The organism is Cohnella suwonensis, assembly GCF_042655365.1.
In the GTDB taxonomy this organism is placed as follows: domain Bacteria; phylum Bacillota; class Bacilli; order Paenibacillales; family Paenibacillaceae; genus Cohnella; species Cohnella suwonensis.
In genome coordinates this window covers 274-57,944 of the sequence record NZ_JBHSMH010000077.1, presented here as the reverse complement: position 1 = coordinate 57,944, position 57,671 = coordinate 274, and the positions used below count along the sequence as shown (strand labels likewise).

At 56.9% G+C, this 57,671-nt stretch carries 50 protein-coding genes and 1 pseudogene (1 of these 51 running past the window's edge); 17 read left to right on the top strand and 34 right to left on the bottom strand.

Annotation, left to right across the window (positions count from 1 at the left end):
• The 3 genes in view from ACFPPD_RS19155 to ACFPPD_RS19145 are tightly spaced (at most 7 nt apart) and all read right to left on the bottom strand, a layout consistent with a single transcriptional unit that may run on beyond the window.
• Positions 1-437, bottom strand: the 5' portion of a protein-coding gene (locus tag ACFPPD_RS19155; RefSeq protein ID WP_209748056.1) for an ABC transporter permease. Its footprint begins 361 nt before the window's first position; only the first 437 of its 798 coding nucleotides appear in the window; the start codon lies at positions 435-437; its stop codon lies off the left edge, out of view.
• Between the two features lie 7 nt (positions 438-444).
• On the bottom strand, positions 445-1,239 hold the full coding sequence (locus ACFPPD_RS19150; protein ID WP_209747891.1) for an ABC transporter permease: 795 nt from the start codon (positions 1,237-1,239) through the stop codon (positions 445-447).
• Positions 1,236-2,387 carry an ABC transporter ATP-binding protein gene (locus tag ACFPPD_RS19145; RefSeq protein ID WP_209747889.1) on the bottom strand — a complete coding sequence of 384 codons (1,152 nt, stop codon included), beginning with the start codon at positions 2,385-2,387 and terminating at the stop codon, positions 1,236-1,238. The genes ACFPPD_RS19150 and ACFPPD_RS19145 overlap by 4 nt, the downstream gene beginning before the upstream one ends.
• Positions 2,388-2,514: 127 nt before the next feature.
• Here ACFPPD_RS19145 and ACFPPD_RS19140 point away from each other — a divergent pair, with 127 nt between their 5' ends.
• From ACFPPD_RS19140 to ACFPPD_RS19130, 3 genes are all read left to right on the top strand, one after another.
• A complete protein-coding gene (locus tag ACFPPD_RS19140; RefSeq protein ID WP_209747887.1) occupies positions 2,515-3,534 on the top strand; it encodes an LCP family protein in 1,020 nt (339 codons plus the stop codon).
• A gap of 2 nt (positions 3,535-3,536) precedes the next feature.
• On the top strand, positions 3,537-4,871 hold the full coding sequence (locus ACFPPD_RS19135; protein WP_209747885.1) for a glutamate-1-semialdehyde 2,1-aminomutase: 1,335 nt from the start codon (positions 3,537-3,539) through the stop codon (positions 4,869-4,871).
• A gap of 64 nt (positions 4,872-4,935) precedes the next feature.
• Complete coding sequence (locus tag ACFPPD_RS19130) at positions 4,936-6,627, top strand: hypothetical protein (RefSeq protein ID WP_209747883.1); 1,692 nt, start codon at positions 4,936-4,938, stop codon at positions 6,625-6,627.
• Between the two features lie 78 nt (positions 6,628-6,705).
• On the opposite strand, the gene ACFPPD_RS19125 is transcribed toward ACFPPD_RS19130, so the two are convergent.
• Both ACFPPD_RS19125 and ACFPPD_RS19120 read right to left on the bottom strand, forming a co-directional pair.
• Positions 6,706-8,127, bottom strand: a complete 1,422-nt coding sequence (locus tag ACFPPD_RS19125) for a WG repeat-containing protein (protein ID WP_209747881.1) — start codon at positions 8,125-8,127, stop codon at positions 6,706-6,708.
• 63 nt (positions 8,128-8,190) lie between these two features.
• Positions 8,191-9,213: a sulfate ABC transporter substrate-binding protein gene (locus ACFPPD_RS19120; RefSeq protein ID WP_209747878.1), complete on the bottom strand. Its 1,023-nt coding sequence runs from the start codon at positions 9,211-9,213 to the stop codon at positions 8,191-8,193.
• Positions 9,214-9,519: 306 nt separating this feature from the next.
• On the opposite strand from ACFPPD_RS19120, the gene ACFPPD_RS19115 reads away from it, so the two are divergent.
• The 3 genes and pseudogenes from ACFPPD_RS19115 (at position 9,520) to ACFPPD_RS19105 (ending at position 14,380) form a co-directional block, all read left to right on the top strand.
• A complete protein-coding gene (locus ACFPPD_RS19115) occupies positions 9,520-10,599 on the top strand; it encodes a sulfate ABC transporter substrate-binding protein (RefSeq protein ID WP_209747875.1) in 1,080 nt (359 codons plus the stop codon).
• A gap of 352 nt (positions 10,600-10,951) precedes the next feature.
• Positions 10,952-13,477 (top strand): annotated as a pseudogene (locus tag ACFPPD_RS19110) (LamG-like jellyroll fold domain-containing protein); the annotation flags it as partial.
• Positions 13,478-13,486: 9 nt separating this feature from the next.
• Positions 13,487-14,380: a LamG-like jellyroll fold domain-containing protein gene (locus tag ACFPPD_RS19105; protein WP_378082962.1), complete on the top strand. Its 894-nt coding sequence runs from the start codon at positions 13,487-13,489 to the stop codon at positions 14,378-14,380.
• Between the two features lie 224 nt (positions 14,381-14,604).
• On the opposite strand, the gene ACFPPD_RS19100 is transcribed toward ACFPPD_RS19105, so the two are convergent.
• The 5 genes from ACFPPD_RS19100 to ACFPPD_RS19080 form a co-directional block, all read right to left on the bottom strand.
• A complete protein-coding gene (locus tag ACFPPD_RS19100; protein ID WP_209747873.1) occupies positions 14,605-14,841 on the bottom strand; it encodes a hypothetical protein in 237 nt (78 codons plus the stop codon).
• A 49-nt stretch (positions 14,842-14,890) separates the two neighbouring features.
• Positions 14,891-15,742 carry an inositol monophosphatase family protein gene (locus ACFPPD_RS19095; protein ID WP_209747871.1) on the bottom strand — a complete coding sequence of 284 codons (852 nt, stop codon included), beginning with the start codon at positions 15,740-15,742 and terminating at the stop codon, positions 14,891-14,893.
• Positions 15,743-15,935: 193 nt separating this feature from the next.
• A complete protein-coding gene (fabI, locus tag ACFPPD_RS19090; RefSeq protein ID WP_209747869.1) occupies positions 15,936-16,706 on the bottom strand; it encodes an enoyl-ACP reductase FabI in 771 nt (256 codons plus the stop codon).
• 157 nt (positions 16,707-16,863) lie between these two features.
• Positions 16,864-17,880 carry a UV DNA damage repair endonuclease UvsE gene (gene uvsE, locus ACFPPD_RS19085; RefSeq protein WP_209747867.1) on the bottom strand — a complete coding sequence of 339 codons (1,017 nt, stop codon included), beginning with the start codon at positions 17,878-17,880 and terminating at the stop codon, positions 16,864-16,866.
• Positions 17,881-17,936: 56 nt separating this feature from the next.
• Positions 17,937-18,254, bottom strand: coding sequence for a hypothetical protein (locus ACFPPD_RS19080; RefSeq protein ID WP_209747864.1), 318 nt, complete (start codon positions 18,252-18,254; stop codon positions 17,937-17,939).
• Positions 18,255-18,886: 632 nt separating this feature from the next.
• Here ACFPPD_RS19080 and ACFPPD_RS19075 point away from each other — a divergent pair.
• Positions 18,887-19,555, top strand: coding sequence for a DNA-binding response regulator (locus ACFPPD_RS19075; protein ID WP_209747862.1), 669 nt, complete (start codon positions 18,887-18,889; stop codon positions 19,553-19,555).
• A gap of 753 nt (positions 19,556-20,308) precedes the next feature.
• Here ACFPPD_RS19075 and ACFPPD_RS19070 read toward each other — a convergent pair.
• The gene (locus tag ACFPPD_RS19070; protein ID WP_209747860.1) at positions 20,309-21,457 is read right to left on the bottom strand and encodes a D-alanine--D-alanine ligase; all 1,149 of its coding nucleotides are present in this window, start codon (positions 21,455-21,457) and stop codon (positions 20,309-20,311) included.
• Positions 21,458-21,483: 26 nt separating this feature from the next.
• Positions 21,484-22,674 (bottom strand): amidase domain-containing protein, encoded by a 1,191-nt coding sequence (locus tag ACFPPD_RS19065; RefSeq protein WP_378082909.1) that lies wholly within the window; start codon positions 22,672-22,674, stop codon positions 21,484-21,486.
• 309 nt (positions 22,675-22,983) lie between these two features.
• Here ACFPPD_RS19065 and acnA point away from each other — a divergent pair, with 309 nt between their 5' ends.
• Together acnA and ACFPPD_RS19055 are read left to right on the top strand one after the other, a co-directional pair.
• On the top strand, positions 22,984-25,692 hold the full coding sequence (gene acnA / locus ACFPPD_RS19060) for an aconitate hydratase AcnA (RefSeq protein ID WP_378082906.1): 2,709 nt from the start codon (positions 22,984-22,986) through the stop codon (positions 25,690-25,692).
• Between the two features lie 258 nt (positions 25,693-25,950).
• Complete coding sequence (locus tag ACFPPD_RS19055) at positions 25,951-27,003, top strand: YlbL family protein (RefSeq protein WP_209747857.1); 1,053 nt, start codon at positions 25,951-25,953, stop codon at positions 27,001-27,003.
• Between the two features lie 483 nt (positions 27,004-27,486).
• Here the strand turns inward: ACFPPD_RS19055 and ACFPPD_RS19050 are convergent, their stop codons facing one another.
• On the bottom strand, positions 27,487-28,230 hold the full coding sequence (locus tag ACFPPD_RS19050; protein ID WP_209747855.1) for an IclR family transcriptional regulator: 744 nt from the start codon (positions 28,228-28,230) through the stop codon (positions 27,487-27,489).
• 214 nt (positions 28,231-28,444) lie between these two features.
• On the opposite strand from ACFPPD_RS19050, the gene ACFPPD_RS19045 reads away from it, so the two are divergent.
• Together ACFPPD_RS19045 and ACFPPD_RS19040 are read left to right on the top strand one after the other, a co-directional pair.
• Complete coding sequence (locus tag ACFPPD_RS19045; protein WP_209747852.1) at positions 28,445-29,482, top strand: alpha/beta hydrolase; 1,038 nt, start codon at positions 28,445-28,447, stop codon at positions 29,480-29,482.
• A 129-nt stretch (positions 29,483-29,611) separates the two neighbouring features.
• On the top strand, positions 29,612-30,850 hold the full coding sequence (locus ACFPPD_RS19040; protein ID WP_209747850.1) for a Fe-Mn family superoxide dismutase: 1,239 nt from the start codon (positions 29,612-29,614) through the stop codon (positions 30,848-30,850).
• 12 nt (positions 30,851-30,862) lie between these two features.
• Here the strand turns inward: ACFPPD_RS19040 and ACFPPD_RS19035 are convergent, their stop codons facing one another.
• The 9 genes from ACFPPD_RS19035 to ACFPPD_RS18995 all read right to left on the bottom strand — a co-directional run bounded on the left by ACFPPD_RS19035 (position 30,863) and on the right by ACFPPD_RS18995 (position 37,861).
• Positions 30,863-31,237: a hypothetical protein gene (locus ACFPPD_RS19035; RefSeq protein ID WP_209747848.1), complete on the bottom strand. Its 375-nt coding sequence runs from the start codon at positions 31,235-31,237 to the stop codon at positions 30,863-30,865.
• Between the two features lie 173 nt (positions 31,238-31,410).
• Positions 31,411-32,487 carry a Gfo/Idh/MocA family protein gene (locus tag ACFPPD_RS19030; RefSeq protein WP_209747845.1) on the bottom strand — a complete coding sequence of 359 codons (1,077 nt, stop codon included), beginning with the start codon at positions 32,485-32,487 and terminating at the stop codon, positions 31,411-31,413.
• Positions 32,488-32,795: 308 nt separating this feature from the next.
• Positions 32,796-33,389, bottom strand: coding sequence for a GTP cyclohydrolase I FolE (folE, locus tag ACFPPD_RS19025; protein WP_209747843.1), 594 nt, complete (start codon positions 33,387-33,389; stop codon positions 32,796-32,798).
• Positions 33,390-33,404: 15 nt separating this feature from the next.
• Positions 33,405-33,671 carry a YneF family protein gene (locus ACFPPD_RS19020; protein ID WP_209747841.1) on the bottom strand — a complete coding sequence of 89 codons (267 nt, stop codon included), beginning with the start codon at positions 33,669-33,671 and terminating at the stop codon, positions 33,405-33,407.
• A 126-nt stretch (positions 33,672-33,797) separates the two neighbouring features.
• Positions 33,798-34,820, bottom strand: a complete 1,023-nt coding sequence (locus ACFPPD_RS19015; protein WP_209747839.1) for an HD-GYP domain-containing protein — start codon at positions 34,818-34,820, stop codon at positions 33,798-33,800.
• A gap of 122 nt (positions 34,821-34,942) precedes the next feature.
• The gene (queG, locus tag ACFPPD_RS19010) at positions 34,943-36,043 is read right to left on the bottom strand and encodes a tRNA epoxyqueuosine(34) reductase QueG (RefSeq protein ID WP_209748047.1); all 1,101 of its coding nucleotides are present in this window, start codon (positions 36,041-36,043) and stop codon (positions 34,943-34,945) included.
• A gap of 53 nt (positions 36,044-36,096) precedes the next feature.
• Positions 36,097-36,693, bottom strand: coding sequence for a signal peptidase I (gene lepB / locus ACFPPD_RS19005; RefSeq protein WP_209747837.1), 597 nt, complete (start codon positions 36,691-36,693; stop codon positions 36,097-36,099).
• Positions 36,690-37,283 (bottom strand): DUF402 domain-containing protein, encoded by a 594-nt coding sequence (locus tag ACFPPD_RS19000; RefSeq protein WP_209747835.1) that lies wholly within the window; start codon positions 37,281-37,283, stop codon positions 36,690-36,692. The genes lepB and ACFPPD_RS19000 overlap by 4 nt, the downstream gene beginning before the upstream one ends.
• Before the next feature lie 155 nt (positions 37,284-37,438).
• Positions 37,439-37,861, bottom strand: a complete 423-nt coding sequence (locus tag ACFPPD_RS18995; RefSeq protein ID WP_209747833.1) for a GNAT family N-acetyltransferase — start codon at positions 37,859-37,861, stop codon at positions 37,439-37,441.
• Positions 37,862-38,249: 388 nt separating this feature from the next.
• On the opposite strand from ACFPPD_RS18995, the gene ACFPPD_RS18990 reads away from it, so the two are divergent.
• The gene (locus ACFPPD_RS18990; protein WP_209747830.1) at positions 38,250-38,861 is read left to right on the top strand and encodes a superoxide dismutase; all 612 of its coding nucleotides are present in this window, start codon (positions 38,250-38,252) and stop codon (positions 38,859-38,861) included.
• Between the two features lie 415 nt (positions 38,862-39,276).
• Here the strand turns inward: ACFPPD_RS18990 and ACFPPD_RS18985 are convergent, their stop codons facing one another.
• The 9 genes from ACFPPD_RS18985 to ACFPPD_RS18945 form a co-directional block, all read right to left on the bottom strand.
• Positions 39,277-39,687, bottom strand: coding sequence for a hypothetical protein (locus ACFPPD_RS18985; RefSeq protein ID WP_209747828.1), 411 nt, complete (start codon positions 39,685-39,687; stop codon positions 39,277-39,279).
• 234 nt (positions 39,688-39,921) lie between these two features.
• Positions 39,922-41,040: an A/G-specific adenine glycosylase gene (mutY, locus tag ACFPPD_RS18980; RefSeq protein ID WP_209747825.1), complete on the bottom strand. Its 1,119-nt coding sequence runs from the start codon at positions 41,038-41,040 to the stop codon at positions 39,922-39,924.
• Positions 41,041-41,045: 5 nt separating this feature from the next.
• The gene (locus ACFPPD_RS18975) at positions 41,046-41,936 is read right to left on the bottom strand and encodes an AraC family transcriptional regulator (RefSeq protein ID WP_209747822.1); all 891 of its coding nucleotides are present in this window, start codon (positions 41,934-41,936) and stop codon (positions 41,046-41,048) included.
• A 163-nt stretch (positions 41,937-42,099) separates the two neighbouring features.
• A complete protein-coding gene (acpS, locus tag ACFPPD_RS18970; RefSeq protein ID WP_209747820.1) occupies positions 42,100-42,492 on the bottom strand; it encodes a holo-ACP synthase in 393 nt (130 codons plus the stop codon).
• A gap of 10 nt (positions 42,493-42,502) precedes the next feature.
• The gene (gene nadE, locus ACFPPD_RS18965) at positions 42,503-43,312 is read right to left on the bottom strand and encodes an ammonia-dependent NAD(+) synthetase (protein ID WP_209747818.1); all 810 of its coding nucleotides are present in this window, start codon (positions 43,310-43,312) and stop codon (positions 42,503-42,505) included.
• 78 nt (positions 43,313-43,390) lie between these two features.
• The gene (locus tag ACFPPD_RS18960; protein ID WP_209747816.1) at positions 43,391-43,825 is read right to left on the bottom strand and encodes a BrxA/BrxB family bacilliredoxin; all 435 of its coding nucleotides are present in this window, start codon (positions 43,823-43,825) and stop codon (positions 43,391-43,393) included.
• A gap of 123 nt (positions 43,826-43,948) precedes the next feature.
• A complete protein-coding gene (locus tag ACFPPD_RS18955) occupies positions 43,949-44,293 on the bottom strand; it encodes a DUF3905 domain-containing protein (RefSeq protein WP_378082897.1) in 345 nt (114 codons plus the stop codon).
• 74 nt (positions 44,294-44,367) lie between these two features.
• On the bottom strand, positions 44,368-44,493 hold the full coding sequence (locus ACFPPD_RS18950) for a spore protein (protein ID WP_209747813.1): 126 nt from the start codon (positions 44,491-44,493) through the stop codon (positions 44,368-44,370).
• 76 nt (positions 44,494-44,569) lie between these two features.
• Positions 44,570-46,228 carry a two-component system sensor histidine kinase NtrB gene (locus ACFPPD_RS18945; protein WP_209747811.1) on the bottom strand — a complete coding sequence of 553 codons (1,659 nt, stop codon included), beginning with the start codon at positions 46,226-46,228 and terminating at the stop codon, positions 44,570-44,572.
• 202 nt (positions 46,229-46,430) lie between these two features.
• On the opposite strand from ACFPPD_RS18945, the gene ACFPPD_RS18940 reads away from it, so the two are divergent.
• Positions 46,431-47,699, top strand: coding sequence for a BaiN/RdsA family NAD(P)/FAD-dependent oxidoreductase (locus tag ACFPPD_RS18940; protein WP_209747809.1), 1,269 nt, complete (start codon positions 46,431-46,433; stop codon positions 47,697-47,699).
• A 47-nt stretch (positions 47,700-47,746) separates the two neighbouring features.
• Here ACFPPD_RS18940 and ACFPPD_RS18935 read toward each other — a convergent pair whose 3' ends face one another.
• The 3 genes from ACFPPD_RS18935 to xylA form a co-directional block, all read right to left on the bottom strand.
• Positions 47,747-48,124: a hypothetical protein gene (locus ACFPPD_RS18935; RefSeq protein ID WP_209747807.1), complete on the bottom strand. Its 378-nt coding sequence runs from the start codon at positions 48,122-48,124 to the stop codon at positions 47,747-47,749.
• Positions 48,125-48,609: 485 nt separating this feature from the next.
• On the bottom strand, positions 48,610-50,106 hold the full coding sequence (xylB, locus tag ACFPPD_RS18930; RefSeq protein ID WP_209747805.1) for a xylulokinase: 1,497 nt from the start codon (positions 50,104-50,106) through the stop codon (positions 48,610-48,612).
• A gap of 27 nt (positions 50,107-50,133) precedes the next feature.
• Entirely contained in the window at positions 50,134-51,450 is a 1,317-nt protein-coding gene (gene xylA / locus ACFPPD_RS18925; protein ID WP_209747803.1) for a xylose isomerase, read from the bottom strand.
• A gap of 131 nt (positions 51,451-51,581) precedes the next feature.
• On the opposite strand from xylA, the gene ACFPPD_RS18920 reads away from it, so the two are divergent.
• The 4 genes from ACFPPD_RS18920 to ACFPPD_RS18905 all read left to right on the top strand — a co-directional run.
• Positions 51,582-51,809, top strand: a complete 228-nt coding sequence (locus tag ACFPPD_RS18920) for a hypothetical protein (protein ID WP_378082891.1) — start codon at positions 51,582-51,584, stop codon at positions 51,807-51,809.
• A 441-nt stretch (positions 51,810-52,250) separates the two neighbouring features.
• Positions 52,251-53,423, top strand: coding sequence for an ROK family protein (locus tag ACFPPD_RS18915; protein ID WP_209747799.1), 1,173 nt, complete (start codon positions 52,251-52,253; stop codon positions 53,421-53,423).
• 469 nt (positions 53,424-53,892) lie between these two features.
• The gene (locus ACFPPD_RS18910; RefSeq protein ID WP_209747797.1) at positions 53,893-54,213 is read left to right on the top strand and encodes an ArsR/SmtB family transcription factor; all 321 of its coding nucleotides are present in this window, start codon (positions 53,893-53,895) and stop codon (positions 54,211-54,213) included.
• A 153-nt stretch (positions 54,214-54,366) separates the two neighbouring features.
• Positions 54,367-57,671: DEAD/DEAH box helicase (locus ACFPPD_RS18905; protein WP_378082888.1), on the top strand; the 3,305-nt coding region annotated here is incomplete at its 3' end.

Genomic DNA, 57,671 nt, shown 5'->3' with positions numbered 1-57,671 from the left:
TACCAATGGAACGGCAAGCCAAGCGTCGTCCACGATACGATCATGATGACGAAGCCGACGAGCGCGCCCACGATCGAAGGCGGATCCATGTTCTCGAGCATGACTTGGGACAGCGAATGCGCCGGCCGGGTCAGGACGCGGTCCATCTCCCCTTTCACGATATAGCGCTCGCTGAAGTTCCACGCGCTGAAGAACGTCGAGAATAAGCCGAACGCGATCATAAAGTAACCGTACACGAATACGACCTCCGACTCGCTCCACGTGCCGAGCGTAGGCGTATGCATGAACACGATGAAGATGAACACGAGGTTAAGCCCGTTGAACATCAGGTCGGACAGCACCTCGATCCAGAAATCGGCGCGGTACGACAGCTTTGTTTTCATATAATTGGCGAAATAATCCTTATACAACCCGAGCATGAACGAGAATCGGTTCATCATCCGCTTAACCTCCCTGCACGAACAGCCGGCGACGCGCCGACCGCCAGACGAGCATGATCGGCACGAGCAGAACGGCCGTCCAGACGACTTGCACGAGAAGCGCGTTCCAGATGTCGTCTCCCGCGATCCGCCCCGTGAACACGGAGCCCGGCAAATACGTAATCGCTTGGAACGGCAGCCAATCCATGACCGAGATCGCCCAGCCCGGGAAGAACGCGATCGGCACGACGACGCCGGACAACAGGTCGACGAGCACCCTTTTCATCGACATGATGCCTTGGTTGTTCTCGAAGAAAAACGCGCCGAGCCCCGTCAGAATGTTGATCTGCGAGTTGATCAGGAAGCTGAACCAGATCATGACGAAGAACACGATCCACAGCTTCGGGTCGGTCGGCAGCTCGAGCGGGAAAATGAACGATACGATGATCATCCCCGGCACCATGAACAGCCCCAGGCGGAACAGGCCTTCCCCGAAGCCCTGCATCATCTTGACGAGCAAATACGAATACGGACGGATGATCTGAATCGATACGCTGCCGTCTACGATTTCGTTCGAGATTTCGCGATCCAAGTTATTGAAGTAAAAAGCGCGAGCCATCCAGGACACGGCGACGTAGGTGGACATTTGGATGACCGTGAAGCCCTGCAGAGATTCGGCGTCTCCGTAGATCGCCTTCCATAGGAAGTAATACGCCCCGATGTTAATGGCGTAAATAATGATGCCGCTGTAATAATTGACCCGATAGGCCAACATCATGAGAAACCGAATGCGGACGAAGTCCAAGTATGCGCCTATCATGCTTCTCCGGCCCCCGATTTGACCGGTTCCTTGCCGGACCCGGATCCTGCTCCCGCTGCAGCCTCGGACTCGGACTCGCTCCCCGCCTCCGCCGCCGGTTCGATCGCCGCGGGAACCGCGTCGGTCAACGCGGACAGATCCTTCGGCGCGTCCGCGCTGCCGGACTGATAAATCTCCCGCACGATCTCGTCGGTGTTCGTCTCGAAAATCTTAATGTCGCTAATTTCCCGATGCCCGACGACCCGGGTCAACACGTCGGACACGTTCATCTCGCGCGGAAACCAGACTTTGGCCGTCAATTCGTTCTCTAGCGTCCAACGGACGTCGAGCCCCGAGGTCAAAGCGGACACGTCCGGCAACGCGACCGGATCGTTGAATTGGAACTGGATCTCGCGTCCCTTGCCCCAGCGCGCCTTCAGCTCTTCGAGCCCGCCATCGTAGATGATGCGGCCGTCGTCCAGCATGATGACGCGCGAACAGAGCGCTTCGATGTCCTGCAGATCATGCGTCGTCAGCAGGATCGTCGTTCCTTGCTCGCGGTTGAGCCGCTTCAGGAACTCGCGGATTTCGGTCTTCACGACGATATCGAGTCCGATCGTCGGCTCGTCCAGAAACAGAATCGACGGATTGTGCAGCAGCGCCGCCACGAGCTCGCATCTCATCCGTTGGCCGAGGCTGAGCTTGCGCACCGGACGGTTGAGCAGCTCTTGAAGCTGAAGGGTTTCCACAAGTTCGTCCAGCCTATTCTTGAAATCCGTTTCCCCGACCCGGTACACCTTGCGAAGAAGCCGGAACGATTCGATGACGCCGATGTCCCACCAGAGCTGGCTGCGCTGGCCGAACACGACCCCGATGCCCTGCACGAATTTCTCCCGATCTTTATAGGGAACGAATCCGTTCACGAGAAGCTTGCCGGACGTCGGCACGAGAATGCCCGTGAGCATCTTGATCGTCGTCGATTTGCCTGCCCCGTTCTCCCCGATGTAGCCGCAAATCTCTCCTTGCGGGATTTGAAAGCTGATATCTTTGACCGCGGTCACTTCGGTATGCTCGCGCCGGAACAGATCCTTGAGCGCCCCCTTGAGACCTTCGCGGTTTTTCTGCACGCGGAATTGCTTTCGCAGCTCATTCACGTCGATCGCTAACATGCATTGCCTCCTCATGCGCGCTTAAAGCGCGATGGCGATTAACAGGATTAAATTTCCTTAACTTGCTTATCCCTTTGCCGAAACTTTATAATTTTATCATATCGCAACCGGAGAGGACATCTATTCAATGCGCAGAAAGTGGAAAATCACGCTCTACACCATGCTCGCGGCGATCGTCATCGTGATCGGCTTCGTCGCGTGGAAAGCATATGCGACATACAATCAAATGGACAACATCCAGAAGTCCAAGGAAGATTCCCGCTTCTCCCAGTTCGAAGAGAAACCCGAGTACAAGCCGCCCGAATGGGAAGGCTCGGAGCGCGTTAACGTGCTGCTCATGGGCGGAGACGAGCGTGGACTGCGCAAAGGCGAAGTCGCCCGTTCCGACTCGATGCTGATCGCTTCGTTCGACCCGTCCAGCAAGAAGATCCACTTGTTCTCAATCCTTCGCGACACGTACGCGGACATTCCCGGCTACAAGTCGAACAGGGTCAACGCGGCCATCACGCTCGGTGGGCCCGAGCTCGCGATGAAGACGATCGGCGACATGACCGGCTTGAACATTCAGTATTATGTATACGTCGATTTCCAAGGGTTCATAAAGCTGGTAGACGCGATCGGCGGCGTCGACTTCTACGTCGAGAAGGACATGAAGTATTCCGACGCGGCCGACGGCCACGTGTACGACATTAATTTGAAAAAAGGCCAGCAGCATCTCGACGGAGAACATGCGCTCCAGTACGTGCGGTTCCGCCACGACAAGCTGTCGGATTTCACGCGAACGGAGCGCCAGCGCGAATTCCTGAAGGCGATCGCGAACAAGCTGAAGACCGGCTGGAACTTGATCAAGCTGCCCGACATCTTGAGCGAGGTTACGCCGTACATGGAATCGAACATATCGGCGATGGACATGTTGAAGCTGGCCAGCCTCGGCTACAAGTCTCATCAGGCGGGCTCCGCGCAGCTTCCTCCGATGGAATTGCTCGAGGACCGGAACGTCGGCGGCTCCTCCGTGCTCGGCATTCGCAACGAAGACGCGCTTAGAGGCTACGTGCAAGAGACGCTAGGTAAGGACGACACCGCTCCGGATGCTTCCGCTTCGCCTTCGTCTTCTTCGGCGGCCACCTCATCCGAAGGGACGAAATAAACATGTCGACTCTTAACAGAACACGATCCAACCGCTTATATGAAGAAGCGCAACAACATATCGTCGGCGGAGTGAACAGCCCTTCTCGTTCGTTCAAGGCGGTCGGCGGCGGCGCCCCCGTCTTTATGGAACGCGGGGAAGGCGCCTATTTCTGGGACGTCGACGGCAACCGCTATCTCGACTACCTCGCGGCGTTCGGACCGATCATTACCGGACACGCCCATCCGAAAGTAACCGCGGCGATCGTCCGCGCGGCGCAGAACGGCACGTTGTACGGCACGGCGACGGAACACGAAATCCGGCTTGCCGCGTTGCTGAAGGAAACCATTCCTTCCATGGACAAAGTCCGTTTTGTCAATTCCGGCACGGAGGCGGTCATGACGACGATCCGCGCCGCGCGCGCGTTCACCGGCCGCAACAAAATCATCAAGTTCTCCGGCTGCTACCACGGACACGCCGATCTCGTGCTCGTCGCCGCGGGCTCCGGCCCTTCGACGCTCGGCATTCCGGATAGCGCGGGAATTCCTCCGAGCATTGCCAGCGAAGTAATCACCGTGCCGTTTAACGAGCTCGAAGGCTTGCGCCAGGCGCTCGAACGCTGGGGCGATCAAGTCGCCGCCGTCATGGTCGAGCCGATCGTCGGCAATTTCGGCATGGTCATGCCGAAGCCCGGCTTCCTGGAAGGCCTTTGCAAGTTGGCCCGGGACGCGGGCGCGCTCGTCATCTACGACGAAGTCATCAGCGCCTTCCGCTTCCACTACGGATCGACGCAGACATTATCGCTGTTCCCCGACCGCGACGGGATCCGTCCCGATCTGACCGCCCTCGGCAAAATCATCGGAGGAGGACTTCCGATCGGGGCGTACGGCGGACGCTCCGACATCATGGCGATGATCGCGCCTCTAGGCCCCGCTTACCAAGCAGGCACGATGGCGGGCAACCCGGCGTCCATGCTTGCGGGAATCGCCTGCTTGGAAGTGTTGCGCGAGCCCGGCGTATACGACCGGATGGAAGCTCTGGCCATCCGCCTCGCGGACGGCTTGAAAGCTTCGGCCGACCGCAACGGCATCCCGCTGACGGTCAACCGGATACTGGGCGCGTTCTCGACCCACTTCTGCGACCATCCGGTTACGAATTACGAGGAAGCGCAAGGCTCCGACAGCGAACGGTTCGGCCGGTTCTTCCGCCTGATGCTCGAGCGCGGCATCTATCTGGCCCCTTCCAAATACGAAGCATGGTTCCTGACGACGGCCCATACGGACGCGGACATCGACTTGACGCTCGAAGCCGCGGAGCTTTCGTTCCGCGACATGGCTTCGGAAAGGGATTTCCAGTAGAATAATGTCGAGCTTCCGCGGACAACGTCCGTCGGGGCATCTTCTCGTAATCGAGGCCTAATCCATGGAAAAATCCGCGCCATCCCCATTATCGCCTTCCCGTCTCCGGCAATACGGCATTCACGGGTTGATCGTGCTTCCCGCGATCGCGCTGTTGCTCGCGTTCAAGTTCATCCCGTTCCTCATGAATGTGAAGCTGGCCTTTTCGAAATCCTCGTTCTCGGTCGGCATATTGAACGGGCAATGGACCGGCTGGGACAACTTCCGGACGCTGTTCGAAACCCCGGAATTCAAGACGGCGCTCGCCAACACGCTGATTCTCAAATTCGGTTACGCCGCGTTCTGCGGGCTGCTCGCGTTCGGAATCGCAATCCTTCTGGCCGGCATTCGATCTGCGAAATGGCGCGGCGCGTTGTCCACGATATTGTTGATTCCGTACTTTATTCCGTCCCTCGTCATCGCTTACGTCGTCATGACATTGCTTTCAATCGATCATTCGCCTCTATTCTCGATTCGTTCGTATCCGCTAGCGGATACGTTCTGGTTTCGCCCAATCATCGTCGTCGCCGAAACGGTCAGAACGTGCGGCATTCCGATCGTCATCGCGCTCGCCGCCATCGGAGCCGGCGACGAGTCTTCCAGCTACGCTAGGCGGGTCGTCGTTCCGGCCGCGAAGGCGATCGCGGCCTTCCTGATCCTGCAACTGTCGACGGCGTTATCGACGGACTTCGAGATGTTGTTCCAACTGTACAATCCGCTCGTCTACTCCGTCGGAGACACGCTCGACACTTACCAATTCAGAACCGGCATGATGATGGGAGACATCAATGGCCAAGCCGCCGTTTCCATGCTTCAATTCATAGTTCAACTGGCGTTCACATTGCTTGCTTATGCGCTCGCAAAGCGATTTTTCCTGAAAGACTTGTTTCCAGTTACGCCCATAACGAAGGAAGCGGCTACGGCCATTCCGCGTCCCCGCGGCGCCGGGCTTCCCAACATCGTCGTCACCGGTCTGTTCGCGCTTGTCGCCCTTCTTCCGCTTTACGTTCTCTTCGTTTTCCCCTTTCTCTCTTCGGGTGAGTCATCGGGAACGATCGCGATCGGCGATATGATCAGCGTACGAAGCTTCGCGGTCTATTGGCCTATGTACATCTTCATGTCCGTCTGCGGCATGCTTGTCGTCTTGACGTTGTCTTACCCGCTCACGGCGCGAGACTTGCCCGGCCGCACGGCATATATAGCTTTTCTCCTGCTCGCGATGACCATGGGCGGATCGGGCATTGCGGATTACATATTCGTTCGGGAGCTCGGGGCGATCAACACGATCTTCTCTCAAATGATATTCGGTTATTTCCCGATCGTCAGCGCATTCGTCCTTAAAAGCATTTTCAATAGTAAATACGGCGCTCTCAAAGAGCAAGCTTCCAACGAGGGCCAAAGCGAGCTTCAACTGTTCTTCTCCATGTACATCCCGAAAGTATGGAAGCCGCTGCTCGCGCTAGGGCTGCTTCAATTCGTTGCCTTGTGGAATACCTATATTCCTTCGTTGTTGTATTTGAACGATCCGAATCTCTATTCGCCGGTCGCTCGGCTACTCGTCTTGATCCGCTCATCGGCGGAATCCGGCGGGGTGCAAGACTATCAATCGTTGCTGCTGTACGCCGGCATCGTCTGCTTGCCTCCGATCGTCCTATTCCTTGCGTTGCGCAAGCTGTTCACGTCCGAAGTATTCCTTAGCCAAATCCGAAAGCTATAATCGATACGCATGCAAAAAAAAGGCTACTCCTCCGTCTTCGTCCGGGACGATCGGGGAATAGCCTTTTTTCTATTGCTTTTACTTCGCCGCCGGAGCAGGAGCAGCCGCATCGGCTTCCGCCGGCGCGATGGCGACGATTCTGCCTTTGGCGTCGATCAGTCTAGGCGCGTTGCCGATCAACACTTTCGCCAGGCCGCGGTCGAACGCTTCGACCGAATCGAACTGCGCCTTGATCGCGATGTCGCCTTTTCGGTTGATAAAGCCGTATTTGCCGTCTTGCTCGAACGACGCGAGGCCGTCATGGAAGTCTCCGACGTCCCCGTAAGCCGTCGAGACGACTTTCTCGCCTTTGGCGTTCACATAACCGAAGCCTTCGTCCAGTTCCACGGCCGCGAGCCCTTCGCTGAACGAAAACGCTTGCGCGTAGTCGGCCGGAATGACGAGCTTGCCGGTCGCATCCACGAATCCGAACGAACCCTCGCCTTCCTCGCCTTCGGCTTGAACGAGTCCGAGGCCGCCGCTAAAGTCCGACACGTGCTGGTAGATCGCCGGAATGACGATTTTGCCGGAACGGTCGATATAGCCGTACTTCCCTTCGATCTGCACGCCGGCTACGCCGTCGGAGAAATAGAACGCGTCCTCGAATTGCGGCGCGATTGCTTCCTTGCCCGAGCGGTCGATATAGCCGAACAAGTCCCCTTTGCGAACGAGCGCGAGGCCGCCGGAGAAGTCGAACAGCTCGTCGTAGGACGGACTGATGACCGTCTTACCGGTCGCGTCGATGTAGAACTGCTTGCCGTCCAGCTCCACGAGAGCGAGACCTTCCGAGAAATCGAACGCTTGCTTGTATTGCGGCGCGATGACTTCTTTGCCGAAGGCGTCGATATAGCCGAACTTGCCGCCGACGCTAACGATCGCGAGGCCTTCGCTGAATTCGTTCACTTGATCGTAGTTCGCCGCGATGACCGTCTCGCCGAACGTATTGACGTAGCCTTGCTTGCCGCCCTGGGCAAAAGGATGAAGGCGCGGGGAGAGCGCGAGCGCCGCCCTAGACCAGGTCACGCTGGCGCCGAATACGGCGGCGACGGATCGGGCCGGCACCAACAACGCTCCGTCTTTCACGACCGGGGCGCCGGAGAGCGCCGTGCGCGCGTCGTTAACGACGGCCGTCTTCGCGTTCGCGACTAAAGTCAGCTTGCGGTTGCCCTGCGCGAAAGTCGCGGTCTTCGTCGCTTCGTTCCAATCGAGCGAGAGGCCGAGCGCCGTCGCGAAGGATGATGCCGGAACGTAGGCCGTTCCTTGGATCAGCGTCGACGTCCAGCCGGACTGGACGACGCCTTCTACGGTAATGCCGATGCCCGAGGCCGCGGCGGATGCCGACGATGCCGGGCCGAAGCTTGCGATTTGCACCGCCGCCAAGGCGGCTGCCGCGATCAGCAAAGCTTTGCGGATCGCCGGGCGTTGAACGGATGGAACGGAATAATCGGAATGTACGGTCATTGGAATGATCTCCTCGCTCGATAAAGGTATTCGCCTTCGCGCAGGACGCGCGGCGGGACATTCTTATTTCAAATAGATTTGGTCGAACGTGCCTTTATCCGCGAAATGCTCTTTTTGCGCTTTATCCCAGCCGCCGAAGTCTTTGATCGTGATCAGGTTCAGCTTAGGGAAGCTTTTCTCGAACTCCTTCGCGACTTTCAGATTGATCGGTCGATAGTAGTTTTGCGCCGCGATGCGTTGGCCGGCTTCCGTATAGAGGTAGTCGAGATAAGCGGTAGCTACTTGGCGAGTATTGTGCTTGTTGACGTTTTTCGTGACGACGGCGACGGTCGGCTCCGCCAGAATGCTAAGCGACGGCGTGACGATCTCGAATTTGTCGCCGTACTCTTTCTTGGACAAGTAGGCTTCGTTCTCCCATGCGATCAGCACGTCGCCGATGCCTTTCTCTACGAAAGTGTTCGTCGATCCGCGAGCGCCGGTATCGAGAACGGGAACGTTCTGGAACAGCTTCTTCACGAATTCCTTCGCTTTGTCTTGGCTGTTGTTGTTGTTCTTAAGCGCGTAGCCCCACGCCGCGAGGTAGTTCCAACGGGCGCCGCCGGACGTCTTCGGATTCGGCGTGATGACTTTGACGTCGGATTTGATCAGATCGTCCCAGTCTTTGATATTCTTCGGATTGCCTTTGCGTACGAGGAACACGATCGTCGATTTGTAAGGGGCGCTGTTGTTGGCGAGGCGTTTCTGCCAGCCTTTGGCGATCAGTCCTTTGTTTTCGATCGCGGTAACGTCGTATTCTAGCGCCAGCGTCACGACGTCCGCTTCCAGGCCGTCGATGACGGAACGGGCTTGCGCGCCGGAGCCGCCGTGCGATTGCTTGATCGTGACTTTTTGTCCGGTTTTCTTCTCCCAATATTTCGCGAACGCAACGTTGTAAGCCGCGTACAACTCTCGGGTCGGGTCGTAGGACACGTTAAGCAGCGTTACGGATTTCTTCTCGGTTTTCTTCGTTACGGCGCCGAATACCGTCGTAGCGGATAAGACGAATGCGAGTGCGGCCAGCAGGATAATGCGAATCGGTTTTTTCATGCGGATAACTCTCCTTTTCATTAGGTAGATGTTGAAAAGCAAGAGGCCCCGATTTCAATCGAACGCAGCGCTAAAAAAGAAAACTCAGCACCTCGTTCGCGAAGTCGGGGCCTCCGGTTTACCGGTCGGCTCGATGGCACGATTTGGAATACACTCATCATATTTCACACTATTCCTAGTTGTCAACTATGAATTTATCGTTGACAATAAGATGATCCGGTTGCTACAATCGCCTCAATAAATCCAATAAGTTCTATCGGGATTAATTCTAAGTCAAGACCAAACCAAAGAAATGGGGAACTTTCCATGAAACAGCGCAACCGCACGCGCAAAGGCGCTATCGTAACCGCACTGCTCACGCTCTCTTTGGCGACGGCGCTCACCGCCTGCTCCGGGGGAAACAAGGAGAACGGCGCAGCAGCGTCGGCGACTCCGCCATCCGATTACAGCAAATCGTTGTCGCTCGTCAGCGCGGTATCCGACGGCACGGCCGCCTTGTTCAAAGAAATCGACGCAGCCTTCGTTCAAGATTGGAAAGACCGTACCGGACAGAGCGTCGCGATCGAGCAAGCCTCCGGTATTTCCTTCGCTCAGGAATCGGCCATCGTCGGCGGTCAATTAAAGGCCGATGTCGCCACGCTAGGCGTCGGCATCGACATCGACGCGATTCAGGCGAAGGGACTGGTCGGCGAAGGCTGGCAGCAACGATACGAATATAATAGTTCTCCGTTCTCGACTGCGGTCGCGTTCGTCGTCCGCTCCGGCAATCCGAAGAGCATCGCGACATGGGAGGACGCCTTGAAGCCGGATGTCGCAATCGTTACTTCGAACCCCGACACCGATTCCGATGCGAGATGGTATTATGCCGCTGCCTGGGCTTATTCGCTCGATAAGCAGCCGGACGACCAAGACGCGGCCCAAGCTTTCGTGACGAGCTTCCACAACCAAGTCGCCGTGCTGGCGGGCAACGACGCCGAAGCGGAGAAAGCGTTCCTCGACGAAAACAAAGGCGACGTATGGGTCACGACCGAAAGCCGCGCCTTATCGCTCGCGAACGGAGCGGCCAAAGGCAAAGTCGACGTCGTCGTTCCGGACGTCACGTTAACCGTCGAGCCGATCGTATCGGTCGTCGACTCCGTTTCTGACGCGAACGGCACCCGCGAAGTCGCCAACGCGTACGCGGACTTCCTGTTCACGGAGACTGCGCAGACGCTGGCCGCGAAGCACTTCTTCCGTCCGCGGTTCGAATCCGTGGCGGAACAATTCGCCGGCACGTTCGCGGAGACGACGCTGCTGACGGTCGACGACGACTTGACCGGCTGGGAAGACTTGCAGGCCGCGCTGTTCGCGGACGGCGGACTGTTCGGACAGCTGCCGGCGAAATAAGCGGCATGCGATTGCGCATACATTTTCTTTCCGAGAGACGCAGCATTCGAGCTGCGTCTTTTGCTTATTCCGCGGGCGTCCGTCTTCTCTAAATCCGCGAAAAGGACACCGCGATTTTTCTTCCTATAATCCCCAGCATGCCAGGGTAGATAACCTGAAGACAAAGTATTGAGAATTATAAACATTCATATTATTATTAATTTGTTGATAAATGCATTAACTACTTATCATCTCTGTTAATATTTAAATTTATCGACAAAACATTGATCCAATGAATCGGAGGTGGGTAAGTACTCATCGCATTAGGAATTGGATGCGCTTCCATTCGAAATATTGAGAGGAGCACGAAGAAATGAACAAAGGTTCGTGGGCACGAGTGTTTCTTGTAACGTTAACGTTTTTGTTAATGATTCCGAATTTCGCATTTGGCAAAGTTGCGTATACCATGAATAAAAACAGTAACAAGCCCGGCCAAGATCCCCAAGGAGTCCCTCCGATATTTCAGAATGTATCCGTCCACGATCCTTCCATCGTGAAAGACGGCGACACGTATTACGTTTTCGGTTCTCATATTGAGGCGGCCCGGTCAACCGATCTCATGAGCTGGACTCGATTCACCAACGGATACTCGACGCCAGGCAACGCAATATTTGGCGACTTGTCCAAGAATCTCGCAGGCTCTTTCGCTTGGGCCGGGGAGAACGATTCTGACAGCAAAGGCGGTTACGCGGTATGGGCTCCCGATGTTTTTTGGAATAAGGACTACGTCAACGAAGACGGCTCTACAGGCGCCTACTTGATGTATTACAGCGCTTCTTCCACGTATATCCGCTCCGCGATCGGGTTTGCCGTTTCCAAAAACATCGAAGGTCCGTATCGATACGGGGATACCCTTGTATACTCCGGCTTTACGCGGGATGCGGCTTATGACGCCAACAGCAAGATCAATAAGAAATGGACGAATACGAACATTCAAGCACTCATTGACGGCGGCACGTTGTCAGGACCTAACGCCGATTGGTTCAACGACAATGGATCCTACAAAAACAGCATGTACCCGAATGCCATTGACGCGAACTTGTTCTATGACCATGACGGGAAGCTATGGATGGTATACGGCTCATGGTCCGGCGGAATCTTCCTGCTTGAAATCGATAAAGCGACCGGTAAAGCCATTTACCCGGGACAAGACGGAAAGACCGAAGACGGCAGGGTAGTGGACCGATACTTCGGGACCAAGATTGCGGGAGGCTTCGGAAAATCGGGCGAAGGCCCGTATGTCGTTTATGATAAGGAAACCGGATATTATTACCTGTATGTCACCTACGCTTGGTTAGGCGCGGATGGCGGCTATAATATAAGAACGTTCAGGTCGACCAGCCCGAGTGGTCCTTATGTGGACGCGTCAGGGCAGAATGCCGTTTTGCCGTTCAATACGGATAACGCGCCTTACGGCAACAAAATGATGGGCAACTACCTGTTCGAACGAAAAGCAGGGGATCCGGGAACAGGCATTGGCGTCGGCTATGTGTCCCCGGGACATAATTCCGTGCTCTATGATGACCAAACAGGCAAACGCTTCCTGGTTTTCCATACCCGTTTCCCGCAGACAGGAGAGTACCACGAGGTTAGGGTTCATCAACTGTTTATGAATAAAGAAGGATGGCCGGTTGCCGCTCCCTATAGGTATGCCGGGGAAACGCTCGATAAAGTGAACACGCAAGATTTGGTCGGCGAATACAAGTTCATTCTACACCCGAAGGACAATGCGGCGACCATTCGAAACTCGGTATTTATCCGCTTCAATAAAGACCATACGATCTCCGGAGACGCATCCGGTAGTTGGGAGAAGGAAGGTCAGAACCAAGCGGCAATTATCGTTGACGGAATCACCTATCAAGGTGTATTCGTGCGGGCATGGGATCCTGCTTCGGAACGCTATGTCATGACCTTTACCGCGATGTCCAGTGAAGGAGTGCCGATCTGGGGAAGCCGGCTTGCCGATAAAACCGATCGGGAAATCGTCCAAGATGTCGTAGAAGGGCTTAATCTCGGCGATACGGAGAACGTCGTCGCCAATTTAACGCTCCCGACGGAAGGTACCAGACACACGCAGATTGCTTGGCAGACATCCGATCCCGGCGTTGTGACGGATACGGGCGCCATTACGAGGCCGGAGGCCGGATCGAGCAGCGCGACCGCCGTTCTTACGGCAACGATTCGCAAAGGAGTCGAATCGGCGACGAAAAGCCTTACCATTACCGTCCTGCCGGTCCCTTCTGCTCAATTGACTGCTCATTACGCATTCGAAGAGAACCTGGGCGATGCCCAAGGGACATTCGGCTCCGGTACGGTAACCGGCAATCGAATCAATAACACGGGCGGTACCCTGACTTATACGGATGGCAGATCCGGCAAAGCAGCCGTGTTTAACGGATCGTCGGGTATACGATTGCCGAACAAGCTGATCGCCAGCCACAATTACTCCATATCGCTGTGGGTAAAGCCGGAAACGCTAACGGCATATACGACAACGTTCTTCGGCGCCAAAGATCCGAATAACTGGGTCAGCATCTTGCCGCAAGGACCGGTCGGCAATAACACCATGGTCTGGTCCGGCAGCGCCAGATGGTATGATGCCCCCGCGGGAACGACAATCCGCACCGGGGAATGGAGTCACCTGGCCCTCACCGTAGAGGATGGTGCCATCAAATTCTATGTGAACGGCGCACTGAAGTTCGCCGGCACGGATTTCCCGGATATTTTCTCCAATAGCGATGCAAGCTTCAGTCTGGGCGTGAACTGGTGGGATACGCCGTTCAAAGGCTTGATGGATGAGTTGCGGATTTATCAGGGCATATTGACGGAAAAGGAGATCCGGAACCAGGTGTTCGATCCGTCGATCCGGGTGAACGAAATCCAGCTGGGGTCCCAAGTTAAGAGATTGTCCTTGGGCAATACGCTGACCCCTTCCGTCAGCATGCTTCCCTCGTTTGCCGGCAACCGGAATGTAAACTGGAGCTCGGCGGACCCGGCAGTCGCCTCCGTTGACCCGGTGACCGGCCGCGTGAAAGGATCCGGCGTCGGTTCGACGACGATCACCGCGACAGCCGCGGATGGAGGAGGAGCAACGGCAAGCTACACGATCGACGTAATCGAAGGGCCAGCTGCGCACTATACGTTCGACGGGAACCTGAAAAATGCGAACAGTCTCTTCGGAGCAGGTACAATCACCGGGAACCATATCGATAGTGCAGGCGGAACGGTCACCTTTGCGAGCGGAGTATCCGATCAAGCGGCTGTATTCGACGGCAATTCGGGCGTTCGTCTGCCTAACGGGCTCATCTCGGGCAATAATTACTCCGTATCGATATGGGTAAACCCCGCCCAATTGACGACGTATACGCCGGCTTTCTTTGGCGCTAAAGACGGCAATAACTGGGTCAGCCTTGTGCCGCAAGGTTCGGCTGGCAACCAAACGATGGTCTGGTCCGGCAGCAGCTGGTATGACGCGCCAACGGGGATGAGCATTCCGGCCGGGGAATGGACGCATTTGGCTTTCACCGTCGAGAAAGGTTCGATCCGGGTTTACGTGAACGGCGCAGCTAAGTTTGCGGGGACGAACTTTCCCGACGTCTTCTCGGCCGCAGGCGCTATCTTCGGCTTAGCCGTCAACTGGTGGGACACCCCCTTCAAGGGAATGATGGATGACATGCGGGTGTATGACGGGGCGCTCTCGCCTGCAGCCGTTGCGGGCCTGGCAGGAATCAGCCAACCGTAAAAAAAAGGGCTCGCCGCTGTAATGATCAAACCCCAATTCAGTAGACACTCAAAAAACACCTAGGCTGAAACTGGCGCCTGTACTCTCCAGGCGTCAGTTTTTTAGTTTCCTTTGTGGCTTGCCATCGAAAAGCACCCCCTAAAATATTCATCGGTTTACACCAAGGGTGTTTTCCAATGTCTACTTTAAGGGGTGCATTTCAAGTCCGGGGCTGCCCTAACTGTTTATTCGTCCTTCTTCGCCGGCACCGGTACGCCGTCGTACCGCCCGTCAACTTCCTCAGCCATCGAGCGGTACGCCTTCGTTTCTTCGACGACGGGGTCAAGCTCCGCCTGCACTCGAATTTCCCAACGCGGCCGGAGCCGCTTCACGGCTTCCTCGCTCGCGTCTTCCCGAGAGGCGTCCGGCTGCTCGCCCGACAAGCTGCGCGCGAGCAATTCTTCCGCTTCCTTGCGATCCAACGACATCGCCCCCTTCCTTATCAGCTAGGATAGACGAAATGTCGCGATCTCATGTGCGTTCGGCAGCTTGCAATTCCGCGACCAACTCGTCGTGAACGCGGCCGTTCGAAGCGACGACACTGCGAACGCCGAGGTGATACGGCTCGCCGCGCACGTCCGACATCCGGCCGCCCGCTTCTTCGATGAGCAACGAACCCGCCGCGATGTCCCAAGAGCTCAGGTTGTATTCCCAGAAGCCGCTTAGACGCCCCGCCGCCACATAAGCGAGATGGAGCGCAGCGGATCCCGCCACGCGCAGGTTGCGGACTTTCGGCGCCAGCGCCTGAATGCCTTTCAGGTTAGCCGGGAGCGCTACGTGCTGATCCGCCGGAAATCCGGTAGCCAGCAAGCTGCGGCTAAGCGTCTCCTCGTCGGACACGTTCATTTTGCGGCCGTGAACGTAAGCGCCCTTGCCTCGTTCCGCGACGAACAATTCGTCCCTCGAAGGGTCGTAGACGACGCCGACGATCACTTGCCCGCGATAGGCAAGCGCGATCGACACGGAGTAGAACGGGAAACCGTGAACGTAATTGGTCGTCCCGTCCACCGGATCGACGATCCACAAATACTCTGCGTCGCTCACGTCCTCCAAAGCTTTGGCCGATGCTTCGGGACCGGGCTCCACGCCTTCTTCCCCAAGGAAGGAATGGTGCGGGAAATGCGTGGCGATCAGATTGCGAATCATGCGCTCCGCGCCTTTATCCACTTCCGTAACAAGATCGTGCATCGAATATTTCGTATCTAATTGAGTAAAATTCCCGGACTTGCTCTTGATCCATTCCCCGGCCTTGGCCGCGCAATTGACGGCGACCGCCGTAAAGCTTTTGCCGCCGATCGGGCTTTCCGGTTGGTTAACGTCCATCGTTCATCCCTCATATCTATGATCTATGAAATCGAATACTCTTCATTGTTGTCCGTCTAACTCCTATCATATACGAAAAGGCGCGAGAGCGGTTGCGACGAATGTCACAATCGTTGTTCAACATGGACAGGCAACGCTCCCGGACAGGAAAAGAAGCCACCGGCTTGTCGCCGAACGGCTTCCGATTCCCTTCTTATATTCCGACCGTGCTGTATCCGTTGTCCACGTGAAGAATTTCGCCCGTGATGCCGCGCGCCCAATCGCTCATGAGGAACAGGGCCGTATCGCCGACGTCCGAAGCGTCCGTCGTGCGGCGCAGCGGCGCCTTCTCTTCCACCTGCTTCAGGATGGCGTTGAAGCCGGATATCCCTTTCGCCGCGAGCGTCCGGATCGGACCGGCCGATATGGCGTTGACGCGTATGTTGTTCGGGCCGAGATCGCTGGCGAGATAACGGACGGACGCTTCCAGCGCCGCCTTCGCCACGCCCATGACGTTATAGTTGGGCAGCGCGCGCTCCGCCCCGAGATAAGTCATCGTCACGATGCTGCCGCCTTCCGTCATGAGCGGATGCAGCCGCTGCGCCACGGCGGTCAGCGAATAGACGCTGACGTCGTGCGCGAGCGCGAATCCGGCGCGCGACGTATCGACGTACATGCCGTCCAGCTCTTCCGTTTTCGCGAACGCGATGCAATGCGCCAGGCCGTGGATGACGCCGAACTCCTCTTTCAGCCGGTGGGCAAGCGCTTCGACGTCCTCGTCCGAAGTGACGTTGCATTGTACCGTTCGGGAGCCTTCGATCGTATCCGTCAGCTTCTTGACGCGTTCTTCGACCCGTTCGTTCTCGTATGTGAATACCAGCCGCGCGCCTTGCGACGCAAGCGATCTGGCGATGGCCCAGGCGATGCTTCGCTCGTTGGCTACGCCCATGACCACGATGTTTTTCCCTTGCAGCAATCCGCTCATTTCGTGAAAAGCCTCCTCGTCACATGTAAGGATGCCGTTACGTGTTCAATGAAGCCTCAGATGCCCGGGATAGCAGCCTTCATTGACCAAAGTAACCCATTTCCACGGCGATTGCAACAAATGAATTCGGTCAAGCCTGACAACGATGGTTGCGTTTTCAACCGCTAATCTCCACGCTGCCTCCGTCTAAGACTTTCACCGATTCTCCGGCTGCTTCCAGCGCCCGAAAATCGTCCATCAACTTCAGCAAAGCCTCGTCTTTGCGTTTCGCCTCGATCATGACGTCGATCGCCCTCGTCGAACCGGCGACGTCGAACAGAAACCGCTTCAGATCCGAGACGTTGATGTGATCGGCATGCCCTCTCGGATCGGACGGGCTTTTCGGACTCGAGACGTGTATCTTCGGAGGAAGCCAGAGAGGCGATTCGGCACCGCCGTGCTTGACGTTCCATGGCTGCCTGTCCCATGTTTTCAATATGCGCGGCCAAAGCTCCTTCGCGTTCTCGTTGCCCGGATTGACCGCATGATGATGGATGTCCAGCACCATCGGCGCGCCGACCTCTTCCGCGATCGCGAGCGTTTCGGCGGCGGTAAACGTCTTGTCGTCGTTCTCAAGCGTGATGCGCGACGTGATTCGAGGGTCGATTCCGCGAAACTGATCAATGAACCTGCGACCCGACTTTATCTTGTCCCCATAGCTTCCGCCGACGTGAATGTTGTTCGTCGCCCTTTCGTCGAGCTTCATCGCCTCGAGCATGCGGACGTGATGGTTAAGATCGTTAACCGACTTGCGGAGCACTTCCTCGCGAGGCGTGCTTAACACCGTAAAATGATCCGGGTGAAAAGAAACCCGCATGCAGTGCTCCCGAACGAATTCGCCCACTTCCGCGAAAGAAGCGGATAGTATGGGAAGCGGATCCCAATCCGCCATATCTTCGTGCGTCGCGAGCGGGATCAGCTTGGACGTCATCCGGTACACCTGTACGCCCATATAGCGATTGTGTTTCAGTAACCGCAGAGTATTGCGGAGGTTTTCCTCGGCTATCCGCTCGAGGCGTCTCAAACCCGCTTCCCTGTCGGCAAGCTTGGAGAAGCTCGCCATCGTCATCGTTTTGGAAGGCGACGCGTTCTCCAGCTCGACCGACATGGCCACGTAACCGAAACGCACGATCAATTGAAGTCAGCTCCCGAATGCAGCGTACTCGGCTTATTGCCTTTTGCCGTATCCGGCTAGGATTGCTCTCCGAAAAACATCTCATGCGCGAGAGCCGTCTGAACTTTGGCTTCCTCTTCGGTCAGCCGGCGTACGAGCTCCATCTCCACCTGCGTCACTTCTTCTCCCTGAAAATTGATTTCCGCGATGGAAGCGACGATTCTGACGATCGCGATCGCTTGGTTGTCCGGCGCGTACGCGATGACCTTCTGTCCCGTCGGGAACACCCGGAACTGTTTTTTGACCATTTTGCCGCGGCCGTACTCGAGCAATTCGTACAATTCCTGCTCGGACTTGAATTTGCAAACGGAATTAAACTCGGTTTGAAAACCCATGACCTCATCACCTCTCCGTATCCGTATGTATCGTCCTTTATTATACCCTCCAGGCGCCCGTTCGGAAAAGGTTACATGCGGGGCGTTTGTTCCCGTAGCGGAGTATCATCGCGGTAGGGTTGCTTTCGGGCGCTTGTTACGTCGCGGATTATCGCGATAAGGTTGCTTTCAAGTCGCAATGGCACTGATTCACCGCACCTCACCGCCCGTCGCCATTCGCTCGAACTGAGGATTTCCTCTCAGGCTCCCCTCCCCGCACACCGCTTATGGAAAAGTCGCTTCGGCTTTCGTTGTCCACATGAGGATAACCGACTGCGCTTCTCGCGTTTCCCGATTCCGTGTGCATAACCGCATCGACGACTGCCGACTATCGTTTTTTTTCATCCGTAATCCCGCGTTCTATCCCCACTACCCCCATTTCGTCCACACTGTCCCCCGCTTTTCCGCCCGTCTCGTTTGCCACGCCGCCCCCTTTCATCCACATCTTTTCTCCTTGGCGCAAATCCGACATAGAAGGAGACAATTTTATCCACAAGGTGTATACTCGAAATATCATTGCGAGCGAAGCACGCCGCCTTCGATCCCTTTCGGGTTCGGGGCGGCTGTTTTATTTTCGGAGGAGGCGTCGGGTATTGAGTCCGTTTGAACAGGAGTATCGCGTATGGCTGGAGGGGCATCTCGCGGCGAGCCGCGGGGAACGGTTGCGCAGGCTCAGGGAGCGGCACGGGTTCGGGGAAAAATGTTTGCTCGAGCACGCATGGTGGCCCGTCGTCGGCAGTTTGGCGGATTTGCATCCCGAGTACGAATTCATTGCTCCGGACAGCAGCCACTATTTCATGGACTTCGCGTTGTTGCGTTTGCCGATGCCGACGTGTCTCGAGTCCGACGATTTCGGCTCGCATGCTAGAGATGCCGACCGTCGGAGTTTCTCCCGGGGACTCGATCGACAGAATGAAATCTCGCTCGCAGGCTGGCACGTGCTGCGCTTCTCTCTCGACAAACTAAAGGAAAACCCGCTCGGCTGCCAGAACCACGTTCGCCGCATGCTGACCGAGTGGTACGGTCACGACGATGGGGTGGCGGGGCTATCGATTTACGAACGCGAAATTCTGAGGCTGGCCGCATCTTGCGGCGGATCGTTCACGATAGCCGAGGCTTGCGAGCGGTTGGGGAAACAAAATACTTTCGTCCGTCCACTGCTACATCGTTTAGTGGAGATGGGGCACCTGCAATCTGCTTCCGGAGAGAAGCGCATTCATCGATACCGCATTGCCAACCCGTCTGGGAACCGTCGGTACTAGCGAAGTGGGGCGATGGTATTTCGGCGAAATGAGGGACTTCGCGTGATTAGCGGCGTGGGACGATGGTATTTCGGTGAAATGAGGGAATGCGAGCGATTAGCGGCGTGGGGCAATGGTATTTCGGCGAAACGAGGGAATGCGAGCGATTAGCGGCGTGGGGCGACGGTATTTCGCCGAATCGCGGGAATACGAGCGATTAGCGACGCGGGGCGACGTTGTTTCAGCGAATTCCGGGAATGCGAGCGATTAGCGACGCGGGGCGATGGTATTTCGCCGAATCGCGGGAATGCGAGCGATTAGCGGCGCGGGGCGACGTTGTTTCAGCGAATTCCGGGAATGCGAGCGATTAGCGGAGTGGGGCGATGGTATTTCGCCGAATCGCGGGAATGCAAGGGATTAGCGACGCGGGGCGATGGTATTTCGGCGAAATGAGGGAATGCGAGCGATTAGCGACGCGGGGCGACCTTAAATCGCCGAATCACGGGACTGCGCGTGATTAGCGACGCGGGGCGATGGTATTTCGGCGAAATGAGGGAATGCGAGCGATTTGCGACGCGGGGCGATGGTATTTCGACGAAATGATGGAATCCGAGCGATTAGCGGCGCGGGGCGACCTTAAATCGCCGAATCACGGGACTGCGCGTGATTAGCGACGCGAGGCGACGTTATTTCGACGAATCATGGAACTGCGCTAGACAAAACAAAACCGGATGACCCCATGGGCCATCCGGCACGCGCAATACTCGCAACTTTTTACTCGTTCCCGCCGTAGTCGATCGACTGACGTTCCGCGTGGCGCTCGATGGCGAGAGCGATCAGCGTATCTAGCAGCTCGCGGTACGAGACGCCCGATTCTTTCCACATTAGCGGGTACATGCTGAAAGGCGTGAACCCCGGCAGTGTGTTCACTTCGTTGATGAACAGCGCTCCGTCGCTGCGGCGCAGGAAGAAGTCCGCGCGGCACAGCCCCGAGCCGTCGATCGACAGGAACGCGCGCACAGCCATCTCGCGCACCGCCGACGCAACCTCCGGCGAGATTTCCGCCGGAATAACCATGACCGACTTGCCGTCGATGTACTTCGCTTTATAATCGTAAAATTCGTTCGAGCTGCAAATTTCCCCCGGCACGGAAGCGCGCGGGTCGTCGTTGCCGAGCACGCTCACTTCGATCTCGCGCGCGTCGCAGAACTCTTCCACGATGACTTTGCGGTCGTAGCGTAGCGCTTCCTCGACCGCCGCGGTCAGCTCGGCCCGGTTGCGCGCTTTGGACACGCCGACGCTGGAGCCGAGATTGGCCGGCTTCACGAAGCAAGGGTAGCCGAGCTCCTCGACGTTGTCCAAGCAAGCTTCGCGGTCTTTGTTCCAAGCGAACCGCACGAAGTGCCGATAGCCGACTTGCGGGAGACCCGCCTGCGCGAACATCGTCTTCATCGCGACCTTGTCCATGCCGACGGCGGAGGCGAGAACGCCCGCGCCCACGTAAGGCAGGCCGGCCATCTCGAACAACCCTTGAATCGTTCCGTCTTCGCCGAACGTACCATGCAACAATGGGAGCATGACGTCGATGGCGCGCCCGTCGTCGGCCGCGCCTTCTTCCGCCAACACCCTCTCCGACATGCCTTTCAGAACGGGCAGCAGCGCATTTCCGGAGCCCTCTTCGGCTTCGCCGTTACCCGAACCCGCCACCGCCGACGGCGAGAACTGAAGTTCAGCGACCGCGGCCGGAGGAGCGGCGAGCAGCGGCCCCGATCTCCATTGCCCTTTGGGCGTAATATAGAAAGGAATGATTTCGTATTTGTCGTAATCGAACGCCTTCAGTACCGCGAGCGCCGTCTGCAGCGACACTTGATGCTCGCCGGACCGGCCGCCGTACACGAGCCCTACGCGTGTTTTGATCCCCATAACATCCATAACCTCCGGCTTCGCCCCTAAAACTCATCGGCAATATGGTAAAAATAGTACCGGGTGTTGTCCGTCCACGCATACGAATCCTTGTAATCCCAATACCGATGGCGGCTGCTGACCGTATTCGCGTTCACGAGGGGCATGCCGTCCGGGGTAAACGCGGTCACGACCACGTTGTGTCCGACCCTTCCGCTGCCGTCCCAGTCGTAGCAGATAACGTCGCCGAGACTGAGCGCCTCCGGACCGGATACTTGCGCCGCCCTAAGCCCGTAAGCCCGAGGATTACCGAGATAATGCTTCAGGCTGTTCGCGACCGCCCAGCTGAAGCTCCAATTTTCGTCGTTGCCGGAATACCCTTTGTACCACCAGCCCGATGGCCTTTTCCCAGTATAATTCATAGGCGCTCCGCCTGCAAAGATGCATTGGGACGCGTAGTTGGTGCAATTCACCTCGAATTTCTCGTAGGACGGATTCGGTTCGTTCCACCATCGTTCGGCATAGGCGACCGCTTCTTCGCGGAAATACGGAATACCCCTGCGGGAAATGCCCTGGCCGTACCCGTAGCCGTTGCCGTTCGCGTTTCCGCTGCCGTAACCGCTTAGTCCGTTCGGCTTGCCGGAATATGCTTCATCGTTATAAATCCCGCCCCGCGGTCCGAAAATGCCATTGTCGCGGGCAATCGACGTGCCGGAGTAGACTTTCGACTTGAAGCCGTACAGCGCCTGCGGGTTCATATAAGGAGCCGGCGGCGGATTCGGTTCTTTTCTGTCTCCGTCCCAGGCGTCCCGAACGTCGTCTTCCTCGTAGACGATCGCGTCCGCGGGCGTCTCCGCGCCGATCGGCTTTACCGTGTCGAGACGCCATAGGCCGCCGTGCCTCACGAACCGGATTTTCTCCCTCTCGATCCGTTCCTCGACCCATGGCTGCTTGCGCTGCTCCAACGTTCGCACGAGATGAATGGAGACGTCCGCGACGGCGTCCGTCCGGCCCGTCTTGAACCGCTCGATCCGCGCCCTCATCTCGCTCCGGACAGGCTTGATCGCAATTTTCGAATCCCTGTGCGACGACAGGTTGATCCGCCCCGTCAGCCGCTCGCGATGCGCCTTGTCGGGTATGTCGCGAAGCTTGCGGGCATCCGTCTGCAAGGCGGCTTCGTTGATCAAGCTCACGTAATCGAACAACGCCTGCTTCCATTCCACATTGTCGCTCGGCACCGAGCATCCCCTCCCCGTTGCGTCGTTCGATTAGCGATTGAGGCAGACCTCGCCAATTCATCCTATGTTCGCCGCGCGAATTCCATGACCAAGGGAGGGAAAACGCGAATGAAACGGCCTCCGCTTGCGGAAGGCTATTACAATGAACGTTTTCCCGGATTCATCGTCAAAGTTTTCTTTCCCGTATGGCGCCGAAGTCGTCGTTATCGGGCGAAAACGTCTTTACGAGCCCCTTCCGACGGAGTATACTAAGTACATGAAGTATTTTGAAATCGTGTTTCACTGTGTGAAACCTAGGAGGTCACCATTTTGTCCAAACTCCCTTATCAAGTGGCGCAGGATCTGCAATCGTCCGGCAAGACGTACCGCTTCTACAGCCTGAAAGCGCTGGAAGAACAAGGCGCGGGTCCGGTATCCAAGCTTCCGTTCTCCATTAAAGTGCTTCTCGAAGCGGCGATTCGCCAATTCGACGGCCGCGGCATTACGGAAGAGCACGTCAAGCAACTCGCGAAGTGGTCCCAAGGCCGCGAAGACAAAGAAATCCCTCTCATTCCCGCTCGCATCGTGCTCCAAGACTTCACCGGCGTACCGGTCGTCGTCGACTTGGCCGCCATGCGCGAGACGGTGAAAAAAGCCGGCGGAGATCCGAAGCGCATCAACCCGCTTGTTCCCGTCGATCTCGTTATCGACCACTCCGTCATGGTCGACGCGTTCGGCACGGCCGACGCGCTGCAATACAACATGGACGTCGAGTTCGAGCGCAACGAAGAACGTTACCGTTTCCTTCGCTGGGCGCAAACGGCGTTCGATAACTTCCGCGCGGTTCCTCCTGCGACAGGTATCGTTCACCAAGTCAACCTCGAGTACCTTGCTTCCGTCGCCGCGACGAAATCGAAAGACGGCGTAACCGAAGTGTATCCGGATTCCCTCGTCGGAACCGACTCCCACACGACGATGATCAACGGTCTCGGCGTCGTAGGCTGGGGCGTCGGCGGCATCGAAGCCGAAGCTTGCATGCTCGGCCAACCGCTTTACTTCGTCATGCCGGAAGTCGTCGGCTTCAAGCTGACGGGCAAGCTGGCGGAAGGCGCTACGGCGACCGACCTCGCGTTGACGGTTACCCAAATCCTTCGCAAAAAAGGCGTCGTAGGCAAATTCGTCGAATTTTTCGGCTCCGGCCTTTCCAACATCAGCCTTGCGGACCGCGCGACGGTCGCGAACATGGCGCCGGAATACGGCGCGACGATCGGTTTCTTCCCGGTCGACAAAGAAACGCTGAACTACATGAGACTGACGGGACGCGAAGAAAGCCAAATCGAACTCGTCGAAGCTTACTACACGGCGCAAGACATGTTCCGCACGGACGCGACTCCGGACCCTGTCTTCACCGAAGTGCTCGAGCTCGACCTGTCCACGATCGTACCTAGCTTGGCGGGACCTAAGCGTCCTCAAGACCGCGTCGAACTGACGGCGATGAAGCAATCGTTCAACGAGAGCATTCGCACGCCGATCGAGAAAGGCGGCTTCGGTCTGACCGAAGAGCAAATCGCGCAATCCGTCGACGTGAAGCACCCGAACGGCAAAGAAAGCAAGCTCGCTACGGGCGCCGTCGTCATCGCGGCGATCACGAGCTGCACGAACACGTCCAACCCGAGCGTTATGATCGGCGCGGGCCTCGTCGCCAAGAAAGCGGTAGAACGCGGACTGACGAAACCGGCTTACGTGAAGAGCTCCCTCACTCCGGGTTCCCTCGTCGTTACCGATTACTTGACCAAAGCGGGCTTGCTGCCTTACCTCGAGAAGCTCGGCTTCTATGTTGCCGGCTACGGCTGCGCGACTTGCATCGGCAACTCCGGTCCGTTGCCGGACGAAGTCAGCGCCGCGATCGCCGAGAAAGACCTTGCCGTTGCCGCCGTTCTGTCCGGTAACCGCAACTTCGAAGGCCGCGTCCACGCGCAAGTCAAAGCGAACTACCTGGCATCTCCGCCGCTCGTCGTCGCTTACGCTCTCGCCGGCAACGTCAACATCGACCTGACGAAAGAGCCGATCGGCCACGACACGAACGGAGAGCCGGTATATCTGAAAGATATCTGGCCGACGAACGAAGAAATTCAAGAAGCGGTAGCCGCTTCCTTGAATCCGGAAATGTTCCGCGCGAAATACAAAAACGTGTTCACGCAAAACGAACAATGGAACAAGATCCCCGTGCCGGAAGGCGAACTGTACGAGTGGGACGACAAGTCCACCTACATCGCGAACCCTCCGTTCTTCAAGGATCTCGCTCCGGAAGCCGGCGACATCGTCGACATCAAAGCGGCTCGCGTCATGGCGCTGATGGGCGATTCGGTTACGACCGACCATATCTCGCCTGCGGGCAACATCAAAGCCGACAGCCCGGCGGGCAAATATTTGCTCGAGCACGGCGTTAAGAAAGAAGACTTCAACTCGTACGGTTCCCGTCGCGGACACCACGAGGTCATGATGAGAGGCACGTTCGCCAACATTCGCATCCGGAACCAAGTCGCTCCGGGCACCGAAGGCGGCGTTACCACTTACTTGCCTACGGGCGAAGTCGAGTCCATCTACGACGCATCGATGAAATACCAAGATAGCGGCACGAACCTCGTCGTTATCGCGGGCAAAGAATATGGCACGGGTAGCTCCCGCGACTGGGCGGCCAAAGGCACGTTCCTGCTCGGCGTCAAAGCGGTCATCGCGGAAAGCTTCGAACGCATTCACCGTTCCAACCTGGTCGGCATGGGCGTTCTCCCGCTTCAATTCGCGAACGGCGCAAGCTGGAACTCCCTCGGCATCAACGGCCGCGAAACTTTCGAAATCGGCGGCCTGTCCAACGACATTCAACCGGGACAAACGGTTAACGTCGTCGCGACGCGCGAAGACGGATCGACGTTCGAGTTCCCTGTCATCGCTCGCCTCGACTCGATGGTCGACGTCGACTACTACCGCAACAGCGGCATCCTGCAGACGGTTCTCCGTCAAATGATGCGTGCCCAATAACCGCATATCACCGACGGCCGCATCGGCGTCAACGCGAAAAACCTTCATCTTCGGATGAAGGTTTTTTGCGAACGAATCAGAACTTATGAGTTTCATGCCATTCTTTTCTGATTCGTCTACGCAAAGCTTCTTTGGCGTCAACGGACACCGAAGGCGTATTTTGCTTGATCCCTTTTGTTTCCGTTCCCCCGCTTCGGTTATAATGAACCCACGGACTCATCGCGGCAACACGCCATAAGCAATTGGAGGATTTCCCGAATGCAGATGAAAAACTCGCGCTCCCATTGGTTTCGGCGTTATTGGCCGTCCATCCTGATCGGCGTTCTCATCGTTCTTTTCGTGATCGCTTATATGAAGCCTTTGCCTTACATGCTCTACGGCGCGGGGACGGCGGAATCCGTCCATCCCCGGGTCGAAACGGGACACAAGCTCGACGAAAAGGGAGAGCTGATGTTCACGACAGTGTCGACCTACTCCAATCCGAACATATTCTCCGTCATCTATGCCCGGATCAATAAGCGTATGGAGGTCAGACCTGTCGCGGAAGCGACGGGCGGCGCGACGAACTTGAAGGCATACCGCAACCTGCTCGCTTGGATGCGAGACAGCTCCGAAGCGAACGCGCTTATCGCCGCCTATACCGCCATGAACAAGCCGATCGACGTAAAGGAGCAAGGCGTCATCGTGTACAGCCTGCTCGCGGAATCCCAAGCACGGGACAACGGTCTCCAGGAAGGCGATATCATCACGAAAGCGGACGGCAAGGAAACGCTGTCAGTCAAAACGCTGTCCGAATATTTTCAGACGAAAAAGGTCGGCGACACGGTCGTGCTGGAAGGGACGCGCGGCGACGAAACGTTCAAAACAAGCGTACCGCTCATCAAGATGCCTTCCGACAACCGGATCGGCGTCGGATTCATTAACCAACCCGTCCTGAAAGTCACGCCGCCCGACCCGGTCAAGTTCGATTTCGCCGATACCGGCGGTCCTTCGGCGGGGCTGATGATGACGCTCGAAATTATCGCCCAACTGACCGGCGAAGACTTGACGCGAGGTTACAAAATCGCCGGGACCGGCACGATCAGCGCGGACGGCACCGTCGGCCTCATCGGCGGCATCAACTACAAGCTGATGGCGGCGGACAGGGAGAAGGCCGACTATTTCCTCGTGCCGTTCAACGACAAGAACTCCTCCAACTGGGATCTCGCGCAGCAAACGGTCAAAGACCTCAAGCTCGACCTTAAGCTCGTGAAAATCTCGAAGCTTCAAGAGGCGGTAGAATTCTTGAAGAAGCTGGAGCTTAAATCCTGACCAAGCAAACGCCTCCAGCATCCTTGGACGTTGGAGGCGTTTTTATCGAAACGCTCCCTCGCTCGCCTTTCGAATTTCTTAACGGAAACCAGTGATCTTATTCGCCGAAATTCACCTCTGTTGTCGCGCTAACGGAATGGAGCGACGTTATTGGGCTCATATTTCGGGATATGACTTGAAAAGTCGCGAAATAGAGGCTTCTGGTTCCGTTAACCTCACAAATGGTCAAAATTTCGCGTAATAACGTCATTTGGTTCCGTTAGCCATTTCTTGTCGTGGTGCCGCGTAGCCGCATATCAAGTCTGAAATACAAAAAAAGCGGGAATCGAAAACTTTCGATTTCCCGTTTTTTTTGTATTTACTAAATAGCCACGACAGGACGATCTTTTTTAGCGGACCAATTACGATTGCGCCCCCCAAAATAGGAGGGAATTATGTCGTATTTGGAACGATCTTCCGGTATTTTCGGCGACAGAGAAATTGCTACCCGAGCCTCGTACCCATCCGATGGGCGGACTCGATGATGGCCGGCGCGTATTCGTGCATGAGATCCGGGGTCAGCCGGTTCGACGGACCGGATACGGCGAGCGCCGCGACCAGCTTGCCGGAACGGTTGAAGATCGGTGCTGCTACGGCCGCCGCGCCCGGTTCGCGCTCCTCGAAACTAGTCGCGTAGCCGACGCGCAGAATGTCGTCGAGCTGCTTCGCAAACGATTCGCGGTCAAGCTGGGCCGGCCAAGCCGCTTCGGCCAAGATCGCGCCGCGCACGCCGGCGTCCGCGAACGCCAGCAACACCTTGCTGGATGCTCCTACGAACAGCGGCAGGCGCGCACCTACCGTCGCCACCCTCCGGATCGCCTGCGTGCTCTGCACCGCTTGGATTCTGACGCGCTCCCCGCGATCCCTGACGTACAGGCTGATCGTCTCGTTCAGTTGATCCCTGAGCCGCTCCATCTCCGGCAACAGCACGACGGACGGATCGTCCGAACGGGAGAGATTCGCCGACAGCTCGAGCACGCTTAAGCCAAGCCTGTATTTTTCCGTGGCCGCGTCCCTGACGACGAAGCCCTTATCTTCCAAAGTCGCCAGAAGACGAAACACGGTACTCTTATGCAAACCGACGAGGCCGGCGATTTCCGTCAATCCCCATTCGTGTCCGGAGACGAAGCAAAGCAAGACGTCGAGCGCCCGCTCGACCGCTCTGACCGTTTTTTTCTCCTCTTCCATCGCCGTGTCTCCCTTCGTTAGCTTGTTTCACGCTATGAAACCGCGTTACGCTCAGTATAACTCAAAACGGGAATCCCGTAAACTTTGGAAGCGCTTTATTACAATTTGATTACGGCGCTCTTACAAGTCGCCGAGTCGCATTGACGCTCTAGGTCTATCGATCTACGATACATTTACGAGACTAGCGACACGACGCAAAGCGAGGCGATTCCCCATGACAACGTTGTCGACGCCCTTTCCCCTTGCCGGCTCCGCGCCGGCGCTCCCAGCCACCGAACGTCCGACCGCTCGCGGCGGCGTCCGCAAATTGGGAAGAATCGCCCTTCGCGCGCTCGTCGCGCTATGCTGCCTGATCTCCGTCGCCTTCGTCGCGTTACACGGGTACGCCGCCTGGTTGTTGTCCCATCCTCCGGTCGTTACGCTCGGCTCCAACCCGATGCTGGCTAAACAGTTGACCTATTCCGACGTTACCTTCCCGAGTTCGGACGGCAACTCGCTCGTCGACGGCTGGTGGATCCCGTCCGCAGGCGACGGCCGCCGCACGGTCGTTCTTAGCCACGGATTCGGCGCGAACCGCGAAGAATTATGGGTGCCGATGTACGACCTCGCCGAGCTGCTGCATCGCAACGATTATAACGTCCTGATGTTCGATTACGCCTACGCGAGCGCCGCCCGCCGCGGCCCCGCTACCGGCGGCATCTCCGAATCCCGGCAATTGTCCGGAGCGATCCAATTCGCCCGCGGCCAAGGCAGCGACGAAGTCGTCGTCTGGGGCTTCTCGATGGGCGCCGGCACGGCTCTGCAAGCCGCTCTGCAAGGCACGACCATCGACGCGATGATCTTGGACAGCACGTTCATCGCCGACGGCGATACGCTCTACGCCAACATCGGCCGCCGGTTCAACGTTCCGAAATACCCTTCCGTTCCGTTGATCGAGATGTTCTTCCCGCTCATGAGCGGAAGCCGCTTGGAACAAATCCCGTCCGACCGTCTTCAAGATACCGCTTACGGCTTTCCGATCTTCCTCATTCACGGCACGTCCGACGACAAGGCGCCGGTCGGCATCTCCGAGCGCGTCGCCCAGGCTCAGACCAATGCCCTATCCCGGTCGTGGATCGTACCCGGAGCTATTCACGAGATGATCTATCGGACTCATACCGACGAATACGTCCAAAGAACGGAAGCGTTCTTGGCGAGCGTGCACGAAGTCGCGGTGGCCAACGCCGCTGAAGCATCCGTCCACCCCGCCTGACGGCGGCTATTCACCTTAATTGGTCACTTTCAACTACTAGACATGGAATAACCTTCCCTTGCATACGATTGGTACGAGGTCATCGGCACGCCGTCCTCGGCCGGCCGATCATGGGGAGGTTATTCGTTCATGCCGTCCGTATACGGTACCATCTCGCCGATTGTTCTGTTGGATGAAATCGCGATCTGGAAGTCGCAAGAGAACGAACACGCCGCCGCGTTGCGGTCGGTCGTTCCCGAGCTGGAAACGGGCTATTCGGAATGGCTTCTTCGTTGGGAAAACGTATTCGAGCAAACGCGCCGATACGCCCTGTCCGTCAAGGCTTACGTCCAGGAAGAGTCCGCCAGAGCCGCTTCTCCGGCATTAGCCGAGCTGCTGCCGAGGCTATTGGACGACTCCTTCGATCAGACTCGGGAATTCACCCGCCAACTGCAGCAGTTTACCGATCGGAGAGGCGTTCTACGCCGGTTGCAACGATCGAACCTCGTCCTCGCCGCGATCACGCGCCAGACTGAATTCGCCGGCGCCCTGCCGGATGTTCTGAGGCGTTCCGGCGCCGTCTCTTTCCTAGACGGAGGAGCATACGCGCAGGTTGCTCCTAACGCAGGAGAAGACGACTCCCCGGACAACTACGGCGGCCCGGAGCCCGCCGACGGAAGCGACAGAACCGACATGCCTGACGGCGCCTGGATGGCGCCCGCGGGCAACGGGACGGCAGCCGGCGCCGTCTCCCCCGTCAAACCCGTACCGATCGGGGGACATACGCTCCCGCCGCTGCCGTATTCTTACAAAGCGCTGGAGCCCTATATCGACGAGAAGACGATGCGCATTCATCACGACAAGCATCACCAAAGCTACGTGGACGGGTTAAACAAAGCCGAGAAGAAGCTTGAGGAAGCGAGACGCTCGGGGGATTTCGATTTGGTGAAACATTGGGAGAGGGAGCTTGCGTTCAACGGGGCGGGACATTACCTGCACACGCTGTTCTGGGACATCATGTCCCCGAGAGGGGGAGGCAAACCGAAGGGAGAACTCCTCGCGGAAATCGAACGCAGCTTCGGCAGCTACGATGCGTTCAAGAAGCAATTTACGGAAGCGGCCAACAAAGTGGAGGGCGGCGGCTGGGCCATTCTCGTCTGGAGTCCGCGCAGCCATCGGCTCGAGATTCTCACGGCCGAGAAACACCAGAACCTGTCGCAATGGGACGTCGTTCCCTTGCTCCCTCTCGACGTCTGGGAGCATGCTTATTACTTGAAGCATCAGAACGATAGGGCCGCGTACGTCAAAGATTGGTGGAACGTCGTTTACTGGCCGTACGTCGAAGAGCGTTACGCCAAGGCGAAAACGCTCCGATGGGTGCCTTATTGAGATTCCGTGCCGCTAAGCGTTCGCTGAATTCCGTTCGTTCGGCGGGATCGAGGCGGCGAGCAGCTTCTTGTAGACGTCCATTCGAAGCGCCCGAAGTTCCCAGATGCGATCCCTTAACGCGATGAGCTCTTCCTTGTCGCTCGAAACGCGCATTTGCTCGTACAGGTTCAACAAATCTTTATTCAGGCTTTCGAAGTTTCTCAGCACCTCGGCGTGAGCGATTACTCGAAGCTCCTTGGCGATGAGTTTTTCCCTGTCGGCCATCTTCTTCAGCAACCGGTCCTGCCATTCGGAATCGCCGAGCAGCAGCGCCATATTGTACATATCCAAATGATCGTCCATCCACTTGCGCGCGTACGTGCTATGCGACCGTTCGCTGTCATTCATCGCCCGCGCCCCCTTCGCCCGTTTCGCCAAGTCAATATACCTAGTATTATACTAGGAATTAATCCAATTTCAACACCCGAACGCCTAGTTTAACCTTTACATCTATAAAAATGGGCCGTTCCGCCATCCGATGAGGATGAAGAAACGGCCCTTCCGGTACGAACGGGGACGCTTTAGAGGCTCCAGTCGAGCTTGACTTCGCCGCCGGTACGGGAAGACTCGTAGATAGCGTCGATGATCAGGTTGCTGCGAAGTCCCGTTTCCGCGGACGTCCACGGCGTCTCGCCCGTTCTGACGCAATGCAGGAAATGACGGCTCAGGCGAACGCGAGCGCCTTCGTCCTCCTCCGGCGACGTCAAGGTAACGTCGACCGTCTGATCGAATCTTTCCGTCAGGAATTTGCCTTCGCTGCCGCGAATGACGGCGCCGCCGTCCGAGCCCATCAGTTGAACGAACGGCGAGTTGTCCGTATCCATGTGCACCGCCCAGCTCACTTCGAGCGTCAGGGACGTTCCGTCGTCCATCTTGATGATGGCCGTCGCCAAGTCTTCCACGTCGTACACGCCGTTCCAATCCGGCTTGCCCCAGTTGCCGATGCCCTTCTTGCGGGGACCGAATTCGGCATACGTCGAGCCGTAGACCGCAACCGGCTTAGGCTCACCCATCAGGAAGAACGCCAGATCCAGCATATGGACGCCGATATCGATCAGCGGGCCGCCGCCGGATTGCTCGTGGCGGGTAAACCACGTTCCCCATCCCGGAATTCCCTTGCGGCGATACCAGCCCGTCTTCGCCGTATAGATCTTGCCGAGCTCTCCGCGGTCGATCTGTCCCTTAACCTGCAGGGAGAGCGGCTCCCAGCGCATTTGGTGGGCGACCATGACCGTTTTGCCGGAACGCTTCTGCGCCCGGACGATAGCCTTCGCGGCGGCGGAATCGAGACCCATCGGCTTCTCGACCAGCACGTGCTTGCCGCTCTCCAGAGCGGCGATCGTCAGCGCAGCGTGAGCCATATTCGGTACGGCCACGATGACGGCGTCCACGTCATCGCGCGCGATCAACGCTTCGGGCGACGGACTGACGACGGGAATGCCGTATTGGGCGGAGCGTTGTTCCGCAAGCGGAAGATACGTGTCCGTGATCGCGACGAATTCGCACTCGTCCTTCAATTTGCCGAACTCCTGCAAATGCACGTTGCCGATATTGCCCGCCCCTATGAGTCCGATGCGAAGTTTGACCGGTTTAGACATTGTTATTATTCCTCCATGTGTGAGCGATTGTTATCATCGTTTCCCTCATCATAATCCTCTCTCGTTCGATCCGACATGGCGGATTTAGCCGACTTATTATGGTCTTTTGCCCACTCTCGTAACCGCCTGCGACAGGATGCTCGAATCGGGAACCAAGCAAAAACGCCTTCGGCGTCCTCTGGGCGCTAAAGAAGCTTTGCGGAGACGATTCAGAAATGGATAAGCGTGAAACTTATACATTCTGAATCGTGAAAAAAAACCGTTCAAGCAACGTCAATTCGTTGCTTGAACGGTTCTCGGGTCTCGGGTTATCTCTTGAGCAGCTCCAGGAATTCGGAACGAAGCGCGGCGCTTTGACGGAACTGTCCGCGCACTGCGGAAGTGACCGTCTTGCTTCCCGGCTTCTTGACTCCCCGCGCGCACATGCACAGATGCTCGCCTTCGACGACGACCATGACGCCGTTAGGCTTCAGCACCTCGTCGAGAATGTCGGCGATCTGCGACGTGATTCTCTCCTGAACTTGCAGCTTCCGCGTGATAGCCTCGACGAGCCGCGCGAGCTTGCTTAAGCCCGCGATTTTGCCGCTCGGGATGTACCCGATATGGGCTTTCCCGAAGAAAGGCGCCATGTGATGCTCGCACTGGCTGTAATACACGATGTCTTTCACGATAACGAGTTCCTCGTGCTGCTCGTCGAAAGTGACGCCGAGCACGTCCCTCGGATCGACCTCGTAGCCGGCGAAAATCTCCTCGTACATCCGGGTCACGCGCGCGGGCGTCTCGAGCAAGCCTTCCCGTTCGACGTTCTCCCCGATCAACTTCAGGATTTCCCTCACGTGATATTCGATCTGCTCGCGATTGCTACCGACCCAGGAGTTGTTGTAATCCTTTGCTCCTGCCATGGCAATCCCTCCTCGCTATCTACGGAACTTCGGATTATTCCTGTCGTGCCCGCCCGAATTCGGCTTTTGGTTGCCGCCGCCGTCTTGTTTTTTCATCATTTTTTGCGCTTGCGCGATTTGTTGGCTGTTCATGTTGTAACCCATTTGCTTCGCCATCTTCTGAAGCATCTCCGGGTTGCTTTGCATCTTCGTCATTTGGTTGCGCAAGTAGAACACGCCGACGACAAAACCAAGGATCAACCCGACGATCAACGTCAATATCGGGATAATGTAGGACCACATAACCTAACCGCCTCCGCGTTCATTATAAAACCCCGTTCATGCCGCGACGCGAGATGAGCAGGGCTGTCGTCCTATGATAGCATGGCCGAACTGAAGTTCGCAAACGGGATTATCCGGCATCCTGCCCTATGATAATACCGACTCGATGAACACCGTCGGATGCTGCGCCAAGTCCATCTCGTTAAAGCCGACCGCCTCGTCGCCGTCCTTGTTGAGGATGCGCACGACCGGTCGTCCGGGCAAGCCCCGGTGCTGTCCGACGACGACGCCGATCTGGCGGTTGGTCAAGCGTACGGAAATTCCGTTCGGATAGATCGAGACGATTCTCATGAACTGGATCAATACTTCATGGTCGAGCCGAGTGCCCGACATCGCGTTCAACCGCTCGCAAGCTTCGTGCGGCAACAACGGGGCTTCGCCGTCCGTTCCGTAGATCAAGTTGTCGTAGACGTTCGCCACCGCCGCGATCTTCGCGTACGTATGGATGTCGTCCCCGGTCAATCCGCGCGGTGCGCCGCTGCCATCGACCGATTCGTGGTGTTGGAACGCGACGTGAGCGATAAGCAAGCTGTATTCGCGCTTGTTCTTGATCAGCTCGAAGCCGCGCCAAGCGTGGTGCATGCGGCCTTCTTGTTCTTCGGGTGCGCCGATCTTGCCGATGTCGTGCAAGAGCGCGCCGATGGCCAGCTCCTTCAGTTGGATCATGTTGAGTCCCATATTCAGCCCGAGCAAGCACGAGATCATGCAGACGTTCATCGCGTGCATGAACATCGCGTTGTCCTCCGTCCGGATGTCGGACAGCTGTACGAGCATGTTCTGATTTTTCAGGATTTCGTCCAGCATCTCGTCGACGGTCTGGCTGACCGCCTTCGTATTGAACGCTTTTCCCGACCGGAGAGATTCGAACGTTTCCGACATGAGATGAATGACGGCCCTCTTCGTCTCGTCGTTAAGCACTTCGTCTTCCGGAATATCCCGGTACATCGGATTGTCCAGATAGACCGTCGTCACTCCGAGACGTTTCAGCGTGCTAATCATATATACCGTTAATTGAACGCCCTTGGACAGCAATACCGTCCCGTTCGAGGAGAAGATCGTCTTTCCTAACGTTTGTCCCGTTTCGACCGTTTCGATATCGACCAATTTCATCGTTGGACACTCCTGCCTTTATGTTTGAGTCGGTTCGAACTCGCGCTATACGATATTTCGGCATAATCGGCATCCCAAGTTACAGCCGAACGGTGAATTTCCTCTCATTTCCTCGGAAATAATCATACCCGTTCCAACGCTTTCCCGATCGACGCGGCGACTTCCCCGTCTTTTTCCGCGGCAAGCGCGGCGGTTAACGAGCGTTCCGCTTCTTCTCCGCCGATTTTCCCCAGCGCCCAGGCGGCCGTCGAGCGAAGCGCCGGCCTCGGGTCCTCTCGCAGCACTCTCGCCACGTCCGGCACGGACTCCTTGTCCTTGAAGTTGCCGAGCGCGATCAGGGCATTGCGTTGAATCGGCTTGCGACCTCGCCAAGCGGCCGAAGTGCCGCCGAACGTCTCGCGAAACTCGCGGTTGCCCATCGCGAGCAGGGGACGAAGCAGCGGCTTGGCCACTTCGGGATCGGGAATCAACTCCCCGTGGTGCCTGACGTCGATTTTACGATTGACCGGACAGACGATCTGACAGGTATCGCAACCGTATAGCCGGTTACCGATCTTCTCCATCATCCGCTCGTCGATCGTATCCTTCGTCTGCGTGACGTAGGAAATGCACAGCTGCGCGTTCAGTTGACCCGGACCGACGAGCGCGCCGGTCGGACAGGCGTCGATGCAGATCGTGCAGTCGCCGCAGCCTTCCGGAATGCTTTCGTCCGCGGGCAGGGGCAGATCCGTCAGCATCTCCCCCAGGTAAACCCAAGAGCCGAGCTCCGGCGTGATCGTGGAGCAATTTTTGCCGCTCCAGCCGATGCCTGCACGCTCCGCGACGGCGCGGTCCGACAGCGCGCCCGTATCCACCATGGACATCGTCGTCGCTCCCGGTACGCGTTCCTTAATCCACTCGTCCAGCTTCGCGAGCCGCCGCCTTAGCGCCTGATGATAATCTTCGCCCCACGCGGAACGCGACAAGATACCCCGCCGCTTGCCAGGTTCGGACACGGGCGCCCCCTTCAGCTTGGACGGATAGGCGACGGCGATCGCGATGATCGAACGGACGCCGGGCATAAGACGAGCCGGATCTGTGCGCAAATCCAGATCCGGCTCTTCGAAACCAGATTCGTATCCAAGCTCCCGATGCCGGACGAGCCTCTCCCTCAATTCCAAGAAAATTCCGGCCGACGCGATCCTCAGCTTGTCGATGCCGAGCGAGGAGGCCGCGTCGACCATCTCTTCTTTCAACCGACGCCAGTAAGCGGCATCGCGTTTAATCGCTTGTTCGCTCACAGCTTCGTCCAGCGGCTGATCGGCCAGATGATCAGATCCGCCCTTCCTTTAATCATCGATTCGGGCACCTCGTTGAACGCGCGGCTATCCCGGCTTGCCCTCTCGTGCCGGTTATCCCCCATGACGAAATAGTGTCCCGCGCTTACCGTCGTCGGACCGTAATCTCCGTCTTCGATCTTCGAATCGGTATACGGTTCGACCGTCAGCTCGCCGTTCACGTACAGTTCGCCGCTTCGGATTTCGAGCGTGTCGCCGGGCATGCCGATGACGCGCTTCACCAAATATTCCTTATGCTCCGGGCCGTTGCTCGGATCCTTCAGCACGACGACGTCCCCGCGCTTGACGCTTCCGAACTCCAGCGAGATTTTATTGACGAATAGCCATTCATTCTCATGGAGCGTCGGTTCCATCGATACTTTCTTGACTGTAGATAGCTGAAACACGTATGCCTGCAGCAGCAGCACGATCGCCGCGGCCACGACGAGCGCCCTCGTCCAGTCCCATAATTCCTTGCGCCAGCCGATGAATACCGGTCTGCGCGAGGCGCGCCTTCTGCCTCCGGAAGGCGCGATCGGCTCCGATTGCTGTTTCATGGGTGCCCGCTCCTCTCAGCCGTCTCCGTCCGATTTCGATCCGCCTTTTTCCACTCTTCGTAATAGTCGTAGATTTCTTCTTCGCCGAACGGAAAAGCCCTGTCCGCGATCGCTTCCTTTAATTCGAGGAGAGCGGCCTCGACGCGGGCTTCGACGTCTTCGCCGTACCTGAGCTCTTCCTTGTGCCTGCAGAACTCGTCCCGGTCGAGCTCGACGACCGTTCCGTCCGGCATGAACGACACGTCCAGATCGTAATCGATATAAGTGAGCACGTTGTTGTAACGATAAGGCGGGGAAGCCAAATTGCAATAATAGCGGATTCCTTTCTCCTCGATCAGCGCGACGACGTTGTACCAGCGGCCCGGCATGAAGAATGAGACGGCCGGCACGCGGCTGATCCATTCCTTGCCGTCCCCTTCGACGATGACGGTATGATCGTTAAGAAGCACCCACGCTTCTTCCTTCGCATGGCGGGGATGTAGCTTCTCCGCGGGCACGAGCCAATTCTCGAGCCATACCCGGTGTACCGATCCGTTATGTTTGAAGCTTTTAATGACGCACTCGGCGTACGGACTTCCCGGTACCGCCATACACATCTGCCCCCGTCGATCCCTCAAGTTGGTGCTGCCGCATCGTGAGCCAATCAACGTGCGATATTATAAGAAAAGCATATCTACCCGCCAAAATCAATGGCGACCGATATGCTTTAGGGGTAGATCATGAACATGATTTCCTATATATGTCGTTAGCCCGCGACGATCGACAATGGCTGCGTCGGATTCACGAAATCGCTCGGTTTCAGCCCCAGCGAATCGTAGAACGGCCTCAGCAGTTCGTTATGCTTGTCCTCCGCAATCAGCACTTTCATGACTTTGCGCTGACGGAAACGATTGTTCATCGTCGATATGAGGGACCTTCCGACCCCCTGCATCCTGAACGCTTCTTGAACGGCTATGCGGTACACGTAGCCCTTCGATTGGTCGATCGTTCCGATCAATACGCCGACGATTTCGCCTTCCTTCTCCGCGACGAGAACGAGCTCGCTGTCCCACGACAGCTGCCGGGCGAAAGCGCCCATAGTCTCTTCGCAGCATTCCTCCGACAGCACTTCTTCCAGAAGCTCCGCGACCGATCTGTAGTCTGACAATTGGAAAGAACGAATCTGCATGCTGATCTTTTCCCCCGGACCGTGAGTTTTACATCCAGATAACGATTTAACAGTCTCTTAATTCTACGACAATTTAGCGAAATATCTAGTTCTTTTATTAAAAAAACATAAATTTTTTCGTAAAAATGATAGAAAACGTGTTGAAAACGCTTTATTCGAGACGATTACCATGTGTTTATAGATGTTTTCCCCCGAATATCGCGATATTCGCCCGCTTTTGCTGAATAATCGACGAATTATTTGGCAAAATATCATAGTCCGGAGACGCTTTCGACTTTTTATACATCGATGTTGATTTACTCGGATAGATGAGGGATAATAGTCGTGAGCAACGCTAGCTGTAGCCATAGCTACATATCAGAACCAACATTAATAGGAGGTAATATCCATGGCACACGAATTACCGGCACTTCCTTACGCGACAGACGCGCTCGAGCCCCACATCGACACGGCGACGATGGAAATCCACCACGGACGCCACCACAACGCTTACGTAACGAACCTGAACAACGCGCTGAAATCCGCTCCCGAGCTGGAAAGCAAAAGCGTAGAAGACTTGATCGCCGACCTGAACGCTGTACCGGAAGCGATCCGCACGGCCGTTCGCAACAACGGCGGCGGACACGCGAACCACAGCCTGTTCTGGAAAACGATCGCTCCAAACGCGGGCGGCACGCCTACCGGCGCACTCGCCGCCGCGATCGACGGCGAGCTGGGCGGCTTCGATAAATTCAAAGAAACTTTCGCCGCGGCCGGCGCGACTCGCTTCGGTTCCGGATGGGCTTGGCTCGCGCTGAGCAAAGACGGCAAACTGAAAGTATACAGCCTGCCGAACCAAGACAGCCCGATCATGGAAGGCGAAACGCCTCTGCTCGGACTCGACGTCTGGGAGCACGCCTACTACTTGAAATACCAAAACAAACGTCCGGACTACATCGCGGCGTTCTGGAGCGTCGTCGACTGGAACGCGGTCGGCGCGATCTACGACGCGGCGAAGTAATTCGACAAGCTATAATAAGAAAAACCGTCAGGGAAGTTCGCCCTGACGGTTTTCTGTCGTATGTATGCTTCTTCTACTCATTGTTGCAGGCCGCCCCGTTCCGGAAAATAAATGCATAAGGCTTGTTATTTTCATGAAACGGCCCTCAAAAATGAAAGTACCTGCAAAACTCCCATTATTTCTCTTGAACGTTGCAAGAATCGGCATATTGCTAGTGAATAACCGCAAATGGTTGTTATTTGATCTTCCGCTCCCTATTTCGAGGACATTAAATGGAAATGGTTGTTATTTCGTATGTCCTCAAGATCAACGCGATGGAACCGTTGCCCAGAATCAAACAGCCCCGAGATGTACGGGAATGGTCATTTTCAACTTTGAACTCTCCCTATGGCCGACTTGATGGGTTGCTCTCGTCCTAACCGGCCGGCTCTTCCGGTATGCGGATCAAACAATCCAGCACGTTCATTAACTCTCCCCTTGCTTGGTTCAAGAATCCCATGATCGAATCTTGCAGCTTGTCCGTCTGCAGCGACGCGTTCAGCCAGAGTTGCTTGTTGAGCAACACGATCGATAGGTCGAACGAGGACGGATAACGCCTGATTTCCTCGTAAATCGTCGTTTGCAAATAGGCTTCCGACAGCACCATCGAGAAAATGAGAACCGGATGGCCCGGATGCATGTCTATAATCTGGAACTGCTCGGGCAGAGGATAATTTCGCTTGCGCCAACGGTAGCCGTACGACACTTGCTCTTCATCCTCCCATACGGGCTCGTACATGCTTATCGCCTCGAGAAAGAGCTGCCTGTAGAATTCGGTAAGCTTCACTTCTCTCCCCCTTAAGTTCGCCGGCACAGCACGGGTTTGCTTCGCCTAACAGTAACTTTAAGTTCGAAGTATTAAATCTTGTGGCGGCTTAATATGTGAAAGGTATGTTTTTCCTTAACCGAATGGACGAGTACGCGGGAAGATGTTAGCAAAATGTTTGGAGACTTCCGCCGCCGCGGTATTTCGGAGAACGCAAAAACACCCGCGACGCCCGCCCCGGGTGTTGTCCTGCCGTTATTCGTCCTTTTCCTTCGCACGGTCAACGAAATACTCCGTTAACAATTTTCTAAACACGTTCGGCCACGAATAAAGCTCGAACTGCTCCGGACCGACCCACTCGTAGCCCGTACGATCCGCTACGAACAGCTCTTCCGCCGCCCGGGCCGGAAGCACCTTGATATGCCAGACGAGGTGCGTGAAGACGTGTTGGGCATCGAAGGCGGAGCGCTCCGTCGCCTTCGCGACGATCCCGTCCTCGGCGAGTGCCGCTTCCAAGCCTCGTCCGCCTTCGGCGAGATCTTCCCAAGCGGCCGCATCCGCCGCCTCGATATGGGGCAGCTCCCACATCTTCGCGAGCAAGCCCGTGTCCGGCCTGCGCCGGACGAGCACCTTGCCCGCATGCGGGCCGACGCCCTCAATCAATGCCGCGAAGCGATAGACGTCGCGCGCCTTCTTCGCCTTCGTCTTCACGGGCAGCTCCTTCTCGCGCCCCGCCAGCCTAGCGAGACAAGGCTCGGCGACCGGACAGCCGCCGCACGACGGCGACTTCGGCGTGCAGATCAGAGCGCCGAGCTCCATGAGCGCTTGGTTGAAGTCCGCCGCCTGGCCTTCCGGAATAAGCGAAGCTGCCAAGCTTTCCATGTCGACCCTCGTCGCGGGCTTCGAGATATCCGCATCCAGACAGAAATAGCGCGACAAAACGCGCATGACGTTGCCGTCCACGGCAGGCTCGGGCTGATCGTAAGCGATGCTCAGTATCGCTCCCGCCGTATAGGGGCCGACGCCCTTCAAGCCGGACACTTCCTTCTTGACTCTCGGCACGCGGCCTTCGTACAGCTCCGCGACTTCTCTCGCGGCCGCTTGAAGGTTCCGGGCGCGCGAATAGTAGCCAAGCCCTTCCCAATGCTTGAGAACGTCCTCCTCGGGCGCCTCGGCGAGATCCCCAACGGTCGGGAAGCGGTCGACGAACCGGTTGAAATAAGGAATGACCGTATCCACCCTCGTCTGCTGCAGCATGATTTCCGATACCCATATATGATAAGGATTCCTGCTCCTTCTCCAGGGCAAGTCCCTTCGTTCCTTGCGATACCACTTCAGCAACTCCGCGCCGAAATACGTCTTGCCGTCGTTCATGCCTTCTACGTTCTCCTCTCGTCCGCCTCGTCGCTAATGGTCGCCGCCGAAGCGAACGCCGCGGATTGCTTGCGGTAGCGGCTCGGCGTCAAGCCGGTATGCGCCTTGAACATTCGCGAGAAGTAGTAGATTTGCATGCCGACTTTGCCGGCGACCGCCGACACGTTGCATTCGGGCAATAGCAGCATGATTTTGGCCACTTCCATCCGCCGCATGTTCACGTACTGGATCGGCGAATACCCGAGGATTCCCTTGAAGAAAACGATAAAATAGTTCGGGTGCAAAAAGACTTGCTTGGCCAGGCTTTCGACCGTGATATTGTCCGCGAGATGTTCGTCGATGTATTTCAAGATCGCATTGATCTTCTGAAGCTCTTCCGAAGGAGCCGATTGCGGATCGCTTTCCTGTCCCCCGTCCGGCAAGTTATCCAGGTAGACGCTTATCATTTCCAGCATCGTCGCCTTGATTCTCAGCCTGGACGTCAGCTTGTCCCTCGCCAACTCCTCGTACAACCTGCCGAACAGTTCGGAGACGGCGGGCGAATCGCTCACTTCGACGCTAAGCGGAAGCTGAAGCGTCCGATAGAGCTCGCGGTCTTCGTAGCTGCTGCGAAAGTGGCACCATTGCAGCGTAAGCGAAGTTCCTTCTTCGAGGGAGATGCGATGGGGCATTCCGGCCAGCAAAACAAACAGCTTTCCCGCCTTCATCTCGACCTGCCTGCCTTGCGCGGACAGCGTCCCCTTGCCTTCCTTCACGAACAAAAAGCGGTTGCAGTCGTAAATATCTTCCCGTTCTTTATGCGTACCGACGTCCATCACCGTTTCCGCGGCTGCGGCGACTTCGATGTTCATGTGCTCGAAATGTTTCATCATGATCGTCAAAAAGTTCGTTGTCATCTCTTAGCCCCATTAATTCCGAAATCTGTTTCGATTGTCGTTCGGATCGTATTTGCTTAACATATTCCATTATACGTCAGGTTGTCCGCCGCGTAAATTTACAGTTTCATTTCATAGAACCAAAAAATAACAGTCCGACCATGATCGACGGCCGGACTGTCCTTTATACCTTTTCGATGATGGCCGTTGCCGCGGCAATCGAGCGCTCGTGCGTGATCGCCAGATGAAGCCGGTAAGCCAGCCCTACCCACCCTAGCCTCTTCAGCGAAGCGTCCGATAAGCCGCATACGGGCTTGCCATGCGGGTCGGGCAGCACTTCGACGTCGCGGAAGCCGACTTGCGACCCGATGCCGCAGCCGATCGCCTTCACGATCGCCTCTTTGGCGGCGAACCTGCCGCTCGCGAACTCCAGCGCCCTCCTCGGCTTCAGCGTCGCGTAAATCTCCTTCTCCCGCTCGGTCAACACCCGATCGAGGAACCGGTCCCGCCCCGCCCCGGAGAGCAGCTTCTCCATCCTTGCCAGCTCGACGACGTCCAATCCGACTCCGATGATCACCGGCGTTTCCTCAAATGCCGGGAATCGGCTCGCGCTTGTGCTGCGTGCGCAAGTAATGCTTCTCGAGAATTTCCCGCGCCTTCTCGCCGATTTCCTTGCCTTCCAAATACGCGCTGTTGTCTTCGTATGTAACGCCGAGCTCGTCTTCGTCGGTCTGTCCTTGCCACAAGCCCGCGGTCGGCGCCTTGTCGATGACGCTTGCCGGTACGCCGAGCCGTCTCGCTAGTTCTCTCACTTGGCGTTTGTTTAACGTGCTGAGAGGCGTGACGTCGACCGCGCCGTCGCCCCACTTCGTGAAGAACCCTGTCAGCGCCTCGGACGCGTGATCCGTACCGACGACGAGAAGGTTGAGATCAAAGGCGAGCGCGTACTGCACGACCATCCGCGTGCGCGCCTTGACGTTTCCTTTGCCCCCGCGACTAATATGACGATGGATGTTCAACGCCTTGAACGCGTACTCGGTTTCGAGAGCGATCTCGTCCACCGCCTCTTCGATGTTCGTCTCGACTTTATGCGTCAAGGCGAACGCTTCGGCGACTTCGTAGCTATGCTGGATGTCCGACTGCTCTCCGTAAGGCTGGAACACGCCGAGCGTGATATACTCTTTGCCGGTTTCCCGAGACAGTTCGTCCGTCGCGCGCTTGCACAGTCCGGTCGCCACGGCGCTGTCGACGCCGCCGCTGATCGCGATGAGCAAGCCGGTCGCGCCGGCGCGCTTCACGTAATCTTTCAGAAAGGCGACCCGGCGTTCGATCTCTTGGTCGACGTCGATGGTCGGCTTGACTCCCAGCTTCGCGATGATTTCCTGTTGAAGTGACATGATTACGAACCTCCCATTGAACAAAAAATAACCCGGAGGCTCAGCCATCGCAATGGCGCGGCCCCCGGGAAGCGTTGATTAACGGCAATAACGATCGAATGCCGAAGTTAAATCCTCGGCAATGTCGTCGGCGCCGCGATTCTCGATTTGATGCCGTTCGATGAAGTGCACGAGCTCGCCGTCCTTCAACAAAGCGATCGAAGGAGAAGAAGGCGGGTACGGCAAGAAGTATTCGCGAGCTTTGGCCGTCGCTTCCTTGTCTTGGCCGGCGAACACCGTGAACAAGTGATCGGGCACGACGTCGTGCTGAAGCGCTTGGGCGACGCCCGGACGGCATTGTCCCGCCGCGCATCCGCATACGGAGTTGATGACGACGAGAACGGTGCCTTCCGCGGTCGGAAGCTGCGCTTCCACCTCTTCCGGCGTTCTCAATTCTTGAATGCCGACCCGGGTTAAATCGTCCCGCATCGGTTGAATCATATCCAACATATATCTTTCGAAAGACATCGACATACTAGGCCCCTCGCTTTCCGGTAATGTTAAGCTGGCGGTCGTTCGGTTCCGCTATGCTCATTATACCGCGCCGTCTTGACCTCCGTCAAAGATGCGGGAGCCTTCCCGGCTGAACGCCCGGTCTCAAGGCTCGTCCAGCACCTCGGGAACCGGGAAATAGTCCTCGTCGTCGTCCATCCCGCCAGCCGTCGCGTGCGTCGGATGCTGGAACGGGCCAGACGAGGCGATGCCTCTTTCGAATAAATCCCGGTTTTCGCGAGTACGAAAGCCGATATCCTTGAAAGGATGGACCCAATGCTCTCCCGCCATGACGGAAGGATCCGTTTCTTTGCTCCACTGCTCTAGCGGCGAGTTGGCTGACGCGTAGTCATGATCGCCGATCACGACTCCGCGAGCATTCACGAACGGCTCCCGCGGCCCCCGGTTGTCGCGGAACTCCGGCCGAAATTCGATTTCGAACGGATCCAATGCCGAATCGTCATGCCCCCCCGCGGGTTTCGCGTCCGCGTAAGGCTCGCCGATGTTATCCGCGCTGATGTCTCTTAGGTCGACGGACGGTTAGGTCCGTCTAGTTTCTTGTCGAATCCGGGGGAAGTCGGCGATTGTTCCTTGCGGTTGCTTCGTGCATTGTCCCGTCCGGATTTCGACGGTCCTTGGGCGTTTGTCATGGAAGGATCCTCCTTGTCTGGATGAGTCCCCCGTATTGTTTCCACATCGATTCCTTTTATCCGCCCGCGCCCGACTTTACCAACAATTCCTTCCCGGCTTGCAGAAGTCGACGATGAATACCGTGCCGATTCCCGGCGTCGACTCGACGTTGATTTTGCCGTTGTGACGCTCGACGATACTCAGACAAAGCGCCAGGCCCAAGCCCGTCCCTTTCGCCTTCGTCGTGTAGAACGGCTCGAACAGCCTCTCCAGCTTCTCCGGCGCGATGCCGACCCCCTCGTCTTCGATGCGCAGCTGAACCATATCCCGCATATTGCGCGTCTCGATCTTGAGCACGCCCTTATCGTTCATCGCCTCCATGCCGTTGCGCGCCAGATTGAGCAGCAATTGCTTGATTTCCTTAATGTTCATAAGGAGCAAATCCATCTCGTCGGACAGCTTCATGTCGATCGATTGCCCCCGCATGTTGGCGTCGGCCCATAGCAGCGGTTTCAATTCGCTCAGCAAGTCGTTCAGCTGGCACGGTTCCTTTTCGACGATCCGGTTCTGCGCGAGCGACAGGAAGTCGTTGATGATCGCGTTGGCGCGGTCGAGCTCGTCCATGACGATGCGGAAGTAGGATTGCTGTTCCGGAGAGCTCCGCTCGTTGAGCAACTGTACGAATCCGCGGATGACCGCCATCGGATTGCGGATTTCGTGCGTGATGCTCGCCGCCATCTGCCCGACGAGACTAAGTCTTTCCATCCGGTTGACTTCGTCCTTGAGCAGCTGCGTCTCCGTGATGTCGTGACCGATGAACAGAATGCCGTCCGACCCTTCAACCGGCAATTGCTTGATCGGACAAGTCACGGTATAGAACGTTTTGCCGCCGATCCGCAGAACCTCCGTGTGCCGAATGCCCATCCGCATTACCCGCGTGACCGGGTTCTCTTCGACATGCATGTTCATTTGGCGGGCGAAAAAGATAAAATTTCTATGGAGGATGTCGTTCCTCCCGAGCGGGGAGACCATCTTGGCCGCCATTTCGTTCACGTGCGTGATCATGCCGGTGCTATCGCAAAAAACGACGATAAGCGGCGTATTGTCGATGAACTGCTGCAATCTTCTCATTTCGTTCCTATATTTATTGGAAACGTCGAGCAATTGGCGCTGCAACAACACGCGCTGCATGCCCAGCTCCGTAAAGTGGACGCACGCCAGAATCACGGCCAAGAACAAGACGTCGAACGCTGCGAGAGTCACAAAGTGAATGCCCCCGTTGGAATAAAACATGCTGGGCTTGAGCGCGAGGAAGGCCATTTCTTTGAATGCGATCAGCGCGAACGACAAATATAGGACGATTTTCAGCCTTCGGCTTCCGCTGCTTCTATGGAATACGGGGATTCGGGAAAAGAGATAAGGCATGAAGATGATCACGAATGCGATAAATGCGTAGAGTGCCCCTGTTTGCTTGATCTCGCACAGCCTAACGACGGCATAAGCGACAAGCAGAAGCGCGGCGCTCAAGAAGCCGCCGTACAGCGAGCCGATAATAAGAGGAATATGGCGAAGATCCATGACGTAGCCGCCCGGATTGGCAATCGTAAACCGAATACTCAATAACATCGCCACGAAGCAGCCAATACTCAGGAAGACGGACGCGTACCGGGTCCTCTCCGGCTTGGCATACCAGATCATGAACATCGACACCGGCAAAAAGGCGATAAGGATCTGCAGCAACGAATCTTTCCACATGGCGCGAACCCCCGACACGATCAAATAAGCCAAAAGTACGATTAACGTGTCCTATGAACCAATTAGATTAAAGCACACCTCACCATTAGTTACAATAATAGGCAAGAAAAAACATTGTCGGCGTCTATTCGACAAATTGGCGGGAACGCGAGCGAAATGATACACTTTGATCAGAATGAACGAAGGATCGGAGCAACGAACAATGATCGCGAACTACGACGTCATCGTTATTGGCGGAGGTTCCGCCGGTCTCATGGCCGGTATCGCCGCCAGCAAGCACGGGGCTAAGGTACTGCTTCTGGACAAGGGCGACAAGCTCGGCCGCAAGCTCGGCATCTCCGGCGGAGGCCGTTGCAACGTAACGAACAACAAGGAACTGGACGAACTGATCCGTCATATCCCAGGCAACGGACGGTTTCTTTATAGCACTTTCAACCATTTCGATAACAAGGATATCGTCGAATTCTTCGAGAACCTCGGCATCCGGCTGAAGGAAGAAGACAACGGACGCATGTTTCCGGTGTCGGACAAGGCAAAGACCGTCGTGGACACGCTCGTCGGGCAAGTGGTCAAGCAAGGCGTGGAGATCCGGACGGGAGCCGCGGTCGATACGATCTCGTACGATGGCGGCCAAGTGTCGGGCGTGAAGCTGCGCTCCGGCGAGCTTATCGGTTGCCGCGCGGCCATCGTCGCATCCGGCGGCAAGTCCGTCCCGCAGACGGGTTCGACGGGAGACGGCTATGCCTGGGCGGAGAAAGCCGGGCATACGATTACGGAGCTTTTCCCGACGGAGGTGCCGTTAACGTCCAACGAGCCCTTCATTACGAGCAAGGAACTGCAAGGCCTGTCCCTCCGGGACGTCTCGTTGTCGGTGTGGAATCCGAAAGGCAAGAAGCTGATCGAGCATCGCGGCGATATGATTTTCACCCACTTCGGCTTGTCCGGGCCGATCGCCTTGCGGTGCAGCCAATTCGTCGTGAAGGCGTTGAAGCAGTTCGGGGTCGGCAACGTGGAAGTATCCGTCGATTTGATGCCGGACGACGGCGAGAGCGACGTCTATTCTCGTACGTTAAAGCTGGCGGAGGCGGAGCCGAAGAAATCGGCGAAGAACGTACTGAAGGGAATATTGCCGGAGAAAATGATCCCGATTCTCTTAAGCGGGGCGGGTTTATCGGAGAGCGTCGCTTACGATAACATTCCGAGGCAGGACTGGCTTCGGCTCGCGAAGCTCATCAAGCGGTTCCCGATCCGGGTGTACGGGACGTTGTCGATCGAAGACGCGTTCGTGACGGGCGGAGGCGTGCATCTGAAAGAAATCGAACCGGGCACGATGCAATCGAAGCTCATGCCCGGCCTCTATTTCTGCGGCGAAGTGCTGGATATACACGGTTACACCGGCGGTTACAATATCACGGCGGCGTTCTCGACGGGCTACACGGCCGGCATGCACGCCGCCTCCCATAGACGGTAACTGCCGGTGGACGATCCGGGTACCGGCCGTCGGCCGGCGGACGGCGGTCAGGTCGCGCTGAACCCGTCGTACGAGCCGTCGTCCGGTTCGAAATCTCCCGACCTTAGCTCGCCGTCCGAATCGCGGTTCGACCGGTAGGCATCCACCCAATCCTCGTTCACCGTGTGCGCCGGAATGCGGATATCGTCCATTCCGTATGCCAGGTCGGTCACATGCACCGATTCCGCCGGCGCATGCTCCATCAACTGCCCCGCGTAACACTGCACGATTTCCAGCGCCGAAGTCAAATCTTCGTTCTCTACGTGGATATGAAGGCGCCCCCCTTCGTGTATCTGCGGCTCGTATCCGAGCTCCATGAGCGTATCGCCCGCCAGCCGCGCCTGCGAATCGTCCGGAAATTGGAACATCAATGCGGCTCGGTTCATCGAATGCTTCTCTCCAATCGCGATAGGGTGACATGCCTACCCGTTAGGATTCCCAATTGCCGGGAAGGCATGCAAGCAAAAACGCCTTCGGCGTCCTCTAACGCCGAGGAAGCTTTGCGGAGATCGTCTAGAACTGGATAACGTGAGACTTATCAAGGTTCGATGATCCAAATAAGAACCAGACTCTACTTATTTCCTTCGCAAAACGGCTCACGTACCGAAATACCTGCCAAACTCCAACTATCTGTCTCTCCTGCGACCATTTGCAACATTTATTGCGAAAATAAATGGATACTGTTGTTATTTAAGCCGCTCCCCCGTCCACGACGCGTTTTAACTGCATATCGTTGATATTTCGCCCTCAGGGCTATCCGGTTATTCTGAATTACAAAAAAAGCCTCCACCCGGTTACCGGCCGGGAAAGCTGGAGGCTTCTCGGGAAAAGGGAGGCACCCGTTTCCTCGTTCCTATTCTAGACTAAAACGTTAGTTTCGGAAAGCGTATAAGGCATGGTTAAGCTCACGCGTATGTCCGTACGCCTGGCGGTAAATATCGAACAGCCGCGCATAGGTTCGCGATGCCTCTTCGTTCGGCTCGTACGTCCGGGCGTGCTTGACGAAGCGTTCGCCGCAAGAGGCGAGATCCGCATACCAACCGCAGCCGACGGCTGCCAGCATGGCTGCGCCGAGACCCGGGCCTTGCTCGTTCTCGAGCGAGACGACCGTCGCGCCGAAGATATCCGCCTGCATTTGCAGCCAAAGCGGGTTTTTGGCTCCGCCGCCGATCGAGACGACTTTGTCGACCGTCTTGCCCGCTTCGCGGAAAATGGCGATCGATTCGTTCAGCGAGAACGTGATGCCTTCCATGACCGCGCGCGCGAAATGCGCCCTCGTATGGCTGCCGTCGATACCGACGAAACTGCCGCGGATTTTGGCGTCCGCGTGCGGCGTCCGTTCGCCGACGATGTAAGGCGTGAACAGCAAGCCGTTCGAGCCTTCGGGAATGTTCTCGATGCCTTCGAGCAGCGCGTCGAACGACTCGCCCTTGGCGAAAGCATTGCGGAACCAGCTAAGCGAGTATCCCGCGGCGAGCGTGACGCCCATCGCGTAGAAGGCGCCCGCTTGGCCGTGGTTAAAGAAATGCACTTTGCCTTCGTAATCCGCGGAAGCGTCTGCCTCATAGGTCAAGATTACGCCGGAAGTGCCGATGCTGCATAGCGTAAGTCCGGGCGAAAGAATGCCGGAGCCGATCGCTCCGCAAGCGTTGTCCGCGCCGCCCGCGAACACTTTCGTCGATTCCGCGAGGCCGGTTTGTTGCGCGGCTTGCGCGGTTAACGTGCCGGTCTGCGCTCCCGCTTCCACGAGAGGCGGGCAGAAAGACGCCGGAATGCCGAAAGCGGAAAGCACGTCGTCGCTCCAGGTTTTGTTCGCGACGTCGAGCATCAGCGTGCCCGCGGCGTCGGACAAGTCCATGTGGACGGCGCCAGTCAGGCGAAGCCGTACGTAGTCTTTCGGTAACAGGAACGAAGCCGCTTTCGCGTACGCTGCCGGTTCGTGTTGCTTGACCCACAGAATCTTTGGAAGCGTGAAGCCTTCGAGAGCCGGGTTACGCGTCACGGACAATAGCTTGTCGCCGAGCGCGCCTTCGATGGCGCGGCATTGTTCGGTCGTTCGCGTATCGTTCCACAGAATCGCCCTGCGGACAGGGCTATTGCCCGCGTCCAGTAGCACGAGACCGTGCATTTGCCCGGAGAAGCTCAAGCCTTCGATGCTGTCCGCGGACACGCCGGACGACGCGAGCAAATCGTTTAACGCGCCGATCGTTCCGGACACCCAATCTTCGGGATCCTGCTCGCTCCAGCCCGCTTGATCATGGTAAAGCGGATACTCGCGGGTCGCTTCCGACCGCACGGTACCGTCTTGGGCAACGAGCAGCGCCTTGACCGCGCTCGTGCCCAGATCGATGCCGATAACATAGTTCATGGAGATGTCTCCTTCGGTGTCGGCCGATTAAACGCCGTAGATGACGTCGTTCAACGTCGCTTTGATTTGCTCCAGGCGAGCGGATTCGTTGCGGATCGGCTTCGCTTGCAAAACGTAAGCTTCGAGCGATTTGAGGTTCGCTTTGCCGGAGACGATGTCGGCGCCGATGCCTTCGCCGAAGCTGCGGTAACGGTTCGCCACGATATCGTCGAGCACGCGGTCTTCGATGATTTTAGCTGCTGCTTTCAACCCGCGGGCGTAAGTGTCCATGCCGGCGATATGGGCGAAGAACAAATCCTCGTCCTCGAACGACGAACGGCGGACTTTGGCGTCGAAGTTGACGCCGCCGCGGCCGATTCCGCCTTCGTTTTTGAGAATTTCGAGCATCGCGAGCGTCGTCGACACGAGATCCGTCGGGAATTCGTCCGTATCCCATCCGAGCAGCATGTCGCCTTGGTTCGCGTCGATCGAGCCGAGCATGCCGTTGATGCGGGAAACCGCGAGCTCGTGCTCGAACGTATGGCCGGCCAGCGTCGCGTGGTTCGCTTCGATGTTCAGCTTGAATTTGTCTTTCAAGCCGTAGGTTTGCAGGAACGCGATCGCCGTGGCGGCGTCGAAATCGTATTGGTGCTTGGAAGGCTCTTTCGGTTTAGGCTCGATCAGGAATTGGGCGTCGAAGCCGATTTCCTTGGCGTAATCGACGGCCATGTGCAGGAAACGTCCCAAGTTGTCTAGTTCCAGCTTCAAGTCTGTGTTCAGCAACGACTCGTAGCCTTCGCGACCGCCCCAGAACACGTAGTTTTCCGCTCCGAGTTCTTTGCCGACTTCGAGACCTTTCTTCAACGTGGCCGCGGCGTAAGCGAACACTTCGGCGTTGTTCGTCGTGCTGGCGCCGTGAACGTAACGAGGGTTCGTGAACAGGTTGACCGTGTTCCAGAGCAGCTTCTTGCCTGTCGACTTCTGGTAGTCTTTCAGCATGGCGACGATAACGTCGAGGTTCTTGTTCGTCTCGGACAGCGTCGCGCCTTCCGGAGCGATGTCCGCGTCATGGAACGCGTAGAACGGTACGTTCAGCTTCTCGAGAAGCTCGAAGTTCGCTTCCACGCGCGCTTTCGCTTTATCGATCGGGGAGTAGGAATCCCAGCTGCGGACCGCCGTGCCGGCGCCGAACGGATCGGCTCCGCTCGCGTTGAACGTGTGCCAGTAAGCGACCGCGAAGCGAAGGTGCTCTTCCATCGTCTTGCCGAGGACGACTTCTTGCGGGTTGTAGTGCTTGAACGCGAACGGATTCTTCGACGCGCGGCCTTCGTATTGGATTTTCGGTACGTTAGGGAACTTGCTCATTAGGGTAGTGCCTCCTTGTAAGCGTTATCGGAATGATTGCTGAAGCTATCATAGCACGGGCAAACTTAGTTTGTCTATCCAATAAACTAAGTTTTCGAGATGGGAAATGTGGTATGATGGGAGAAAGAATTTTGACTGCCGGATTGGATGCGGGTTCGGCAGCGAAATATGTTTCGCGCGGCTTGTGGGGATTCGCCGCATTTGCCGGGTTCGCCGGATTCGCGGGGTTCGCCAGGTTCGCCAGGTTCGCCAGGTTTGCCGGGTTTGCCGGGTTTGCCGGGTTTGCCGGGTTTGCCGGGTTTGCCGGGTTTGCCGGGTTTGCCGGGTTTGCCGGGTTTGCCGGGTTTGCCGGGTTCTGACGCGTAAATCCCCCTCCTCCCTGACTCATTTATGGAATAATACATTTAATTTAGCCCATTATCGCCGAATCATGCTACTGTAAGGAAAAGGTTGATTTCCACTCTGTTGTGGCTTAATGACAGACAAATGAACTGTAAAACATGCAGTTAATTCGGCTAAAAATCAGATATCTGGTGAAATAGATGTACTACATACATTAATTCTCACCAGATTCATCCTGCATCAGTTGAAATCCGCAAAATTAAGTGCACCTTTTGCATATAATTCGTGCAAAGGCCTTACCATGTATCTTTTTTCATGCACATTTTACAGTTAAATATTCCAACTACTTTGTTTCTAAGCAACATTCACGCTGAACTCAGCCAATGGAAAAGTCCATTTATTTAGACAATATATTTCCATTATCTCGGCACAGTAGCGCATAAAGGAGCACTCTTGCGATGACGACACCTACGGGCGATCAGGCGCTCATTAAACGAATCAATACGGCCATCGTGCTGGAGGCGATCTTGCGCGGAGCGCCGCTCTCCCGCGCTCTCATCTCGGAGCAAACCGGCCTGAACAAAGCGACCGTGTCCAGCCTCGTTCAGGATCTGATCGACGGCTCGCTCGTAAAAGAAATCGGAACCGGCGAATCGAGCGGCGGCCGCAAGCCCGTGCTGCTCGATTTCGTCTCTTCGTCCGGTTATGCGATCGGCGTCGACTTGGGCGTTAACTATATTCGAGGCGTGTTGACGGATCTTCGCGGCAATGTCGTGGAAGAGCGCACCTCCGCGATCCGCTTGTCGCCATCGGAATCGGGTGTAACGGAAGCGTTCGAGCATCTGAGCGACTGCATATCGACGTTGATCGACGTTGCTCCCGCAAGCGCCTACGGCATCGTCGGCATCGGCGTCGGCGTACCTGGACTCGTCGACGACAACGGCGTCATTCTGTTCGCGCCGAACTTGAAATGGCGGGACGTGCCGTTGCGCCGCTTGCTTACGGAGCGCTTTTCGCTACCCGTCGCAATCGATAACGAAGCGAACATGGGCGCTCTCGGCGAACAGAAATACGGCGCGGGCCGAAGCATCGACAATCTCGTCTACGTCAGCGCGGGTATCGGCATCGGAACGGGCTTGGTCCTGCACAAAACGTTATACAAAGGCGCATCGGGCTTCTCCGGCGAGATGGGGCACTTATCCGTCGAAGCGCATGGCAAGAGCTGCTCATGCGGCAATCGCGGCTGTTGGGAACGCTATGCGTCCGAACAGGCGCTGTTGGAGCAGGCCGCCCCGCTCGGGTTCGACGAGCTGGAAAACCTGCTCGCCGCGGCAAGCGAAGGCCGGCAGGACGTTCTGGAATTGTTCGCAGGCATCGGCGAATACTTGGGCATCGGCATCGCCAATATCGTAAACGTGTTCAACCCCGATGCCGTCATCATCGGCAACCGGATGAGCCAAGCTCGGCCATGGCTCGAGAACGCGCTTCGCCAGACGGTCGTTCAGCGCGCCCTCGGGTTCCACCTGCGCAAGGTACAGCTATTGTTCGCCGAGCTCGGCGAACGCTCCGCCATGATGGGCGCCGCCGAAGTCGCCATCGCCGGCTTCTTCGCTCGCGTGAAGGCAACCTGAGACGGGGACGGTTAAGCGCTACTCGAATTATTCGAGTAACTGTCTGCGCAAGATCCTCTTCGAGTGCCCTTTAGTCGATTTATTCGAGTAACTGTCTGCGCAAGATCCTCTTCGAGTGCTCATTAGTCGATTTTTTCGAGCATCTGCCTGCACATGGCCCTCTTCGAGCGCTCATTAGTCGATTTTTTCGAGTAACTGTCTGCGCAAGATCCTCTTCGAGCGCCCATTAGTCGATTTTTTCGAGTATCTGCCTGCACATGGCCCTCTTCGAGCGCCCATTAGTCGATTTTTTCGAGCATCTGCCTGCACATGGCCCTCTTCGAGCGCCCATTAGTCGATTTTTTCGAGTATCTTGCTACGAGTACCCATCTTCCTTCAACTCTCCGACTCTCTTTATCTCGTTAGCCTTTTATGCTATAAATTAATTATATCTGCATGTGCGAATATATTTCGCGAGGGGGAAACGAAGATGAGCGACAGGCTGTCGGAAATGGCCGAGCTGCTGAAGCTGCTGGGAGACAGGACGAGACTGGCGATTCTTGGCTTGCTGCAGGAGCAGGAACTGTGCGTCGGGGATATCGTGGAGCTGCTCGGGACGAGCCAGCCGAACGCGAGCCAGCATCTGCGCCGCTTGAAGAGCGCCGGGCTCGTGCAGGAATCGAAGCGCGGGCAATGGGTGTTCTACTCGCTGAATCTCGACGAGTTTCCCGACCTCCGCGTGTTCTTGTCCCAGCTGCCCGGACGCAAGGAACGTCTCCGCTCGTTGTCCGGCTTACATCATCGGGGATAATCCCAGCTGCCTAGAAATTCGAAGCCTGTCCGCCATTAGCCGCGGACGGGCTTTTTATTTTCCTCGCCCCCCTCCCTCTTCAGCCCTCTCCGCCGACATCTGTTATCATAGGAGCATAAGCATACGCAATCTTCGAAAAGGCAGGATCGATTCATGAGTGATCAATTGACGAAACGAACGATCAAACAGCTGTGCGGTTCCTACTCGCTCGAACGCGGGGAAGCCGATTACCGAGCGGGCAAAGTGAAGCTGGAATCCGGCGACCGGCCCGGTTCCTCTTATCGCGCGGTCATCTTCGGCAACAACGTCGAATACGTCGTTCACGTCCGGTTCATCGGAGGCGGAGACGTCGAAGCCCATTGCAGCTGTCCCGCCCTCGATTCCTACGATAAGCATTGCAAACATGTCGCGGCGGCGCTGATCGCGATCCAAGACGAGCGACAAGCGTCGCAAGCGGCGGCAAGCCGCTCCTATATCGACGACTTGATGCCGGACATGGACGGGATCGGACTGACGCCCCGCTCGCCGAAAACCGCCCGCCGCGATACCGGCGCCGCTTCGGATGCCGCAATATCCGAAGATCTGCTCGGCCTGTTCGCCGAGAGTCCTAGGCGGACGAACCGCACGAACAAATTTTTCGCCGACCGCGAGCTCCTTCTCGTGGATTTCATCGTTAGCCCTTTTCCGTACGGTTACCGCAAATACATGCTCGGCGTGGAATTGAAAGCAGGCGCGAAGAAAACGTACGCCCCGGGCAAAATCCGCGAGTTCCTCGACAGGCTCGACCGCGGGGAAGGTTACGCCTTCTCCAAGCATTTCGTATACGCGCCGGACAAGCATTCCTTTCTGGAAGCCGACGATGCCGTACTGCGAAAGCTCGCCGACGTTCGCCGCCAGGAAAGCATGGTTCGGGAATCGTCCGGCGCCTATTCTCCCTTCGCCGCGCCGGCAGGAGGAGACCGGATGTTACTCGTTCCTCCGTCCGCTTGGGCGGAGATCGCTCCGCTATTGGAGAAAGCCCGGAACGTCAAGCTCGAACACGATCGAACGATTTACGACGGCGTGCGAACGACCCGCGAGCCGCTTCCCCTTCGGTTCCGTTTCGATCGAACGGAAGAAGCGCCGAAGCATGCCGATACGGATACCGGCGGCGAAAGCTATTTTCTCGACGTCGAGGGAATGGACCGTTTAACGGTATTGGAAGCTTACGGAATGGTTCTGTCCGAAGGAACGTTCCACAAGATGGACGGGGATCGCTGCAGACGCCTCGCCGAGCTCAAGAAATTGCTGGAACGCTCTTCGGGCCGCTCCCGTATCCGCATCCCCCGCGCCCAGACGGAGCCGTTCTTGCATAAAGTCGTTCCGGGACTCATGTCCCTCGGCAGCGTCGACGTTTCCCAAGCGGTAAACGAACGCATTTTCCAAGCTCCGCTCAAGGCGAAGCTTTTCCTCGATCGCGTAAGAGACCGGCTGCTTGCGGGATTGGAGTTCCATTACGGGGATATCATCGTCAATCCGCTCGAAGAAGGCGGCAACGGCAGAGGCGCCGACCGCATTCTCGTGCGCGACTCGGAACGGGAAGCGCGGATCTTGGAGCTGATGGACGAGTCCGGCTTCGTCCGAACGGAAAGCGGCTATTTCATGGACGAGGAAGAGCCCGAATACGAATTCCTGTACCGCGTCGTTCCGCAGCTCGAGACGATGCTTCAGGTATACGCCACGACCGCGGTCAAATCCCGGCTTTACGTCCCGAACTCTCCGCCCAGAATCAAAGTCGATTCGGACGAAAAGACGGACTGGCTGGACTGCAAGTTCGAGTTCGAAGGCATTCCGCAGACGGAAATTCGCAACGTGCTTCGGGCGCTCGGCGAGAAACTCAAATATTACAAGCTTCCCGGCGGCGCGTTCGTTCCGCTCGAAAGCCGGGACTACGAGGAAATCGTCCGGTTCATGAACGACGTCGGCGCGCGGGAAGCCGACTTGACGGAAGACGGTATGAGGCTGCCGGTCGTTCGCGGCCTGCATCTCGTCGATGCCGAGCGGCCCGGCCGCTCGATCGTGCTCGGCAAGTCGTTCCGCGAGCTGCTCTCCCGCATGCGGAATCCGGACAGCCTCGACTTCCCGGTGCCGGATAGCCTTGCTCCCGTGCTGAGGGATTACCAGAAGCTCGGTTACCAATGGCTGAGAACGCTGGCCCATTACCGGTTCGGCGGCATACTGGCGGACGACATGGGACTCGGCAAGACGCTGCAAAGCATCGCTTACCTCGTGTCCGTTCTCCCGGAAATCCGTCAAAGCGGGATGCCGGCGATCATCGTCTGTCCCGCTTCGCTCACATACAATTGGCGCAACGAGCTGCGACGGTTCGCGCCGGAGGTCCGGGTCGCCATCGCCGACGGCTCCAAAACCGAGAGAACCCGCGCGCTGAAGCGATTGGCCGCGACGGACGTCCTGATCACGTCGTATCCTTTGCTTCGAAGGGACGTCGCGGATTACGCCGGGATAGCGTTCCATACGCTGTTCCTGGACGAAGCTCAGGCGTTCAAGAACCATTACACGCAGACGGCCCAAGCGGCGAAGAGCCTGCAGGCCATACACCGATTCGCGTTGACGGGAACGCCCGTCGAGAACGCGGTCGAAGAAGTATGGTCGATCTACGAAGTCGTCTTCCCCGGGCTGTTTCCGGACCGCAAGACGTTCGCGGAGATGTCGAGGGAAGCGGTCGCGCGGCGCATCCGGCCGTTCCTGCTTCGCAGGATGAAGACGGACGTGCTCGCGGAGTTGCCGGAGAAGATCGAGTCGGTACAGTCTTCGGAGATGTTGCCGGAACAGAAGAAGCTATACCTGGCCTATCTCGCCAAACTACGGAAAGAAACGTTGAAGCATCTGAACGAGGACCGGCTATTCGGCCTTCAGAGCAACCGGATCAAAATATTGGCGGGCATTACCCGTCTGCGCCAGCTCTGCTGCCATCCGGCATTGTTCGTGGAAGACTACGAGGGAAGCTCGGCGAAGTTCGAGCAGCTGCTCGAAATCTTGGAGGAGTGCCGCGCCTCGGGCAAACGAGCGCTCGTGTTCTCGCAATTCACCGAGATGCTGAAGCTGATCGGGCGCGAGCTCGGCGCGCAGGGCGTCCCGTTTTTCTACTTGGACGGCGAGACGCCTTCCCAGGAACGCGTCGAGATGAGCGACCGGTTCAACGACGGGGAGCGGGATTTGTTCCTCGTCTCCTTGAAAGCCGGGGGAACGGGATTAAATCTGACGGGCGCGGACACGGTCATCCTCTACGATCTCTGGTGGAATCCCGCCGTGGAGCAACAAGCCGCCGACCGCGCCCATCGCATGGGCCAGAAAAATGTCGTTCACGTGCTCCGACTGCTGGCCCAAGGCACCGTCGAGGAGAAAATGCATACGATCCAGCAACGCAAAAAGAACCTGGTGGACGAAATCGTCCAACC

What these genes read in the sequence shown, in the direction of transcription:
- ACFPPD_RS18960 (WP_209747816.1), bottom strand. Translation starts at nt 43,825, where the DNA reads ATGTCGATGTCTTTCGAAAGATATATGTTGGATATGATTCAACCGATG.
- ACFPPD_RS19030 (WP_209747845.1), bottom strand. Translation starts at nt 32,487, where the DNA reads ATGTCTAAACCGGTCAAACTTCGCATCGGACTCATAGGGGCGGGCAAT.
- ACFPPD_RS19080 (WP_209747864.1), bottom strand. Translation starts at nt 18,254, where the DNA reads ATGGGTTTTCAAACCGAGTTTAATTCCGTTTGCAAATTCAAGTCCGAG.
- ACFPPD_RS19000 (WP_209747835.1), bottom strand. Translation starts at nt 37,283, where the DNA reads ATGGCGGTACCGGGAAGTCCGTACGCCGAGTGCGTCATTAAAAGCTTC.
- ACFPPD_RS19125 (WP_209747881.1), bottom strand. Translation starts at nt 8,127, where the DNA reads ATGACCGTACATTCCGATTATTCCGTTCCATCCGTTCAACGCCCGGCG.
- ACFPPD_RS19140 (WP_209747887.1), top strand. Translation starts at nt 2,515, where the DNA reads ATGCGCAGAAAGTGGAAAATCACGCTCTACACCATGCTCGCGGCGATC.
- ACFPPD_RS18945 (WP_209747811.1), bottom strand. Translation starts at nt 46,228, where the DNA reads ATGTGGAAAGATTCGTTGCTGCAGATCCTTATCGCCTTTTTGCCGGTG.
- ACFPPD_RS18975 (WP_209747822.1), bottom strand. Translation starts at nt 41,936, where the DNA reads ATGACAACGAACTTTTTGACGATCATGATGAAACATTTCGAGCACATG.
- ACFPPD_RS19035 (WP_209747848.1), bottom strand. Translation starts at nt 31,237, where the DNA reads ATGAATGACAGCGAACGGTCGCATAGCACGTACGCGCGCAAGTGGATG.
- ACFPPD_RS19070 (WP_209747860.1), bottom strand. Translation starts at nt 21,457, where the DNA reads ATGGGGATCAAAACACGCGTAGGGCTCGTGTACGGCGGCCGGTCCGGC.
- ACFPPD_RS19145 (WP_209747889.1), bottom strand. Translation starts at nt 2,387, where the DNA reads ATGTTAGCGATCGACGTGAATGAGCTGCGAAAGCAATTCCGCGTGCAG.
- xylA (WP_209747803.1), bottom strand. Translation starts at nt 51,450, where the DNA reads ATGAGCAAGTTCCCTAACGTACCGAAAATCCAATACGAAGGCCGCGCG.
- xylB (WP_209747805.1), bottom strand. Translation starts at nt 50,106, where the DNA reads ATGAACTATGTTATCGGCATCGATCTGGGCACGAGCGCGGTCAAGGCG.
- ACFPPD_RS19055 (WP_209747857.1), top strand. Translation starts at nt 25,951, where the DNA reads ATGCAGATGAAAAACTCGCGCTCCCATTGGTTTCGGCGTTATTGGCCG.
- ACFPPD_RS19130 (WP_209747883.1), top strand. Translation starts at nt 4,936, where the DNA reads ATGGAAAAATCCGCGCCATCCCCATTATCGCCTTCCCGTCTCCGGCAA.
- nadE (WP_209747818.1), bottom strand. Translation starts at nt 43,312, where the DNA reads ATGTCACTTCAACAGGAAATCATCGCGAAGCTGGGAGTCAAGCCGACC.
- ACFPPD_RS19040 (WP_209747850.1), top strand. Translation starts at nt 29,612, where the DNA reads ATGCCGTCCGTATACGGTACCATCTCGCCGATTGTTCTGTTGGATGAA.
- ACFPPD_RS18995 (WP_209747833.1), bottom strand. Translation starts at nt 37,861, where the DNA reads ATGCAGATTCGTTCTTTCCAATTGTCAGACTACAGATCGGTCGCGGAG.
- ACFPPD_RS19050 (WP_209747855.1), bottom strand. Translation starts at nt 28,230, where the DNA reads ATGGAAGAGGAGAAAAAAACGGTCAGAGCGGTCGAGCGGGCGCTCGAC.
- ACFPPD_RS19020 (WP_209747841.1), bottom strand. Translation starts at nt 33,671, where the DNA reads ATGTGGTCCTACATTATCCCGATATTGACGTTGATCGTCGGGTTGATC.
- ACFPPD_RS18940 (WP_209747809.1), top strand. Translation starts at nt 46,431, where the DNA reads ATGATCGCGAACTACGACGTCATCGTTATTGGCGGAGGTTCCGCCGGT.
- queG (WP_209748047.1), bottom strand. Translation starts at nt 36,043, where the DNA reads ATGGTCGACGCGGCCTCCTCGCTCGGCATCGACAAGCTGAGGATCGCG.
- ACFPPD_RS18990 (WP_209747830.1), top strand. Translation starts at nt 38,250, where the DNA reads ATGGCACACGAATTACCGGCACTTCCTTACGCGACAGACGCGCTCGAG.
- ACFPPD_RS18910 (WP_209747797.1), top strand. Translation starts at nt 53,893, where the DNA reads ATGAGCGACAGGCTGTCGGAAATGGCCGAGCTGCTGAAGCTGCTGGGA.
- ACFPPD_RS19015 (WP_209747839.1), bottom strand. Translation starts at nt 34,820, where the DNA reads ATGAAATTGGTCGATATCGAAACGGTCGAAACGGGACAAACGTTAGGA.
- fabI (WP_209747869.1), bottom strand. Translation starts at nt 16,706, where the DNA reads ATGAGCGGATTGCTGCAAGGGAAAAACATCGTGGTCATGGGCGTAGCC.
- mutY (WP_209747825.1), bottom strand. Translation starts at nt 41,040, where the DNA reads ATGAACGACGGCAAGACGTATTTCGGCGCGGAGTTGCTGAAGTGGTAT.
- ACFPPD_RS18935 (WP_209747807.1), bottom strand. Translation starts at nt 48,124, where the DNA reads ATGAACCGAGCCGCATTGATGTTCCAATTTCCGGACGATTCGCAGGCG.
- ACFPPD_RS19115 (WP_209747875.1), top strand. Translation starts at nt 9,520, where the DNA reads ATGAAACAGCGCAACCGCACGCGCAAAGGCGCTATCGTAACCGCACTG.
- folE (WP_209747843.1), bottom strand. Translation starts at nt 33,389, where the DNA reads ATGGCAGGAGCAAAGGATTACAACAACTCCTGGGTCGGTAGCAATCGC.
- ACFPPD_RS19045 (WP_209747852.1), top strand. Translation starts at nt 28,445, where the DNA reads ATGACAACGTTGTCGACGCCCTTTCCCCTTGCCGGCTCCGCGCCGGCG.
- ACFPPD_RS19120 (WP_209747878.1), bottom strand. Translation starts at nt 9,213, where the DNA reads ATGAAAAAACCGATTCGCATTATCCTGCTGGCCGCACTCGCATTCGTC.
- ACFPPD_RS18950 (WP_209747813.1), bottom strand. Translation starts at nt 44,493, where the DNA reads ATGACAAACGCCCAAGGACCGTCGAAATCCGGACGGGACAATGCACGA.
- ACFPPD_RS19135 (WP_209747885.1), top strand. Translation starts at nt 3,537, where the DNA reads ATGTCGACTCTTAACAGAACACGATCCAACCGCTTATATGAAGAAGCG.
- ACFPPD_RS18915 (WP_209747799.1), top strand. Translation starts at nt 52,251, where the DNA reads ATGACGACACCTACGGGCGATCAGGCGCTCATTAAACGAATCAATACG.
- ACFPPD_RS19150 (WP_209747891.1), bottom strand. Translation starts at nt 1,239, where the DNA reads ATGATAGGCGCATACTTGGACTTCGTCCGCATTCGGTTTCTCATGATG.
- lepB (WP_209747837.1), bottom strand. Translation starts at nt 36,693, where the DNA reads ATGAAACAGCAATCGGAGCCGATCGCGCCTTCCGGAGGCAGAAGGCGC.
- ACFPPD_RS19095 (WP_209747871.1), bottom strand. Translation starts at nt 15,742, where the DNA reads ATGGACGTTAACCAACCGGAAAGCCCGATCGGCGGCAAAAGCTTTACG.